The sequence below is a fragment of the Saccharopolyspora mangrovi genome (genome assembly GCF_035320975.1).
GTDB lineage: Bacteria > Actinomycetota > Actinomycetes > Mycobacteriales > Pseudonocardiaceae > Saccharopolyspora > Saccharopolyspora mangrovi.
On sequence record NZ_JAWLNX010000005.1, the window covers coordinates 284,335 to 335,288 of the forward strand.

The following is a 50,954-nucleotide window of genomic DNA, read 5'->3' on the forward strand; positions in this document are numbered from 1 at the left end:
CACCCAGCCCCCCGCCCCTGGCGTGGGGGCCCCCGGGGGGGCCGCGGCCCCCGGGGGGCCCGCCCCCGCAACGGCGTTCAACTCCGCAGGAGCGAGACGAGCTCGCCGAAAGTCCGCTCGACGGCCCCTTCTTCGCTGGTCAGAACGGTGATCGCGGGCCTGTGCCGGATGATCTCGGTGAGCTGGTCGTAGGCCCCGGCCAGGAAGTCCTCCCCGCCTTCCCGCCGCACGATCTCCTTGACCTGCGCGTGCCAGACCGGGTCACCGTCACCGCCTCGCCGGGCGAAGCGCTCCACCGACCTCTGCCGGGTGTCGAGCAGCATGACCTCGACGAACTCGGCCCCGTTCTCCTGCGCCACGGCCTCGAACCGCTCGATCTCCGCCGACCGGGCCAGGTATTGCGGCAGGACCACGTCCCGGCCACCGCGCAGGTGCTCGGCGGCCATCCCCAGCGCCAGCGGCCGCACGATCTCCCCGACCTCGGCGAACCGCTCCCGCCACCCGCCGATCAACCCGCGCAGCAGGTCGATGTCCAAGTTCAGCACGCCCACGTGCTCATCCACGTACCGCCGGGCCAACGTCGACTTCCCGATCCCAGGAGGCCCGTTCACATGCACCAACCGCACCACGAACACCACCGTACGAGCCCACCGAACACTGACCGAACACCGCCGCGGGTGTGTCCCGAGAAGTCCTCCACCCCGGTCGTGGGGGAGAGAACTGCGGTATTCGGCAGTGCGAATACCGCAGTTCTCGCCCCTGGGGGTGGTTCGGCTCTAGAAGCCGGTGACGTCGAGGAGGGGTTCCTGGGTTCCGTCGGGGTCTTGGGACGGCCAGGTCCAGTCGGTCGTGCCGGCGCTCCGCAGGGCGTTCTTGACCTGCTCCGGAGTGGCCGCTGGGTTGGTCGCCTTGTGGAGGGCGGCCGCGCCCGCCACGTGCGGGGTGGCCATCGAGGTGCCGGAGATCGTGTTGTAGCTGCCGTTGGGCCAGGTGGAGTTGATGCAGACGCCGGGTGCGATCAGGTCGACGTCGGTGCCGAAGTTGGAGAAGTCGGCGAAGGTGTCGTCCTCGTCGTCCCGGCAGGTCGCCGGAGCACCGCCGCCCGGCTGCCCGTTGAAGTCGGCCAGCGCGCTGACCGTGATGACCTCGTCGTAGGCCGCCGGGGTGCTGTCCTTGGCGTCGGCGGCGTCGTTGCCCGCGGCGACCGCGAAGGTCACCCCCGCCGACACCGCGCGGCAGATGGCCTCGTGCTCGGAATCGCCGCTCCTGCGACCGCACTGGCCGTCGTCGGTCCCGGCACCGCCGAGGCTCATGTTGGCCACGTCGATCTGCCCGGAGTTGGCCGCGACGTAGTCGATGCCGCAGACGACGTCGGCCGTGGTGCCGACGCCGGCGTCGTTGAGGACCTTGACCGGCCAGATCCGCGCGCCCGGGGCGACGCCGACGACGCCGGCACCGTTGTCGAGCGCACCGACCGTGCCGGCGACGTGGGTGCCGTGACCGTGCCCGTCCTCCGGCGGGAGGACCGGCAGCGTGCAGTTCTTGCCGCCCACCACGTTGAGGTCGGGGTGGTCGCTGTCGACGCCGGTGTCGATGACCGCGACGTCGACGTCGGTGCGCTGGTCGGTGCCGTCGATCCCGGCGGTCGGGCTCGCGTCGGCGTTGGCGCGGTCGACGCCGGTGGGCAGCGACTGCGCTGTGCTGCGCACCTGGCGGACCGGCTCCACGCGGACCACGTCGGGATCCGCCGCGATCCGGTCGCGGGCCTGCTCGCTCATCCGGCCCGAGTAGCCCTTCAGCGCCGACTGGTAGAGGTGCCCGACTCGGGCGCCGTTGTCCTGGGAGTGCTTGTCCGCCTTGAACTTCGCGTCGGTGCTGTCCTTGAGCACCACGATGTAGTCGCCCTCGGGGGCGGGCGCGGCGTGCGCGGTCAGCCCCGTCGCGCCCGCTAACGCGCAGGCCAGCAGGATCGCCGTGGTTCGTCTTGCCATCGAAACCCCTCCGTTGATCCGACTTCTCGCCGACCACGACGGCATGCGGCATCAACCCACGACTACAGACCATCCGGTCGGTACGAGCATGGCGAGGACTGTGGCACGCGAACCGGACGATGTCCAGAACTTGATCATCCAAAACCCTTGGCGGACCATTACTTCGACACTCGACCGTCCGCTTTTTAACATCCAGCAGTATCTTTGGCTCGATCCATCGGACGATCCCCGTCCGGACCGGTCTCGAAACCCGCCACGACCTGCGGAGTCATCACCCGCAAGAACGGCGGGACGGTGGCCAGGACGGCCACGGCGAAGACGACGAGAGCGGCTCGGTCAGCACCGGCGCGATGACCATCGCGAAGGTGCCGATGAGGTTCGCGGTCGTGCCATGAGCGGCATCAGCGCGAGCCACGCGCCCCAGCAGGAGCACAGCACGGTCAGCACCAGCGCCATCAAGCGCAGCAGGCGATGCCGCCACAGGTAGTGCAGCCCTACACCGTGCTAGCGCTCACGCACGCCGTCGGCCAGGTTGGTGATCGCGGTGAACACCACCAGCACGACGGTGTTGCGCCCGCTCCGATCACCGTCGGCAACCCGCTCCCCCATCACGCCCCCTCGCAGTAACCGTCATGACAGTTTAGGTGGTTATCATCTCCCGGCGCGCAGCATCGAGCGATCCGGCAAACGGGCCGATTACCGGAGCGCTCGGGGGAGATCGGCTGGCCCGGGTGGCGGGCGGAGGTGCGGCTTGACCGGGCTCGCCGGGGGCTTCTGCGGCGGGGTTCGGGGTGGCAGCGTGGCCCGTGGATCCTCGACGAAGGGTGGGGTTGTGCGTTCTTCGGGTTATGCGGAGGCCGCTGCGGGCGGCATCTGGGACTCCGGGGCCGAGCGGGTCGGCTACATCCCGTCGGTGACCGTCGCCCCGGTCGTCTCGGCGCTGGTGAGCAGCGACGGTGGCGCGGACGGTGTTTCGCCGCGCGTCACACCGCTTTCCCGGGAGGAGGAGGCGATCGGCGTCATCGGTGCGCTGCCGCTGGCCGGGCGGTTCGGGGCGGTCGTCATGCAGGACAACGGTTTCGGCAACGCGCTGACCGCGCTGACCACCTTCTCGATCTCCTACCACCTGCCGCTGCTGATCTTCGCCAACACGCGCGGCGGGCTCGGCGAGTACAACTCCATGATCCACTCGATCAGCCAGCACGCCCCCGCCCTGCTGCGCACCGTCGGCCTCCCGGTGTTCGAGCTCGACCGCCGCTCGTCCCCGCAGGACTGGCGGGACGCCACCACCGAAGCCGGGGTGCACGCGCGGATGACCTACCGGCCCGTCGTCGTCCTCGCCTCGTTCTGGAACACCGACGGGAAGGTCGCCTGATGCGCCGCCTCGAAGCCCTGCACCAGCTCGTCGACCTCACCGAGAACCGTCCCGTCGTGGTGACCTGCGCGGCGACCAGCCGCGAGCTCGCCTCGATCGCCGACCGCGACAACCACCTGTACCTGCTGGACTCGATGGGCCTGGCCGGGTCGGTGACCACCGGGCTGGCGATGGCCGTCGAGGACTCCCCGATCGAGAAGGTCATCGGCGTCGAAGGCGATGGATCGCTGCTGATGAACCCCAACGTCCTGCCCACCGGCGGGTACACGAGCCCGCGCGCGCTGATGCTGGTGCTGCTGGACAACCGCGTCTACGGCTCCACCGCCGGGCTGCCCACCTACGCCGACCGCATCGACCTCGGCGCCATCACCGAGGCCGCCGGCTGGACCGTCTGCCGCGCCGACGACCCCGAGACCCTGCGCGAGGAGTTCACCCGGCTCGTGCGCACCCCAGGGCCGACGTTGTTGCACGTCCGCATCGAGCCGGGCAACGCACCCAACACCCCCAAACTCCTGGCAGATCCCGTCACCCTCACCAACCGCTTCCAAACCTGGCTCGCCCCCAAGCTCCTCCCCTGACCACCCCAGGGCGAGAACTGCGGTGTTCGCCCCTGGGGCGCGTGCCGTTGTCGGGGTGGTCAGGGACCAGGTCACCACGACGCGGCGCGGTCCCGCGGCGTCGGCGAGGCGACCGGCGACATCGGTGTTCCCTCGTCAGTCGACCGGTGGGGTGCCGTGGGTGTGGAAGGACTCGATGGTCTTCAGGCCCCAGGCCTGGCCCTTCTTGCGCTCCTGCTCGGTCCAGGTGATCAGCGGCCAGTCCGGGGCGAGCACCAGGCGGGTCAGCGGGTTGCACAGCTCGATGCGGTTGCCGCTGGGCTCGTAGACGTAGAGGAAGAACGTCTGCTGGATGGCGTGCTTGTGCGGTCCGGTCTCGATGAAAACACCGGTGTCGATGGCGAGGTCGGCGGCGCGCAAGACGTCCTCGCGGGTGTCGGTGGCGAACGCCAGGTGGTGCAGCCGACCGCTGGAGCCGGTCCAGTCCTCGGTGTGGACGAGGTCGTAGGACTTCTGCGTGAAGGTCTGCCACCGGCCGGCGATCCGGCCGCTGTCCAGCCGGATCTGCTCGGTGGGCCGGGCTCCGAGCACGTCGATGAGGAAACCGCTGGACTCCTCGACGTCGGCGGCCAGGTAGTTGATGTGGTCGAGCCTGCGGACGCCGACGCCGTGCCCGGGTTTGGCCTGCGGCTGGTTCTTCAACGCCGGAGCGAGCTCGGAAGGCGCTTCGTACCAGGACGTTTCGTGGTAGAGCGCGATCTCGTGGCCGTCGGGATCGGTGGTGACCCACAGCGGTCCGATGCCGGGCTCGTCGCGGACCCACTCGCCGCTCGCCCCGGTCGCCTCCACCGCGGCCTTGCGGCGTTCGAGGGCTTCGGCGGAGGCGCAGCGCAGGGCGGTGCGGCCGATGCCGGCCCGGTCGTGGCCGGTGACGACGAGGCTGTGGTGCTCGTAGTCGTCCCAGGTCCGCAGGTAGGTGTTCGCGCCGTCGCGCTCGACGACGGTCAGGCCGAGGAAGTCGGTGAAGAACGCGACGGTGTCCTGCGGGCACGGCGTGAACAGCTGCGCGTGCCCGAGGTGGGCGATGTCGCCGAGCGGCGGGCGCGTGGGCTGGTCGGCGACCATGCGCCTGAGGCTGCTCAGGTTCTCGGGAAGCGTCATGGCGAACTCCTCAGACGGTTTCGGCGGTCTGCGCCTGCAACCGGAGCTTGCGGGTGGCCGGGCCGAACAGCGCCAGCGCCAGCGCGCCCACGATCCAGGTGCCCGCGATGAAGTAGAAGACGGTCATGTAGCCGTAGCCGCTGTAGAGCCCGGCGATGATCAGCGGGCCGACGGCGTTGGACAGCCGCCCCACGCCGTAGGAGATCGAGGTGCCCAGCGAGCGGCCGTTGGTGTCGTAGAGCTCGGGCGAGTAGGCGTAGGCCAGTGCCGTGTAACCGCGCTCGAACAGGTTGACCAGGAAACCGAAGACCACCACCAGGACCGGGACGAACGTCAACCCGTACAGCAGGCCGGAACCGGCGATGACCAGGCCGAACACGACCAGGCACCACTTGCGCTCGAACCGGTCGGTGACCTGCGCGGCCAGGAACGAGCCCAGCGGTGCGCCGACGGTGGTCAGGGCGACGAAGAAGATGGAGTCCTCGACGCTGACGCCCTCGGCGGCCAGCAGGGTGGGAGCCCAGGAGGAGAACCCGAAGAAGCCGATGGTCTGTGTGATCCACAGCACCGACAGCAGGATCGTCGGGAACAGGAACCGCTTGTCCTTGAGCAGACCCAGACCGGGCTTGGCCGCCGGTTCGGCCTGGACCGGTTGCTCGGCGGCCGGGAGCTCTCCGTGCTCGGCGGCGGCCTCGGCCTCCAGACCTCGCAGGACGGCTTCGGCTTCGTCGTGGCGACCGCGGGATTCCAGCCACTGCGGGGATTCGACGAGCCCGCGCAGGAACACCAGGAAAAGCGCGCCGAGCGCACCCCACAGGTAGACCAGGCGCCAGGTCTGCTCGCCGAGCGGCACCACGAGCGAGGCGATGAGGTTGGTCGCGGGCGTGCCGCAGATGCCGATCATGATGACGTAGGCCTGGAACTTGCCGCGCTTGGCCCGCGGGAAGAGCTCGTTGAGGTAGACCACCGCGACCACGGTCATCGCCGACAGACCAGCGCTGGTCAGCACGCGGAACACGCCCATCGACAGCATGTCCCACGCGAACACGGTGGCCAGCGACCACACCGAGAACCACACCGTGGTCAGCGTCAGGGTCCGCTTCCGGCCGAGCCGGTCGGCCAGTCCGCCCGCCACGACCGAGCCGATGAACATGCCCACGAACGACAGCGAGGTCACGTAGGCGATGTGGCTGACGTCCGACCCCCACTGCACGCGCACCTTGGGCGCGGTGATCGCGAAGGTGTTGATGTCGGCGAACTCGAAGAAGTAGGCGAACGCCAGCGCGGCGATCGTGGTCTTGTGGAACTTCGAGATCGGCAACCGGTCGAGCCGGTTCGCCGAGTTGGTGACGGAGTGCGGCACTGCGATCTCCTAGAGGTGGGCGCCATTGCCCTGAACGCTTTTATTGGCTGATTTGCTTGGCGGTGCGGGTAGCGGAACCTGACACGCCTTCTGGACTCCGTGCGCCACGACTTATGCATGCCGCTTACCCCAGGGGTGGACATCGGCGTCGCGGCGTACTCCCCAGAAGACGTGTCAGAACCCGCGGCGGTGCCAGCTGCGGGGGTGGTCTGCACTGCTCGCAGCTACGCCGCTTGCACTCAGACCCGAAAATGCCTCCACAGTCACTCTTCTGGCCAGTACAGGCGCATCGGGTTGTCCACGAGCAGGGCGTGCTGGTGTTCGGCGGTGACGGCGATGTGCTGGACGTGGTCGAGCAGCAGGCCGTCGTCGGGCATGTGGTCGGTGAGGTTGGGGTGCGGCCAGTCGGTTCCCCACAGGACTCGGTCGGGGAAGGTCTCGACGACCTCGCGGGCGAAGGGCACGACGTCGGTGTAGGCGTGCTGCTCGCCGTCCAGGGCGCGCGGCCCGGTCTTGGTCAGGCGCTCGGGGCAGGAGACCTTGACCCACGCGCCGCTGCGGGCGGCGAAGTCGAGGAATCCGGCGAACTCAGGCCCGTCCGGGTCCTTGGTGACGTCGGGTCGTCCCATGTGGTCGATCACCAGCGGGACCGGCAGCGACAGGAAGAAGTCCGCCAGTTCGGGCAGGTCCGGGGCTTCGAAGTACAGGACCACGTGCCAGCCCAGCGGGGCGATCTTGACGGCGATGGCCTCCAGCGCCTCGGTCGGCGCGGCGTCGACGAGCCGCTTGACGAAGTTGAACCGCACGCCCCGGACACCGGCTTCGTGCAGGCGTTCCAGCTCCTCCCGCGTCACACCGGCGTCCACCGTGGCCACTCCGCGAGCCCGCCCGCCCGAAGCGCGCAGGGCGTCGACCAGGGCGCTGTTGTCGCTGCCGTGGCAGGTGGCCTGCACGATGACGTTGCGGGATAGCCCCAGGTGTTCGCGCAGCGCGAACAGCTGGTCCTTGCCCGCGTCCACCGGCGTGTACTTGCGCTCCGGGGCGAACGGGAACTGCGCGGCAGGGCCGAAGACGTGGCAGTGCGCGTCCACGGCGCCGTCGGGCGCGGTGAAGGTCGGCTCGCTCGGATCGGGGTGCCACGGCAGCCAGCCGGGCGTGACCTCAGTCGACATAGGTCAGTCCCCGGTCGGCGAGCTCGGGGCGCATCCCGTAGAGGTCCAGGCCGAGCACGCCCTGCTGGAACTGCTCGCGCTTGCCCGCCTCGTTGGCCTCCCGCGCGGCCGCCGCGGCGGCGACCTCGGCGGCCTTCGCGGCCGGGACCACCACCACGCCGTCGGAGTCGGCGACGATGACGTCACCCGGGTTGACCTGCGCGTTGGCCACCACGACCGGCACGTTGACCGAGCCGAGGGTGGCCTTGACGGTGCCCTTGGCGTTGATCGCGCGGGAGAACACCGGGAAGTCCATGTCCCGCAGGTCGTCCACGTCGCGGCAGCCGCCGTCGATGATCAGCCCCCGGGCTCCCCGGGCGCGCAGCGAGGTCGCGAGCAGTTCGCCGAAGAACCCGTCCTCGCACTCGGTGGTGCAGCCGGCCACCACCACGTCGCCCTCCTGCACCTGTTCGGCGGCCACGTGCAGCATCCAGTTGTCACCCGGCTGCAGCAGGGCGGTCACGGCCGTGCCGCAGAGCTTCGCGCCCTGGTAGACCGGCCGGATGTAGGGGCGCATCAGTCCGACCCGCCCCAGGGCCTCGTGCACGGTGGCCACGCCGAACCGCGACAGGGCTTCGACGGCCTCGCGATCGGCGCGCTCGACGGTGCGGTGGACGACTCCGAGTTCTTGCACGGTGCGGACTCCTTCGTGGTGGCGGGTTCAGCGGCCCTGGGCGGACAGGCGGGCGTCCAGGCGCGGGTAGGCGCGGCGGGCGTTGCCCTCTTCGATCGCGGCGAGGTCCTCGGCGGACAGCCCAGCCTTCTCGACGTAGCGGCGGGTGTCGTCGAAGTGATGGCCGGTGCGCGGGTCGACGCCGCGGACGGCGCCGATCATCTCGGAGGCGAACAGCACCGACGAGTGCGGGATGACGTCCAGCAGCAGGTCGATGCCGGGCTGGTGGTAGACGCAGGTGTCGAAGAAGACGTTGCCCAGCAGCGCTTCTTCGGGTTCGGGCTTGCCCAGCGCCTGCGCGAGACCGCGAAAACGCCCCCAGTGGTACGGAACCGCGCCGCCACCGTGCGGGATCACCAGCCGCAGCCCGGGGAATTCGGTGAACAGCTCGCCCTGCAGCAGCTGCATGAACGCGGTGGTGTCGGCGTTGAGGTAGTGCGCGCCGGTGGTGTGGAAGGCCGGGTTGCAGCTGGTCGAGACGTGCACCATCGCGGGCAGGTCCAGCTCGACCAGCTTCTCCCACACCGGGTACCAGTGCCGGTCGGTCAGCGGCGGCGAGCTCCAGTGGCCGCCGGAGGGGTCGGGGTTGATGTTGACCGCGACCGCGCCCAGCTCCGCGACCCGCTCCAGCTCGGGGATCACGGTGGCCGGGTCGACGCCGGGCGACTGCGGGAGCATCGCGCCGAAGGCGAAGCGCCTCGGGTAGAGCTCGGCGACCCGGTGGCACAGGTCGTTGCAGATCCGCGCCCACGTCGAGGAGGTCTCGAAGTCGCCGATGTGGTGCGCCATGAACGACGCGCGCGGCGAGAACACGGTGACGTCGATGCCGCGCTCGTCCATCTGCTTGAGCTGCTGGGTCTCCAGCGACTCGCGGATCTCGTCGTCGCTGATGACCGGTCCCGCCGGGTCGGGACGCTGCGCCGGGTCGGTGAGCCCGGCGACCTGGGCGTCGCGCCAGCTGCCGAGCGGGGCGGGGGCGGTGGTGTAGTGGCCGTGGACGTCGATGATCACGCGGAGCGCTCCTTCTCGAACTTCGACGACGGGACGAGCACGTCGCCGGACATCAGCAGCCGCGCGGTGCGCAGCAGGGCCGAGCGCACGACCTTCTGCGGGTCGGCGGGGTCGAGGCCGAGGGTCACGCTGAACTCGCCGGAGGGGTGTTCCACGGACACCGTCGGTTCGGTGCCGGTGATCCCCTCGGCGACGCGGGCGGCGACGCTGCCCTCCAGCACGCAGGCGGTGGCTGCGGTGACGGCGGCGAGCACCCCGATGGACTGGTGCGCGACGTGCGGGATCAGGCTGCGGGTGGACACGCTGCCGTCGTGCGCGGGCGGGGCGACCAGCGTCATCTTCGGGTAGTTCTTGCCGGTGACGTCGCCGAGGCCCATCGCGTGGCCGCAGACCAGCCGCAGCGCCTCGACCTCGGCCTTGAGCCGCTCGTCGGCGTCGATCTCGGCGGGCGTCTCGTAGCCGGTGGCGCCGAACCGGGCGCCTTCGACGACGACCAGCGGCTGGCCGTTGTCGATCAGCGTCACCTCGACCTGCCCGACCCCGGGGACCTCGACGGTGTCGCGCACGTTGCCGGTGGGCAGCAGCGAGCCCGCCACCGAGCCCGCGGTGTCGAGGAACCCGATCTCGATCGGCGCGGAACCTCCCGGAACGCCGTCGATATGAGCCTGACCTGCGTATTCGACGTGCCGCTGCCCATCGGTCCCGCGCGGGGTTTGCACGGTGATCTCGGCGATCATGCCGGTGTTGCGGGTGAGCACGCGGGCGGTGGTGCGGTCGCCGGCGGGCTCGATCATGCCGGTCTCGACGGCGAACGGCAGCACCGCGGCGAGCATGTTGCCGCAGTTGGCGGTGACGTCGACGGAACTGCCGGCGGGCTGGACCTGCCCGAACGTCCACTCGATGTCCACATCGGACCGCGCGGAGGGGGCGACGACACCGACCTTGCTGGTCAGCGGGTGGGCTCCGCCGATGCCGTCGATCTGGCGCTCGTCGGGCGAACCGAGGGCGGCCAGCAGCACGGCGTCGCGGGCCGCGACGTCCTCGGGCAGCGCGCGCTCGTCGAAGAACGGTCCGCGCGAGGTGCCACCCCTCATGAGCAGGCACGGGATCGCGGTCTGCGAACCGCGGCGGTGCGCGGCGTCGACGGGCATGGGCTGTCCTCCATCAGGTGACCGTTCAGCTCGCTAGCGAACCTAAACGATGGACAGGATTGTTCACAATCCTTTCGACAAAATTCATCGCGGATATTGCGCACCACTTCTGAGCAGCCGCGACGCACCGCCCCGGGCCGGGCGGCTACGGTTCGAGGGATGCGTGCGCAGGAGAAGCGAGCCGGCGAGGCGGTCACCGACCACCTCGCCGGCCTCGACCGCGCCCCCGACGCGCAATCGTTGGCGCAGGTCATCGGTACCGCACTCGGGGCGACCGGCTGCGCGTTCACCATCGTCGGCGAGCGCTACCAGTGGGGCCACGGCGCCGAGAAGTGGCTCATCCAGCCCGTCGAGCACGACGGCGAGGAGCAAGCGCTGCTCGCCGTCGCCCCGGAGTCGGCCGGACCCGTGGACACCCTGGCGGCCGTGCTCGGCCCACCGCTGGCGGCGATGCGGCTGGCCGCCGAGACCGACCGGCTGCGTCGCGACGGCGACGCCGCGGCCCGCGAACTCGTCGACGACCGGTGGCGCACCACCGTCGAGATGGAGCAGGAACGGCGCGGCCTGGAACGCGACCTGCACGACGGCGCGCAGCACCACCTGGTCGCGCTGAAGATGGCGATGGCGCTGGTCGAGCACACCGGAGCGACCCCGGAACGGCTCGCCTCCCTGGAGTCCAAACTGGACGCCGCGGAGAAGGCGTTGACCGACACCGCCGCCGGGATCCTGCCGATCCCGCTGTCCACCGACGGTCTCGCCGGCGCGCTGGCCGCTGAACTCGCCGCGCACTCCGACGTCACCCTGGACACCGCGGGATTTCACCGCCGCTACCCGCCGCTGGTGGAGTCCACCGTGTACTTCGCGTGCCTGGAAGCGGTGAACAACGCCCACAAGCACGCTCCCGGCGCGTCCACCTCGGTCGTCGTCCGCGACACCGCGTCCGGCCTGGAGTTCGTCGTCTCCGACGACGGCCCCGGATTCGACCTCACCGCCCGCAATTCCGGCCTGCCGAACCTCTCCGCCCGAATGGCCACGGTCGGCGGAACCATCGACGTGCGCTCAGCGCCGGGTCGAGGAACCACCATCACGGGTTTCGTCCCGCGCTGAGACCCCTTGAGGTGAGCGGAACCTGCGGCTTCAGGAGCTGAGCAGCCCTTCGGCCGTGCGCACCAGCACGTCGCAGACCGAGGCGTCCCGGCCGCCGGTGATCGGGCGGACCGCGTGCGCGCGCCACCGGTTCGCGGCCCGCTGCGCGGCGACGCGCACCTGCTCGTCGTTGGCCTCCGGCTCCAGACCGAGGCGCGAGCGCGGATCCGCGCCTTCCGCACCGAGCAGCCGGGCGGCCTCCTCGGCGACCCCGCGCAGCAGGCGCGTCTCACCGCCCAGCAGTTCGTCGAGCAGGTCGAGTTCGGTGATCTCGTGGGACTCCGCGGCGATCCGGTCCACCGACCAGCGCAGCGGGTGGTCAGCGGGCAGCCCGGGCAGCAACGCGCGCGCGGAGACGATCGCCCGCCGCGCCGCGATCACCGGCGCCCAGGTGATCAGCCGACGGGCCGTCTGGTCCACCGACGCCACCTCGGAGAGCTCGACGCGCTGCGGCGCCCGGCGCAGCGCCGCCCGGAATTCCGAGGTGGGCGGCACCCGGCACAGCACCGCGTCGACCGAACCGCGCGGGCCGTCGTCGGCCAGCAACTCCGCCGCCAGCTGCTGGTCTGCCGGGCCCTCGGCGAACACGACCGTCACCCCGAGCAGCGACGCGCTGTCCACCTCGGCGGAGTCCGGGCCGTCGGCGTCGGCGACCACCGCCAGGCGCGGCGGCTGCACCAGTCGCGCGGCGATGGCGTCCCACCGGGCGCGGGCCGGGCCCGCTCCGGCGGCCTCCTGGCCCTGCCGCACCAGGTCGGTGACCCGCTGGAACAGCGCGCTGCCCTCGCCCTGCGAGGTCGTCGCGCTGGTCGTGCGGTCGGCCAGCCGCACCGACACCGCCGCCGCGCCGCCGCTCACGGCGCACTCCATCGCACCGCCCAGCACCGCGATCCGCTCGGCGTCCTGGTGCAGCGCGGCGCGCAGGTCGCCCGCCGACAGGTCCCCGACCGAGGTCCGCAGCCGCGCGCGGAGCTCCTCGTCGCGCCCGAACTCCACCTCCACGGCGGGATCGTCGCGGTTGATGCCCTCCCCCGCCAGCAGGTTCAGCACCGCCGCGACCGCGTGGTAGAAGCCGGACTCGATCTGCCAGCCGACGCGCCTGCCCAGATCACCGGAGAAGCGCACCGGGTGCGGCAGGGTCGCCGCCAACTCCTCCAGCGCCGCCCGAGGCCCCTTGTCCGGCAGCATCGCCGGGTACACGCCGCGCACGACGGTCCGGAAGGTGTCGAGCATGTCGTCCACGGCGGAGCCCAGCTCGGCGATCCTGGCCGTCTCACCGCCTTCGGCGAGCTGCTCGCCGAAACCGCGCAACCTGCGGCGCAATTCGTCGAGATCGCGCAGCGTCGAGGTGGTGATCGCGCGGACGAGCCGACGTCGCTCCAGGTCGCGCACGTGCGCGAGCCGCTCCCGAGCGGCGGTCACCTCGGAGCGCAACGAGCGGCAGCGCTCCTCGGCCCGCTCCCGGTCCGCGCGCATCCGGTCCACATCGGCCGTGACGGCCAGCCACCCCGCGGTGTCCCGCAGCGCCTTGAGCTCCTTCTCGCCCCAGCGCTTCGCGCCCGAGAACAGCAGGACCCCGCCACCGCGCACCGGTTCCCGGAACGAATCGCCTCCACAGTGGACGGAATCTGCGGAGGAGGCGACGACGTCGAGCTGCTCCGGCCGATCGGTGGCAGGAACGCAGTAGGCCGCCTGCCCACCCACGGCGTCGGCCAACTGGTCCACCAGCGCGGCCACCACCCGGTCGGGCGGCGCGGAGGCCACGAGTTCGTGCGGACGCCGGTTCTTTCGCATGCGGCCTAGCTCTCGATGCGGCTTGATCTCAAGTAGGCGAGCACCGCCAGCACCCGGCGGTGGTGCATCGCCTGGTCCCGCGGGAGGCCGAGCTTGGTGAAGATCGAGGCGGTGTGCTTCTCCACCACCTTCGGGGAGACGTAGAGCTCCTTGGCGATGGCGTTGTTGGCGTGCCCCTCGGCCATCAGCCGCAGCACGTCCAGCTCCCGCTCGGTCAGCGTCGAGATGGGGCTGTCGGCCCGCTTGGACGGGGCTTCGACCAGGCGCTTCGCCAGCGTCGGCTCGATCACGATCTCACCGGCGGAGATCCGGTCCAGCGTGTCGGCGAGCACCTGCACGCCCGCGACGCGCTCCTTGAGCCGGTAGCCGATGCGCTCGGCGCCGATCTCCAGCACGCGCATCAGGTAGTGCGTCTCGGCGTAGTGCGACAGCAGCAGCAGCCCGATCTCGGGGTGCCGCGCGCGGATCTTCTCCGCGGTGGTCAGACCGCCGTCGGGTTCCGGTGGCATCCGGATGTCCAGGACCGCCACGTCCACCTGCTCGGTGGCCACCACCCCCAGCAGCGAGTCGCCGTCGCCGACGCAGCCCACGACCTCGTGACCGGCGGCCTGCAGCAGCAGGACCAGCCCTTCCCGGAACAGCGCGCCGTCCTCGGCGATGGCTACCCGCACAGCAGCACCGCCCGCAGGTTCCGCCGCACCGACGAACCCGGTCGTCGCTCCGTAATGCGCACGCGCACGACCCTCCTGCCTCGCACTCGCACCCGCACGGACGTACCGGGCTCCAGCGTACGCAGGTGGTCGGCGACCAGGAGACCGGTCCGCACTCTCGCCTGCGGCCCCAGCTCGTGCTCCGGCAGATCCAGCCCCAGCAGCAGGTCGTAGCGCTCGGCGACGGACACGCAGGTCGGTTCCAAGCCCTCGGCGAGCACCGGCGGGTGGATCATCCCGCCCAGCTGGCGCAGGTTCTCGATGAGCACGCACACGGACTCGCGCAGCACCTCCACCCGGGAGGCCAGCCGCAGATCCCCCACCACGGCCGAGAACAGGTCCAGCTCGACCGCCAGTGCCGACAGGCCCTCCGCGGGACCGTCGTTGAGCGCGCGTTCGAGTTCGTACCGGTACTCCGCTGCACCGCGGCCGGGCACGCGCAGCCAGCCGGGCAGCCACCTGCCGCCCCGCACGTCGTACCTGCCCACACTCCGGACCATCATCCCAGCTTCGCCCGCGCGGCCTCCCGGCAAAAGGGTGCCAGCCCGTTGCGGAGGTAGGGCTATCCCCCCTCTTCCGCGACTCGCATAGGGTTGACGGAACTGGAGTTGTGGTTATCTTTTGCTGACGCGAAGGGAGCACACAAGGTGCGATACGGCGTTGGCATCGACCTCGGGACTTCGTTCACCTCGGCTGCGGTCAGCAGCCCGGGCGGTACCCGCATGGTGTCGTTGTCACCCGAGGTGGTCATCCCCTCGGTAGCGCACCCGGCTCCGGACGGTGCGCTGCTGACCGGGAAGTCCGCTCTGGACTCGGTGTCCGATCCTTCCCAGGTGGCGCGGAATTTCAAGCGCAGGCTCGGCGATCCCACCCCGCTCGTGCTCGGCGGTTCAGCCTACTCGCCGGCCGCGCTGATGGCCGCGCAGCTGCGCGACGTCCTCGACGTGGTCACCGAGGAGATGGGCGCCCCGCCGGATTCCGTGGCGCTGACCTACCCGGCGATCTGGGGCCCCTACCGGCAGGAGCACTTCACCGAGGTTCCCCGGCTGGCCGGCGTGGAGGACTTCAGGCTCATCACCGAGCCGGAAGCCGCCGCGACGCACTACTCCACCGAGCGCAGGCTCGAGGACGGCGAGGTCGTGGCCGTCTACGACCTCGGCGGCGGCACCTTCGACACCACGATCCTGCGGATGCGCGCCGGGCGCATGGAGATCCTGGGCACGCCGGAAGGCATCGAGCACCTCGGCGGCATCGACTTCGACGAGGCGCTGCTGGCCCACATCGACCAGCGGCTCGACGGCGCGATCAGCCGGCTGGACCCGACCGATCCGAGCGCGGCGTCGGCGCTCGGCACGATCCAGGCGATGTGCGTGCGCGCCAAGGAGGAGCTGTCCACCGAGCCGGACGTGAACCTGACGATCCCGCTGCCGTCGGGACCGCGCGGCGTGACCGTCACGCGGCTGGAGTTCAACGAGATGATCCGGCCGTCGGTCCAGCTGACCACCGAGGCGCTGCACCGCACCACCACCTCGGCCGGGCTGCGCGCCGAAGACCTCTCGGCGGTGCTGCTGGCGGGCGGCTCGTCGCGGGTCCCGCTGGTGGCGCAGATGCTCTCGCAGGAGTTCAACAAGCCGGTCCGGCTCACCCTGCACCCGAAGTACACGGTCGCGCTGGGCGCCGCGCGCACCGCGACGCAACCTCGCCCGTCCCCCGCTCCCGAGTCCACTTCGGACACCGATGCCGCGCAGCCCGTCGCGGAAGAACCCGCCAGCGGCAGGAAGAGCTGGCTGATCCCCGTCATCGCAGCCGCTGCGGCCCTGGCGATCGGCGTGGGCCTGACGGTCTTCGCCACCACCGGCGGCGAAGACGACCCGGTCCAGGGCGCGGTCGCCCAGAAGCCCGCCCCGCCGGAAGGACCGCTGCGGGTCTACGAGGGCAAGACGCTCGAACCGTTCGCCGGATACCTCGGATCGGACATGAACTGGGGCGGTTCCTACATCGACGAGGAGGGCACCGAGCAGGGCACGATCATCAAGGCGGCCGCGGACCCGGCCAACGCGGGCATGCGGGTGTCCTGGCTGGAGGACAAACCGGCCCAGATGTACCTGCAGACCAACAGCCCTCGCGGCCCGATGGACCTCACCGCCTACTCCGAGAACGGCGGTGCGCTGATCTTCGACGCGATCGTGCACTCGCCACCGGCCGGCCAGACCACGAAGATCGGCATGCACTGCGAATTCCCGTGCCGCTCCGACGTTCCCGCCAGCCACCTGTTCGCCGGCATGCCGCTGGAGCAGCGCACCACCGTGAAGATCCCGCTGTCCTGCTTCGTCGGCGGCGGGCTCGACCCGAGGCGGGTCAACACACCGTTCCTGGTGTGGTCCCAGCGCAAGATGGACATCACCTTCGCCAACGTCCGCGTCGAAGCCCAAGTCCCAGACGCAACCCCCTGCAACGCGCTGAGCTGACCGCTGCTTCAGGTGCGGGACTCAGCTCACGCCGCTTCGAGCACCGGGCGGAAGCGGTCTCGCAGGGAGCGGATCGCGTGGTGCAGGCGGCTTTTCACGGTTCCGATCGGGACGCCGAGGGCGGTGGCCGCCGACGCCGTGGTCCGGTCGGTGACGTAGACCTCGACGATGGCGCTGCGGTGCGCGGGCGAGAGGTGGTCGAGGAGCTCGTCGACGACCATCCGGCTCTCCACCTCGTCGCTGGGCGCGGACTGCACGGCCTTGTTGGCCAGCTCCGCGCTCTCGAAGGCGACCTCGGTGGGCCGGGACTTGCGGCTGCGGTGCTGGTCGACGGCCACGTTGTGGGCGACGCGCAGCAGCCAGCCGCGCACCGAACCGTTGCCGTTGGTGAGCCGGTCGGCGTGCCGCCAGGCGCGCAGCCAGGTCTCCTGCACGATGTCCTCGGCGAGGTAGCGGTCACCGGTGAGCCGGGTGGCGTAGGACAGCAGCGCCGCGCCGTGCTCGCGAATGACACCGTCCATGTCGGTAGCTGCGGGCCGAATGGTGCTCTTGGTGTCCATTTCGCCATTCCTCTCTCGACGGATGATCCGGGAAGCCCTGCCCGGCCGTGATCTGAGAGGAATGGTTTCGCGTTTCACCGCAGGAGTCGTCGGGTCTGTCCCTCCGTTCCCCGGTGCTGTCCCGCACTTTCCGGGGAGGCTGGCCCGCGCACCGGGGTAGGGCTATCCCCCACTCGTCCGGTAGAGGGACGACAGCTCGCGCGCGGTGTCGGTGACCGCCGCCGCCAGCTCGTCGATCCTGCCGTCGCCGAAGCGCACGGTGGGTCCTTGGACGACCACGGCCGCGATGACGTGCCCGGTCTGGTCGTGCACCGGGGCCGCCACGGCCCGCACGCCGACGAGCCGCTCCTCGTCGTTCAACGCGTAACCCCGCTCGCGGATACGCGCGAGTTCCTCGGCGAGCTCGGCGTGGGTGGTGATCGTGCTCGGGGTGTGGCGCTGGAACGGTTCAGGCATCGTCGCCGGCTCGGTGCCGTGCGCCAGCAGCGCCTTGCCCATCGCGCACACGTGGATCGGGTTGCGGGCGCCCGGTTCCTGGTCGTAGCGCAGCGGGTGCGGTGAGGGGATCTGCACCAGCACCGCCACCTCGTCGCCCACCCGCGTGCCGAGGCTGACGGCTTCCCCGGTGCGGTCGCGCAACGCGGTGAGCACCGGGTGCATGACGGTCGTGCCCATCCGCTCCAGCGCCAGCCTGCCCAGGATCGCGGTGGTCGGGCCCAGGAAGTAGCGGTCGGTCGCCGGGTCCTGGGCGAGCGCGTCCGCCGCGTGCAGGGCCCGCATGATGCGGTGCGCGGTGCTGACGGTGAGCCCGAGCTGGGTGGCGACCGCGGTGGGCGTCAGCTGCTCGGCCTTCTCGAAGCAGCGCAGGACGGCCATCGCCCGCTCGACCGACTGGGTGCCCGAACGCTGCTGCGCGGTCACCTCTGACATTCGCCGGAGCTGTCCGCGCCCGGGTCGACCTCGGCCCACAGGCTCGGCAGGTTGACCACGATGCCCTCCTGGGTGCTGCGGGCGATCACCACCACCGCTTCCTCCTCGGCCGAGGGGTTCTCCTCGCGGTGCGGGACGTAGGGCGGCACGAAGATGTAGTCGCCGGGTTCGGTCTCGATGCGGACCTCCTCGTCTCCTTCGGCGAAGACGAACACCGGGTGCCCGGAGACCACGTAGATCGCGGTTTCGGCCTCGCCGTGGTGATGGTCGCCGGAGTTGGTGGCCGGGCCGACGTGGGTGCGTCCCATCCACAGCTTCTCCGAGCCGACCGTCTTGCCGGAGATCGCCTCGAACCGGCGCATCCCGGAGGTCTGGTTGGTGTCGGAGGTGAGGCCACCACCGCGGACGTGCTCGAGCTTCTGGTGCCAGTCCGCCGTGCCGCCGGGGCGGTTCTCGTTGCCTGACAAGGACTTCTCCTCGCTGTTCCTACATCGTGGTCGGCCTTGATGACCACCGTGCCACGTTCATACCGTGTGGGACGTTCATATTGCAATGTGGGACGGCAGATCGGAGATGCCAGATGGCCGTCGAATTCGTGGGGATGATCCGCACCGCCGACTCCTCGGAGATCCGCCCGCCGAGCGGTCCGGCCGTCGACCGCGACTACCTGCGCCGCTTCGCCCAGGCCCACGAGGAAGCCGGCTTCGACCGGGTGCTGATCGGCTACCACTCGTGGGACGCCGACGGTTTTGCCGTGGCGAGCTACGCGGCCGCCCACACCGGGCGGCTGGGCTTCCTGCTCGCGCACCGGCCGGGTTTCGTCGCGCCGACGCTGGCCGCCCGCAAGCTCGCGACGGTGGACCAGCTGATCGGCGGACGCCTCGCCGTGCACGTGATCAGCGGTGCCAGCGACACCGAGCAGCGGCGCGACGGGGACTACTCGGACAAGGCCGCCCGCTACCGCCGCACCGACGAGTACCTGGACGTCGTGCGCCGGGTGTGGGAGTCGGAGGAGCCGATCGACCACGAGGGCGAGTTCTACCGGTTCGCCGGCGCCCGTTCGGAGGTCAAACCGGTCAACGGAAGCCTGCCGATCTACTTCGGCGGGTCCTCGGCGGACGCCTACCGCGTCGGCGGCAAGCACGCGGACACCTTCGCCCTGTGGGGTGAGCCGCTGGCCGAGACCGCCGAGCAGATCGCGGCGATCCGCAAGTCCGCCGCCGAGCACGGCCGCAACCCCGACGAACTGGGCATTTCGGTGTCCTTCCGGCCGATCATCGGCCGCACCGACGCCGAGGCGTGGGAACGCGCCCGCGGCGTGTTGAACACGATCAGCTCGCGCACCTCCGGTTCCCCGGGAGCGATGCTGGCGTTCCCGTCCGCCGAGCGCGGTGTCGGTTCCCAGCGGCTGCTCGACGCCGCCGACAAGGGCGAGCGCCACGACCGAGCGCTGTGGACGGCACCGGCGAAGGCCACCGGCGCGGCGGGCAATTCCACCGCCCTGGTCGGCAGCCCGGAGACCGTGGCCCAGGCGCTGCTGGACTACGTCGACATCGGCGTGACCACGCTGCTGATCCGCGGTTACGAGCCTCTGGAGGACGTCGAGGACTGGGGGCGCCACCTGCTCCCGCTGGTCCGCCAAGAGCTCGCCAACCGCAGCTGACCTGGGAGGAACACGGTGTTCGCTCTGCCGCCGGTGCGCCGGCTCATCGCTGTTGCCGCAGCCCTGCTCGTCGCGGTCGGCACGTTGACCGCCTGCGGCTCGTCCGAGGCCGAGGTCGTGCTGCGCGTCGGCGACCAGACCGGGGAAACCGAATCCCGCCTGCGCGCGGCCGGACTCCTGAACGACCTGCCCTACGAGATCGAGTGGGCGCGGTTCCCCGCGGCCGCCAACCTGCACGAGGCGCTGCGCGCCGACGCGGTCGACATCGGCTCGGCCGCGGATTCCCCCACGGTCGCCGCGATCGCCGGCGGTTCGCAGATCAAGGCGGTCGCCGCCTGGAACAACGGCGGCAAGGGCACCTACGTCCTGGTGCCGGAGGACAGCCCGATCCGCACCCTCGCCGACCTCAAGGGCAAGCGCATCTCCCCGAGCACGCGCGGCAGCGTCGCCCACTACCTGGTGCTCGGCGCCCTCCAGCAGGCCGGGCTCAGCGAATCCGACGCGACGCTGAACTTCCTGTCGCCCACGGACGCCAGTTCGGCGTTCTCCACCGGCAGCATCGACGCCTGGGCGACCTGGGGTGTGTACGCGGCCCGAACCCGAGGCGAGCTGGGAGCCCGAGTGCTCACCGACGGAGCGGGCATCAACAGCGGCCTCAGCGTCCTGAGCGCCACGGACAAGTCGCTGACGGATCCCGCCAAGCGCGAGGCCATCGCGGACTTCGCCGACCGGGTCGACCGGAGCTACACCTGGGCCCAGCTGAACCCGGCGGCCTTCGACGAGTGGTACGCCGAATTCGCCCGCCAACCCCTCGACATCGCCGCCCAGATCCGCCCGGAGCAAACCGCCTACCGCCGGATCCCCCTCGACGACGCCTTCGCCGCCCAACTCCAGAACACCTTCAACACCTGGACCCGAGCAGGAGTCCTCCAGGGTCACGAGAACCTCCACGACCACGTCGATCCCACCGTGGGGGCGCCTCGATGAACGCTTCGCGCCCGCGTTCCGGAGATCGGTGACCGTGTCGGTCAGTGGACGCGTTCGCCCCGGAAGTAGGTCTGCTCGACGGTGGTGTTGTGGATCTGGGTCGCGGGGACTTCGAAGATGTTGCGGTCCAGGACCAGGAAGTCGGCCGACAGCCCCGGCCGCAGCGCTCCGGTGAGGTCGTCGATGCCCAGGGCCTTGGCCGAGGCGGAGGTGAACGCGGCGACCGCTCGTTCCCGGCTGATCGCCTGATCGGGGTTGATCCGCCGCGGGTCGTCCTGCTCCTCCGGGGCGGAGCGGGTCACCATCGTTTCGATGCCCAGCCACGGGTTGAGCTCCGGCAGGCCGACCGGCCAGTCGGAGCCGCCCGCGATCAGCGCGCCGGTGGCCAGCAGGTCCTTGAACGGCCAGATCCGCTCCATCGTCTCGACCGGCACGTGGCGGGCGATGCCGTCGACCAGCGGGCTGGGGTGCCACATGAACGGGCAGGCGTCGGCGTGCACGTTCAGCTCGGCGAAGCGCGGGATGTCCTCCGGGGCGATGAACGACGGGTGGGCGATCTGGACGATCGGCTGCGACCCCGGATCGCGCCGGACGATCTCGGCGGCGTCGAGGGCCAGGCGCACCGATGCGTCACCGGTGGCGTGGATCTTGGCGCCCAGACCGAGTTCGGCGCAGCGCCGCAGCCCGGTGACCAGCTCGTCGAGCGTCCAGTACGGCGTGCCGCGATGTTCGGGGTCGTCGTGCTCCCCGCAGCAGCGGTAGGGGGTGAGCAGGGCGGTGGTGCGCGTGGTGGGCACGCCGTCGAGCACGAACTTCACGAAGTCCGGCCGGATCTGCTCGCTCCGGTAGGCCGGGGCTCGCGCGAACAGCTCCTCGCCCACGGCGCCCGCCTCGATGAAGGCGGTGGCGGGCAGCGAAGCGACGATCCAGGCGGTGAGGTCACCCGCCCGCTCGATGTCCCGCAGCGCCGCCAGCTGGTGGGCCATCGTCGCGGCGTCCTGGAAGGAGGTGCAACCGAGCTGCCGCATCCGCTGGAACGCCGCCCGCAGCGCGGTGACCAGCCGGCCGTGCGGGTCGCGCTGGGCTTCCTTGGCGGCGTCTTCCGCTTCCATGCCGGTCAGTTCCCACAGCCCTCCGGTGAGCCGGCCCTCGGCGTCGCGCGCGTAGGTCCCGCCGGGCGGGTCCGGGGTGTCGTGGTCGACACCCATCGCCGCCAGCGCAGCGGAGTTCACCTGCCGGTTGTGCATCGTGTCGTCGCGCAGGAGCAGCGGATGGCCCAGCGAGGCTTCGTCGAGGCGCCGCAGCATCTCCGGCGAGTTCAGCGCGGCGTAGGTGCCGCTGCCGAGGATCCCGCCGATGATCCACTCCCCCGGTTCGAGCCGGCCCGCCCAGTCGCGGACCTTGACCAGCACCTCGTCGGGGGTGTCGGTGGGTAGCAGCGGCAACTCCAACGCCAGCTGCGTGCCCCCGATCCCGAGGTGGACGTGCCCGTCGATGAGACCGGGCATGGCCAGCCGCCCGGCGAGGTCGAGGCGCCGCGTCCCGGGCCCGCACCAGGATTCGACCTCCCGCGCGGCACCGACCGCGACGATCGTCCCGTCCCGCACCGCGAAGCCCTCCGCCCACGCACCGACGTCGGCGGTGTGGACGGGGCCTCCCGTGACCACCAGATCTGCGATGTCCTCGGCCATGCAACGCCTCCCGGGTAACCCCGGCCGACGCTAAGCGGACCGGGCCGAATCCCCGAAGCATCGAGCGACGCCGGCACCGAACGTCAAATGTCATGCAGCCAAGGACAACTCGGCCACCGCTCCGAGGTCAGAAGATCGACCAGCCGGTCAGGGTGGTGAAGTGGTCGAGAGCGGCGACCCCGGCCACCGAGTTGCCTCGCGCGTCCAGGCCCGGGCTCCAGACCGCGACCGCGCAGCGGCCCGGCACGATCGCGAGGATGCCGCCGCCGACGCCGCTCTTGCCGGGAATGCCGACGCGGTAGGCGAAATCACCTGCGGCGTCGTAGGTCCCGCAGGTGAGCATGATGGCGTTGATGCGCTTGGTCTGCCTGGGGGTGAGCAGCTCGGAACCGTCCCGGCGAACGCCGTGCGCGGCGAGGAACCGCCCCGCCAGGGCCAGGTCCTCGCAGCTGAGCTCGATCGAGCACTGCCGGACGTACTGGTCGAGCACGGTCGCCACCGGGTTGCGCACGTTGCCGTAGGCGGCCATGAAGTGCGTCAGGGCCAGGTTGCGGTCGGCGTTCGCGGCCTCGGAGGCGGCCACCTCCTCGTCGATCCGCAGGTCCGGGTTGCCGCTCTCGGCGCGCAGGAACGCCAGCAACTCGCCCGAGGCGTCGCCGACCTGCGAGATCAGCTCGTCGGTGACGGTCAGCGCGCCCGCGTTGATGAACGGGTTCCGCGGGATCCCGCGTTCGTGCTCCAGCTGGATCAGGGAGTTGAAGGCGTTGCCCGAGGGCTCCCGGCCGACCCGGGTCCACAGCGCCTCGTCGCTGCCCGCCAGCACCAGTGCCAGCGTGAAGACCTTCGAGATGCTCTGCCCCGAGAACGGCACCTGCCAGTCCCCGGCACCGCGCACCTGCCCCTCGAGGTCGGCAACGGCGATCCCGAAGCGGGACGGGTCGACCCGGGCCAGCGCCGGTATGTAGTCCGCCACCGCCCCGGACCCGCGCAGCGGCGCGACCTCGTCGACGACCCGCCCGAGTACCTGGTTCCACTCCACGACGGATCATCATGACAACCCGGCCCACCCCGGCCGGAGGGAGGTCTCCGAGGACGTGGTCGTTCGAACGGCGCCCGTGCGCTCCGGGCGTTGCTGATCGCGCCGTCCGGCGCGGTGTGACAACCGACCGACCCGGGAGTTCATCTCGGAACTCCCTGCGTTCGGGTAGGCCAGGACGGGCGTCCCGGCCTACCCGGTGCTCAGGCGTCGCTGCTCGTGGCGAGCGCGGGTTCGCGTGTCGCGCTCCCGGTCGCCGGGGTGCCCGTGGTGGAGGTGCGGAACCGCCGCAGCCGGAGGCTGTTGGCGACCACGAACGCGCTGGAGAACCCCATCGCCGCACCGGCGATCATCGGGTTGAGCAGACCGAACGCGGCCAGCGGCAGAGCGGCGACGTTGTAGGCGAACGCCCAGAACAGGTTGCCCTTGATCGTGGCCAGCGTGCGCCGGGAGAGCCGGATGGCGTCCACCGCCGCTCGCAGGTCGCCGCGCACGAGCGTGAGGTCGGAGGCTTCGATGGCGACATCGGTGCCGGTGCCCATCGACAACCCGAGATCGGCTCGAGCCAGGGCTGCGGCATCGTTGATGCCGTCGCCGACCATCGCCACCACTCGCCCGTCCCGTTGCAGGCGCGTGATGACCTCGACCTTGTCCTGCGGCAGGACTTCGGCGATGACCTCGTCGATGCCGACCTCGCCGGCCACGGTGCGGGCGACCGTCCCGTTGTCGCCGGTGAGCAGCACCGGCCTCAACCCGAGCTCTCGCAGTTGCGAAATCGCCTCCGCCGAACCGTTCTTGACGGTGTCAGCGATCTCGAGCACGGCACGGGCGGCACCGTCCCAGGACACCGCGACCGCCGTCCGCCCCGCCCGCTCCGCGGATTCCTGCGCGGTGACGAGCTCATCGGGCAGCGGCTGGCTCCACTGCTCCAGCAGCGCGGGCCGTCCGACCAGGACCGCGCGCCCGTCGACCACGGCCTGCACGCCCAAGCCCTCGGTGTTGCTGAACTCCTCCACCGCGGGCAGCTCCCCCACGCGTTCGCGAGCGCCGCGCGCGATCGCCTGCGCTATGGGGTGCTCGGAGGCGTGTTCGGCCGCACCTGCCCAGCGCAGCACCTCGTCCTCGTCGGCGCCGTCAGCGAGGTGGACGCCGACCAGCGACATCTGCCCGGTGGTGACGGTGCCGGTCTTGTCCAGCACGACGGTGTCGATGCGCCGGGTGGACTCCAGCACCTCCGGCCCCTTGATCAGGATCCCCAGCTGCGCTCCGCGCCCGGTTCCGACCAGCAACGCCGTGGGCGTGGCCAGTCCGAGCGCGCAGGGGCAGGCGATGATCAGCACCGCGACCGCCGCGGTGAAGGCCGCCGTGGCCCCGCCACCGGCGCCGATCCAGAACCCGAGCGTGGCGATCGCCAGAGCGATCACGATCGGCACGAACACCGCCGAGATCCGGTCGGCGAGTCGCTGCACCTCGGCCTTGCCGTTCTGCGCGTCCTCCACCAGCTCCGCCATCTGCGCCAGCTGCGTGTCGGCGCCGATGCGCACCGCGCGCACGACCAGGCGGCCTCCCGCGTTCACGGTCGCGCCGGTCACCGCGTCTCCCGCGGTGACCTCCACCGGCACCGACTCGCCGGTGAGCATGCTGGCATCGACCGCCGAGCTGCCTTCCTCGACGACCCCGTCGGTGGCGATCTTCTCGCCGGGACGCACGACGAAGTGATCGCCGACCGCCAGCTGGTCGATCGGGATGCGCTGCTCACGTCCGTCGCGGAGCACGGCGACGTCCTTCGCGCCGAGCTCCAGCAGCGCGCGCAGCGCCGCCCCGGCGCGACGTTTGGACCGCGCTTCGAAGAACCGCCCGGCCAGGATGAAGGTCGTCACGCCCGCGGCGACTTCGAGGTAGATGTTGCCGTCCCCGGCCACCCGCTGGACGGTCAGCTCGAAGGGGTGCGTCATGCCCGGTGTTCCGGCGGTGCCGAACAGCAGCGCGTACAGCGACCACAGGAACGCCGCCAGGGTCCCCATCGAGATCAGCGTGTCCATCGTGGCCGCTCCGTGCCGCAGGTTCGCCCACGCGGCGCGGTGGAACGGCCACGCTCCCCACACGACGACCGGGGCGGCCAGCACGAGCGAGATCCACTGCCAGTAGGTGAACTGCCACGCCGGCACCATCGCCAGCACGATCACCGGAGCGGACAACGCCGCCGACACGACCAGCCGGTCGCGCAGGGGCCGGACCGGGTCCTCCGGTTCCGGCTCCTGCTCGTCGCTCGATTCGCGGGCCGGCAGGACCGCCGTGTAGCCGGCGGCCTCGACCTGCTCCACGAGCTGCTGCGGGTCCAGGCCGGGTGGCAGGGACACCTTCGCCTTCTCGGTGGCGTAGTTGACCGTGGCGGTGACACCTTCGAGCTTGCCGAGGCGCTTCTCGACCCGGGCGGCGCACGAAGCGCAGGTCATGCCGCCGATCGCGAGTTCGATCTCCCGGCCCGCCAGGCTCGGGGAATCACTGACCTTCTCCATCGAGGTTCTCCTGTTCACCCGTGGCTTCCGTGGCCGTCACCGGACGGCGGCTGCGACTGGCGGATGTCCGCGGGTCCCGCGTCGACCGCGAACTCCGCCGTGCGGACTCGGCCCTGGTGCTGGAAATCGAGGAAGAGCCGGTAGGTACCCGCCGAGGGGATCTCGGCCCGGAACGTGATCTCCGGTCCCGCTGGAGTGCGGCCGTCGCCCGGGGCTCCCTCGGGATGCACGTGGAGGTAGGCGAGGTCGCCCGTGCGCAGCGCGACCAGGTGCCCGTAGGCGGCCATGTAGGGCTGCAGGTCCGTGACGGGTCGGCCGTCCTTGCTCACCGACAGCGTCAGCGGAGACGACTGCCCGACCGAGAACTGCCCGTCCAACTCGACCTGGTAGCCGTCGACCTCCGCGATGCGGGACGGCACAGGCGCGACCGGCTCGAAGACCCCCGGGGCGGAGACGTCCAGCCCCAGCGTCTGGTCCGCACCGCCGGTCGGGACGAAATCGGCCAAGACCCGATAGGTACCCCCGAGGGGTAGCCGCATCGGCACGGTCCAGGTGCCGTCCGGCCCCATCTCCGGGTGGAGGTGCTGGTAGCCGGCCGTGTCACGGCGGACGACGATCAGGTGCATCCGCTTGTCGTGCTCGCCGTCGAAGCGCGTCACCGGGGTCCCGTCGGGGCCGATGATGCGGAAGGAGAAGTTCTCGGTGCTGCCCGGCGTGATCGTCGTCGTGGTGGACGTGAGGGTGTAACCGTCCCTGGTCGACGCGAGTCCCGCGGGAAGGTGGTCCTGCGCGGCCGGCGCGACGGTGCCGCTGTGGCTGTCCCGCCCGCCGGAGTGCCCGCCCTGCGCCGCGACGCCGGTGAAGGGACCGACAGCGGTTCCGGCCACCCACGCCCCGCCGAAGGCGAGCGCGAGCACCGCTCCGTAGGCGGAGAGCTTCGCTGCTGCGTTCATCTTCCAACCCCTTGCGAGTCCGGGCCCGTCAGCGGGCCGAGACCTCAACATACCCCTAGGGGGTAGGGGTGTCAAAGTCGAGCTCCGCGGCCGAGGCCGCGGAGCTGCCTGGGACGCGCGTGGTGGGACCTGGCGTTGGTCCCACCACGGAGCCCCCATCCCGGTCGCTCGGTCAGCCGATGCGCTCGGCCCCGTAACCGGCCTCAGCGATGGCCGCGATGACGTCATCCGCGCTGGACCGGGCGAGGTCCAGCTCCACGACACTGCGGCCCGCCTTCATCGAGGTCCGGGTGCCGTGCACGCCGGGCAGGTCTTCGAGGACGTCGTCGATGAGCAGGCTGCAACTGCCGCAGTGCATGCCGGTGACGCGGAAGGTGACAGTGGTGGTCGACATGAGGTTCTCCCCGTTCGGTCAGGCGGCCGTGATCGTGCCGGTGTACATGCCCATGCCGCAGGAGTAGGCCAACGGCCCCGGCGGGAGCACCCCGAGCTCGATGGCGCGTTGCCCGCGGACCGGCAGGATCACGTCAGCACCGCGGTCCGGAACGATGAACGAGCGCACGCAGCCCTGGGCGTTGTCCGACTGGATGACCAGCGTGGTCGGCACACCTGCGCGGACCTGGACGTTGGCCGGGCTGTAGGCACCGGTGGTCGCGGTGATCACCACGGTCTGGTGGCCGTTCTGGACGGTCACGGTGCCCGCGGGTGGCGGCTCCTCAGCGGTGGCGGCCTGGGTGACGCGGCTGGCCGCCAGCGGGGATCCGGCGAGTTCGAGCCCGCCGTTGACGGTGTGGAGACCGGTGATGACGACGACGATGCCGGTGAGCGCGGCGAGCCGGCCGCGCCAGGCGGTCGCGGCCCTGCGGGCGGCGTAGCCGAGCACGGCGAACAGCGGACTGGTGCCGATCACGAACACCGCCATGATCGCCGCGCCGGACAGCGGCGAAGCGGAGGCCAGGGCCAGCGCTTCGACCGAGAGCGTCACACCGCACGGGATGAGCACGCTGACCACACCGAGCAGCGTCGGCGCCAGCGCCGACTGCGAGCGCGAGCGGTCGCGAACGATCCGCATCCAGGACAGCGGTGGTTCGACGACGATGTTGCGGAAACCGGGCACGCCGAGCTGAGCGAGGCCGAACGCGATGATCACCGCGCCGGCGAGCAGCTGGACCCAGGTGCGCAGTCCGACCGACAGCTGCACCGCGCTGCCCAGCGCGCCCAGCAGCGCACCGAGGACCGCGTGCGAGAAGAGCTTCCCGACCAGAAAACCACCGACCGGTGCCAGATCGTCGACAAGGCGGCCGAAGGCACCTCGGGGCGCGCCGCGGAGGGCGGATTCCGGGTCGGTGATGCGTCGCTGACGGGAGATCATTCCGGCCAGCAGGCCGCCTTGCACGGCCGCACAAGAAACCCCACCGGCCAACAGTCCGGTGAGCAGAACAGCGATCAGATCCACGAAGAGGACTCCTACGAACGAAGTGAAGCGGAAGAAAGCCGCGCCGCAGGCGCGTTCGGTCACCGCACGACCACGAATCATGCGGTGCCGTGGACGGACTTCTCCTACGTTCGCAGGATGCAGAGCTCGATCAGGCTGGGCCGCAACGGCGTCCGCGGGCGAGCACGAGGACCGCACCGCATCCGGATGCGCGTGCCGAGCGGGATCAGCGAGCGGCGCAGCAGCACCAGCGTGCCGAGCAGGGTGACCAATAGCGCCATGCAGGTCATCAGCATGGAGTGGTCTGCGGCCCCGTCGTCGGTCGCTGCGTCTGCCGCAGCGCCGGGCATGAAGGCGCCCGGATCGCGATGGCCCGACCCATCGGGATGCACCACACCGACCATCGCGTTCAGGGCGTCACCGCTAAAGGCCAGGTGCACCGTGGGCGTCATGCCGTCCGCGCACTGCGGGGCGTGCATGAGGGCGAATCCCGCCACCACCGTGAGCACGGCGATGAACCGCACGAGGGGGCCTCGCGCGGTACGCAGCCAACGATTCGACTCCGCCATCAGCCCCCAAGCTACCGGGGATGCCGCGTCGGCATGCCGGACCCCCACCAGGTTCAGGCCCGATCCCGGCGAGCCACGGAGGTCAACCCATTTCCCGCCTCGTTCAAGCATCTGCTTGCGCACGCACCGTTGAGACGTGAGTGGGTCTCATGCCCGCGGAGTCCGACCCAGCAAGCCGGGTTCGACACCGTGAAGCAGCTGCTGCCCCCAGGCCGACGCCCCTCCTCCACGGTCCGGCTGCGCCGAACTCGAGCTCGCGATGTGCCGATTCCCCAGCGAGGACATCAACTTTCGGGTCCGTCGTGTGAGAGACCGCATACCGGTTCGCAGCCCCTCGACAGCATCTCTAGTGTGGTGCCCGTGAAGAAGGTCGGCGCGCAGCAACGCGGAACGAGGAAGTGGCTCGCACTTCCTCTGCTGGTGCTGGGCTTCCTCCTCGTCCCGCTCGTGCTGCTGCCTGCGCACGCGCTCCCCGGGCACGCGGCGATGATGTCGATGTCGCATTCGGCGAGCGGGCACCACGGCGGTGCGGGCGGACATGCGCACGACCACGACACCCACCTCCCGGCGCTCTCCGATTCCGCCGTCACCAGCCACGACGGTGGCGGCGGGGACCACGGGGCGCCGTACTGCGACGCCGGTCCGGACTACAGCGCGGCAGCTCCCACTCGCTCGCTGAACACGCCACCGGCACTGGGACTCCTCCTCCTCGCGCTGGCGTTCGCCGCAGCCGCGGTCGCAGCGCTGCTCGCCGAGCCCGCGTGGGCTCCGCGGCTCCGGCACTGGTTCTCCCGACCACCGTGGAGACCATCCGGAACTTCGTTCCTCCACTTCGCGTGCGTCGCACGAACCTGATTCCTGAATCGGACTCCCGTCGGGCCACATCGCAGGTGAACTCCTCCTGAACGCGCGTTGTCGCGTTCGTCCTCGCCTGAGCGCAGTGCGCTCTCGGACGGGATTCCCCTTCGCGCGGCGGTGACGCATCCGCGTCGTCGCGCGCATCGGTTCACGCTTTCCGCTTCTTCTCATCGCGGTGGCGCCCCGACGTGCGCCCCGAAGACTTGGAGGTTCGCAGTGATCCACGATTCGGTGATCGGTTGTGTCGGATCGACCCCGATGGTGCGGCTCAACCGGTGTTTCCCCGAACCCGACGTGGAAGTCCTCGCCAAGCTGGAGATGCTCAACCCGGGCGGCAGCATGAAGGACCGCCCCGCGCGGTTCATCATCGAACAAGGCCTGGCCGACGGGACGTTGCGTCCCGGCATGCGCCTGGTGGAGAGCACCTCCGGCAACCTCGGCATCGCCCTGGCCATGACCGCCGACTTGCACGGGTTGTCGTTCACCGCCGTCGTCGACCCCAAGACCTCGCCGACGAACCTGCGCCTGCTGGAGCTCTTCGGCGCCGACGTGGAGATGGTGACCGACCGGGACGCGGCGGGCGGCTACCTGCACACCCGCGTGCAACGCGCCCGCGAGCTGGTGGACTCGCTCCCGAACGCGACTCAGATCAACCAGTACGCCAACGAGCTGAACTGGCGCGCCTACCACGAGACCGCAGGCGAGGAGATCCTCAACGCCGTTGACGGCCCGCTCGACTACCTGGTGGCCGCCGTGTCCACGACCGGTTCCATCCAGGGCATCGCCCGCCGCCTGCGCGAGGACCACCCGAACCTCAAGGTCGTCGCCGTCGACGCCGTCGGGTCGGTCATCTTCGGCTCGCCCGCCGGACCTCGGCAGATCCCCGGGTTCGGGGCCAGCCGCGTCCCGGAGATCTACGACCCGGCCGAGATCGACGACGTCCTGCACGTCGCCGACGCCGAGTCGGCCGCCGGGTGCCGACGGCTGCTGGCCACCGAGAAGGTCTTCGCCGGTGGGTCCTCAGGCGCTGTGATCGCCGGGGTCGAGCACCTCATCTCCAGGCTGGAGGGCCCGGCCCGGATCGTGACGGTGCTGCCCGACCGCGGGGAGCGCTACCTCGACCTGGTCTACGACGACGAATGGGTCGCCAACTTGCCCGACCCGTGGCAGCAGCCCGAAGCGGCGGTGAAGCCGTGACCCGCGCGCTGCGAACCCGGCCCTCGGGCTCGTCACCACCGCAGACGGTCGCCACCAGCGCACATGGGCGCAACATGGGGCTGCTGTGGGTCGGGCAGTTCGTCAACACCGCCGGGCTGATGATGCTGGTGCCGATCATGCCGTTCTACCTGAGGCAGATCGGCACCAGCGGCCTCGCCGAGACCCAGACCTGGGCCGGGGTGGCCATCGCCGCCCCGGCCCTGGCCCTCACCGTCGCCACCCCGCTGTGGGGACGGCTCGGTGATCGCATCGGCCGCAAGTGGATGGTGGTGCGGGCACTGCTGGGCCTGGCGGTCGCCATGATCGTCATGGCCACCGCGAGCAGCCCGCTGGTGCTGATGGCCGGGCGCTTGCTGCAGGGCACGCTCGGCGGAGTCGTCGAAGCCGCCGCCGCCTTCGCCGGTTCCACCGGCTCGGACGAGAAGCGCGGCTCCGCGCTGGGCAAGTCCTTCAGCGCCACCGCAGCAGGAGCGCTCGCGGGCCCGATCGCCGGTGGCCTGCTCGTGGGATCCGGTGGTCTCCCCCAGCTCATGCTGGGCATCGCCGGCAGTGCCGTCGCGCTCGCGGTGGCGTGCGCGTGGGGCCTGCGAGAACCCGGCCGCACCCGTGCCGCGGACGAGCGCAGCACCGAGGCCAGGCCGGGCGAGCGGGAGCGGCCCTCGGTCCTGCGGGTACCGGGTGCGGTGGCGCTCGCGCTGGCCGCGATCGCCGCCTACTTCGGCGTCTACGGCCTGATCCCGGTCTACGCCGAACACGTCGAGAGCACCGCGGCCGACCGCGCCGGCGCCAGCCTGTGGGTCGGCGTGCTGCACTCGGTGATGTGGGGCGCCACCCTGCTCGGCTCGTTCTGGTGGGGCAAGCACAACGACCTCACCGGACGACCGCTGCGCACCTTCGCCCTCGCGGCCGCCGGGTGCGCGGCCTCCATCGCGATCATGTCCCTGCCGCTGGACCCCTACGCGATGATCCCGTTCCGCCTGCTCCAGGGCTTCTGCTTCGCCGCCCTCGCCCAATCGGCGTTCTTGCACTTCAGCAAGCACGCCCCCGGTGAGCACAAGAGCACGTTCGTGAGCACCGCGAACAGCTACCTGCTCATCGGCCAGTCCGCCGGCCCGCTGCTGGCAGGCCCGCTGGTCGCGATGCTCTCGACGCCCAGCGCGGTGCTCGTCATGGCCGGCGCCTGCTCGCTCGGCTGCCTGCTGGCCATCAAGCCCTGCCTGGACGAGAAGCGCTCCCGAATCGATCCCGGTGAACTCACCGACAACACCGACCTCGCCGGGATCGACGCGACCCGCCCGATCCCCCTCACGTCGCAACGCGCCGGGGTGGCTGCGGTTCCGTTCCGCGGCTGGCTCATCGACCCGCGCCACCTCGGTTCGCTCGCCACCCGGTACGCGACACCGTGGAACGGCGAGGAGACGTCGAGCACCCCGGTGGCCTGGCAGCGCCGCGGCGTGATCGTCCAGGACCGGCAGCCCGCCTTCTACGCCTACGAGCAGACCGGACCGCACGGCACCCTCAGCGGAGTGCTCGCCGCGGTGCACCTGGACAGCGCGCTGCGAACGCACGAGGAGGTCGTCCCCGAGCGCGCCACCCAGCTCGCCAGGTTCATGGATCACGGCCGGATGAACCTCGACCCCGCGTTGCTCGGAGTTTCCGGCGACGGCCACATCACCCGGCAGCTCGCGAGAACCACGCGCCAGCAACCGATCACGGAAGTCCGGGCCCAAGACGGACAGACCCACCGGCTCTGGCGCATCACCGACCGCTCGGCGCGCGACGAGATCACCGCTGACCTGGGCACGCGCGCGGCCTTCATCGCCGACGGCCACCACCGCTGCGCCGCCGCCCGCCAGCACCGCCGCGCGGCCCGCGCCGAGGGCCGGGGACCGGGCCCGTGGGACCACTTCCCCGCCCTGCTGGTCGACATCTCCGCAACACCGCTGCGGCTGGGGCCCGTACACCGGATCCTGCCGCAGCTCGACCCGCACCACGCGCTCCGGACCGTTTCGGCCCGCTTCCGCGTGCACCCGCTGCACGGACCGCTGAGGCACTGGCTCGCCGCGTTGAAGCACCACGCCGACCGCGAACCGGCCTTCCTGCTGGCCACTCCGCGCGGCGGGTTCCTGCTCACCGACCCGCACCCCGACTTCCTCAGCGCCGCGCTCGCCGACACGCCGCCACCGCTGCGCTCCACGCACGTCGCCGTGCTGGACGCCGCGCTGGTCCACCACCTCTGGCACGCCCGACACGTCGAGTGCGAACCCAACGCAGCCACGGCGATTCACGTGGCCCGACGCACCGGAGGAGTAGCCGTCCTCACCAACCCACCGAGCCAGCACGACCTCAGAACAGCCGCCAGCTCAGGAATCCGACTACCGCCCAGATCAACCTCGTTCGGCCCCAAACCACACCCGGGCCTGGTGTTCCGAACCCTCGACGAGCACGAAGGACGTGCTTGACGGCGCGCCGGACCCGAGGAGCCCGGCGCGCCGCTCCCGAGCGCGCGGTGGCGAGCAGATCAGCCCCCGGGCTTGGGCAGCCGCGAGATCAGCCGATTCCCCGCACCGCTGACCGCACGAGCGAAAGCGCCGTGCTCGCGGACTCGTCGTTCTGAGACCTGGCCTGCTCGACGCGGACGTGCCATCCACCTCGGAGAGCGCTGCGAAATGCCGAACAGAGATGGACCAAACACCCGGTGCGGCGAGATCGACCGCTCGAATTGCCCCCGAGACGATTCGAGCCCCAACCGATGTTTTCCATCGATTGGGGCTCTCACCTGAGAACTGCATTGGTGCGCGATACTGGGATTGAACCAGTGACCTCTACCGTGTCAAGGTAGCGCTCTCCCACTGAGCTAATCGCGCGAGGCGGAGGCGGGAATCGAACCCGCGTACAGGGCTTTGCAGGCCCTTGCCTAAGCCACTCGGCCACTCCGCCGGACTCCGCATCCACACCAAAGCCGGCTGGAACGCCAGAGAACCAGAGCGGATGACGGGACTCGAACCCGCGACCCTCACCTTGGCAAGGTGATGCGCTACCAGCTGCGCTACATCCGCCTGCTGCGACCTCTTGGCCCGGTGTCCCCGGGCCCGTCCGCCGCGTTGCACAGTGAACTCTAGACCACGCCCAAGATCGGGATCAAAGGGGGGTCCCCACTCCCCTGGTCGCGACCGGGCAGAGCGGTTCAGGCCTGTTCAGCCCATGTCGAAGGGCAGCAGGCGGGTGAGCGCGTCGTCGACGTCGACCCACAGGTTCTCGTTGCCCGGGACCACCACGTCGTAGGTGCGGTCCAGGAAGTCCGCGAGCTCCTGCGCCGAGGCCTCGAACACGGCGTGACCGGACGGCGAGCTCAGCTCGATGGCCACGACCTCCGGGTCGTCGACCGCCGGGCGGATCGTCACGTCGCCCTCACCGGCGTGCGCGATCAGGCCGTCGGCCAGCAAGTCGCGGGCGAAGACCCATTCGACCCATCCGGCGCGGCCGGTGCGGAACGCGGCCACCACCGCGTAGGGGTCCTGGGTGTCGTAGCGCAGTTCGACCTGGACGGGCACCGCGGGCGCTTGCGGCGCCAGCAGATCGAACACGGCCGTAGAACGGAGTGTCACGTGATCATTACGCATGGTCCTCCCCTTCCTGCTCCCTCCCGGTCCGTTTATCGACCGAGCAACACAGTTGTGACGCCTCATCGGGCAGATTTACTCGCGACTCCCGCATAGATCACCCGGTCGGGCCATGCCCGAATTCGCTGGGCGACCAAGCGAGTGCACTCCGTGAGCGAATACTCCGGGGGTCGGGGTGGCCGCCGGTCCGGCCGATCCTGATCCGATCGGTCGGGCCCGTCGTCCACGCCGGAGACTCGATCCCGTCGCGAACTCTCCCGATCAGAGCGGCCGGCCCAAGGGACCCGCCTCGCCCAGTGACCAACCGCAGTTACTTTCCGTAACTAGGTCGACTGTGTCCGAGCCCGGTCTGCAGATCGGTCGCTCACGCCTGGTGAATCCTGCCTCCGCGTACCGGCTGACCACCGGGTTCACGCTTCGTCGGGTTCGCCTGACGTGACTCAAGAATAAGGGACTAAAGCCCTTCGCATTTTCCCGAGAAGGCCTCATATGAGACGTCCACCACGAGATGTCACCGTTTCGGGCTAATGGTCTCCACCGCGGCGGTTACAGCGCACGCACGGCACCGAACGGGCGGTCGAGAGGCGGCTCACAGTGTGACCAGGATCGAAGGCGCGCCGCAGAGTCGAAAGTCCCGGCTCCGGGCGAACCGGACAATGATCCCAGTCACAATTCAGTCACACCGCCACGCGGCGAGCACCCGTCTGTCCGCTTGACAGCAAACCCCTGTTTACCGGGCGAGGGCACGATGGTCTGCCACCAACACACCGGCGCATGTGACCCACTGCACCACCGGGCTCCGAACGCGACCGTATCCTGAGCGTGACGACCCGACGAACGGCCCCGAGGTGGACAGCCCTGAACGAACAAGCCGAGCCGGAAGCCCGACACGCCGGTGCGGAACCGGGCGACCACGAGCACCCCAAGCACCCGCGCCTGCACGCGCTGCGCGAGCGCCTGCACGGCTACCGCGAGCACGTCCGCCGACGCCCCGGCCTGAACATCACCTACCGGGTCGTGCTCGGCGTGTTCGGCACCGCGGTGCTCGTCGCCGGGCTCCTGATGATCCCCTACCCGGGCCCCGGGTGGCTGGTGGTCTTCGCCGGCCTCGGCATCCTCGCCACCGAGTTCCACTGGGCGCACCGGGTCAACATGTTCGCCAAGCGCCACTACCAGCGGTGGGTCCGCTGGCTGGGCCGCCAGCACCTGGCCACCAAGCTCACGATCATGGCCGTCACCGGCCTGGTCGTCGTGGTGACCCTGTGGCTGCTGGGCATGTTCGGCACGATCGGCGGCTGGCTCGGCCTGCGCTGGACGTGGTTGGCCTCCCCCCTGTTCGGCCCCTAGAAACGATCGTGTATTGTTCTTCTCGTCGCCGGGAACGGCGGCAACAACAGAACAAGGGCGATTAGCTCAGGGGGAGAGCGCTTCGTTCACACCGAAGAGGTCACTGGTTCGATCCCAGTATCGCCCACAGAACAAAGACCCTGGTCAGAACTCCAATCGGAGAAATGACCAGGGTCTTTTTCATTTTTCCCACCAAGCCGAGCGGGAGCAAAAAGGGAGCATTTTCGATCAGCCGCTCAGCATCTTCACCGATTGCATCCGCGACTCGCCCTGGCCCGCGCTGCTACTCCCTGAACATGCGCCCACCGCCCGGGGAGCGCTTCAGCGAGCTGTGCCTCTGACACCCGCACCCCACTCGACTCACCGCACGCCGAGGTCCGCACCTTGAACCTCGGCGTGCCCCTCCGTCGGGCGATGCGCGACGGATGCCCGCCAGCGGCGCCGGCCGTGAGACAGCGAGGCGTCGGCATCGTGACCGTCCTCACAGCGCGGTGAAGCAGGGGGCAGGGCAGATCGCTCATCGATAGGTTGCCGGGCAGATCGTGTACGCGCACAAGGGAGTTCTGCTGAGTGGCTTGGCACGGGTGGTGGGGCGTCGACCTCGGCAGCTTGGTGATGCCGGCGGTGGTCGTGGTCGCGTTCGCGGTGACGTTGTGGTCGCACCGCACGCGTGCCCGGAAGATGGCGCAAAAGTGGGGAATTCCCGACCCCACCAGCGACCAAGTCGACGAGGTGCTCCACTACCGGCGTTCGCGGTTGGCCTGCTACCCGCTGTTGTACGTGATGTTCGGGATCTGCTCCGGACTGCTCGGGCATCCAGCGCACAACCAGAACCACGCCGCTGACAGCGGCGGTTATCCGGGCTCTCCGCTGTTGCTGATGTTCTTGTGCGGGGCGGTCCTCGCGGAGCTGCGCGGCCTCCACAGGGGTCGACAGCGACCAGTGCGACCGAATCGGCTTCGCCTGGTCGACGTCATCTCACGCTGGGGTGCGGGCGTTTACGCCACGCTCATTCTGATGACGTTCGTGCTCGGGCTGATCGACCTGCAGGCACAGCCGCACATCACGCCCAGCGTGCTCCGCCTAGCCCACTCATACGGAAACAACGGTCAACTCGGGGTTCCGATCACCGTTCCATTCGTGGGCACCGCGGTAATCCTGCTGCTGGTCGCATTCGTCCTCTGGTCAGCGCAGTCCCGCTCGTTCAGTCCGGACAGCGAGATCGATCGCGGACTTCGGATCCGCAGCGCGCGCGTGGCGCTGGGACTCGGGATCGCGTTGCAACTATCACTGCTACCGCTTTCGTGGTGGCGGATGGAATTCGTGGCTAGCTACGGCACAGGGGCCGACCTCGTTCCCACCGGCCCCGAATCCTTCGGGCTCGACCCCGCCGCAGTGTCCGTCCGCGACTGGGCGCAGAAGACCGCCGACCTCGTCGAACCCTGGACATTTCTGAGCGTCATCGTCGCCGTCTTCACCTGGATCTACGTAGCGAACCCCGACAGCCGAGGTTTCCGGACGCTCCGGCTGACGAAGGCGTGACCGCGCTCCAGCTCCATCCGATCCTGCTGGCGATGTCGAGGACGCGCTCAACGCGGGGAGATCAGCATGTCTGCGGCTCGCCCGTGATGCACATCAGGTGGCGGACGGATGTCGCACATCGCCTGTCGACGAATTCATCGATGGGAATCCTTCATCTTCGCGCCATCTGAGAATTGTTCTCGCTACGGTGGAGCGCGCAAGTGCGTGCACGCCCGACCAGGAGGAGTTCCGCGTGGAGCACACCGTGGTGATGACCGGCGCCAGTCGCGGTCTCGGCCTCGTGGCCGCGGAGCGGGTCCTGCGCGAGTCGCCGGAGACCCATCTCGTGGTCATCGCCCGCGACTCGGCACCTGTGCCGCGCGGCACCTCCCACGTCGTGGCCGATCTGGACTCGCTGGAGAGCGCGCGCTCGGCGGCCGCCGAGCTGCGCGGGCGGCTGGGCAGCGAGTGGCCACCGCTGCGCTGCTTCGCGGGCAACGCGGGAATCCAGCACACCGACGACCTCACCGCCGGGCCGGAGGGGTTTCGAGTCGACGTTCATGGTGAACGTGCTGGCCAACCACGTGTTCGTCCGCGCGCTCGAAGACCGCTTCACCCACGGCGGTCGGGTCGTGCTCACCGCCAGCGACGTGCACTTCGGCGACCTCCGGCACAACCTGGGCATGGTCCCCGCTCCAGCTTGGAAGCACCCCGACGTCCTGGCTCGGCCTCGCGCCTTCTCCAGGCCCGAGACCACGAGGGCCGGGCGCACGGCCTACGCCACGAGCAAGCTGGCCGTCATCCACCTGATCCACGAGTACGTGCGCCGTCTCCCGGCAGACGTCGACGCCGTCGCCTTCAACTCCGCGTTCGTCCCCGGCACCGGCCTCGCCCGCAACGCGGACGCCCTCTCCCGCTTCGCGATGCGCCACGTCCTGCCCTTGCTCGCCCGAACCCCGCTCGCCACGAGCCCCGACGACGCGGGCACCTTCCTCGCCGATGTCATCCTGGGCAACACCCGAGCCCCGACCGGCTCCTACATCGACCGCGACCGAGCGACCCGCTCCTCCCCCGAGTCCTACGACCCCACCCGCGAACGTGAGCTCTGGGACGCGCTGGAACGGCTCACGAGCGATCCCGCGTGATCAGCTCGTCGGCGCCTTCAGAACTGCTGACCGAGATCGCCTCGAGGGTTACGTGATGAACGCACCGATCGCGAGCATTCCCGACGAGTTCCGGACCGATGCGCAGACCTTGTGGGACTTCCACGACCTGCACCACGAGCTCCGCCGGTGCGATGTCGGTGTGGGGCTCGGAAGTCACGACCTCGGTGTGGCGGACCACGTCGTCGAGCTGTTCGAGCACGGCTGGTTCCCCCGGCTGGTGTTCACCGGGGCCAACGCGCCGACCACGGTCGAACGGTTCCCACGAGGTGAGGCCGTCCACTACCGGGAGCGCGCCCTCGAACTGGGAGTTCCGGACGAGGCGGTCCTGGTGGAGCCCCGGGCGACCAACACCGCCGAGAACATCCGGTTCACCCGAGACCTGCTGTCAGCGCGGGGGATCGAGGTCGATTCGCTGCTGCTGGTGTCCCGCCCGTACCAGCAACGGCGGGCCTGGGCGACGGCCAGGAAGATCTGGCCGGAGATCGACGTGGTGTGCAGCTCGCAGCGGACGCCGCTCGAGGACTACGTGCGCTCCATCGGCGATGCCGACCGCGTGATCAACATGCTCGTCGGCGACACCCAGCGCATCACGGTCTACGCCGAGCGGGGATTCGCCGTCCCGCAGGACGTCCCGGCCCTGGTGGAGTCCGCTTACAGCCGCCTGGTCGAAGCCGGTTACACGGCACGACTCGTCCGCGACTGCGGGAGCTAGCGCGTGGTGGCCGATGCCTTCACCGAGCGCAGGATCAGCTGGACCGCGCCGACGTGGCCGCGCGATGCGAGCAGAGCCGTGCGGTAGGCACGACCGGTCACACCGTGGAAGTCCGCGTACGAGCGCGCGACGAGCAGCGTCGAGCCGTCCCGATCCGGTGGGGTGGTCAGTTCGAAGCGGAGCAGGTAGGTCGCGAACCGGTGCCGCCCGGACAGGTCCAGACGATGGTGCGGCACTTCGGCTGTCACGGCGAAGCCGTTCGGCGGGTTCGCGCCGAGGACCAGCGCGAGTGGCCGACCCCGGCGGAGGATCGTGTTCGCGCGGCCCAGCAGGGCCTGCCAGACCAGGTCCCGGGACGCGGGGATGAGGATCTGGTGATCGTCGATGTGGGCGGGCTCCGGTGTCATGCGTTCAGCGTGGCGCGAAGGACTCCTCAGCGTCGCCGGGTCGCTGCACCTTCTTCGTCACCATGACCCGCCTGCGCGTTGCTCGGGAACCCCGCGGTTTTGTCGTGCTGAGGGTGGGAAGGGCTAGAAGTCCTGGTCCGATTCGTCCACGGCGTGGTGGAGACGGCGCAGGTGCACGTGCCGGATCATGCGAATGGTGGGGCGGATCGCCAGTTCGATGCTGCCCAGCAGGAACATCCAGGTTCCCAGGTTGAACATCGCGGGGTGGAAGAACATGATGCTTCCCGCGATGAACCAGGTCGCGACGAGGATGTCGTTGACGATGCTGGCCGTTTCGTAGCGGTGGCGAAGCAGGAGTTCTCCGTGGCCGATGTGCCACCTGCTGGGCGTGGAGGTGGTGGGGTCTCTCATGGGGTCCAGTGTTGAGGGGGCGTACGGCTCTGGCGAGGGCCCATTGGCCCGGGCGAAGGAGATTGGTCCCGGGTATTCCTCGCGACGCCAGCAATCGGCTGAGCGGACCACCACTGTCCGCGATCCATTCTGCTTGACGGCCGGCACCGGCGGAGGTCGTCGAACGATGACCGACGTGGGTCTCGAAATCTGTCAGACCATTCCCGTCGATTCTTTCGACAGGGAATCCGCTCGTGCTCCTTGGTGAGGATCCATCTCACCGCGGTGTGGTCGGACGTTCCGATTCCGGGAGGTCGTCGACCGATGTGGCGAGCAGGCAGAATTCGTTGCCCTCCGGGTCTGCGAGGACCGTCCAGGTGTCGTCCGGTGATTGGCCGACGTCCACGCGGCGGGCGCCGAGGGTTTCCAGGCGCTGGAGCTCTTCCGCGGTGGAGCGGTCCCCGGCTCTGAGGTCGATGTGCAGGCGGTTCTTGACGCTCTTCGATTCGGGCACCTGGTAGACGTCGATGCGCGGCCAGGTGCCGTCGGCAGGTCCGATGGCGATGCCGTCGTCGTCCCGTTCGACGACGCTCCACCCCAGCACCTCGCACCAGAAAGCGGCCACCTTCTCGGTGTCGTGGGCATCGATGACGACCACGGCCAGTCGACTGGACATGCGCCGAGTATGACCAGCGACCCCCTCGACCGCACCCGAATTCCGCCCGGCACCCGGCGTCCGCGTGCCAGACTCGCGGTGTGAGCCCACGACGAGCTGTTCGGGCGGTTCAGGTCGGCACTGCCCGGGAGGAACGGGTTTCGGCCATCGGACCAGAACTGCCGTTCGTGGCGGCGCTTTCGCTGATCGCCACCGGGTCGGAGGAGGTAGGCGTGGACGGGATCGTGATCCGGGCTGCCGGCGCTGAAGACGCGGCGTTCCTGGAGGACATGCTGGTGGAGGCGGCGAACACGCCCAGCCACCTCGGGCGCAGCCGTGCCGAGGCGCTCGCCGACCCGGACGTCTGGCACTACGTCGAGGGATGGCCGCGCGCCACCGATCTCGGCGTCGTGGCGGAGCGTTCGGGCCGCCCCATCGGTGCTGCGTGGCTGCGGTACTTCGACGAGACCGCACCCGCCTACGGTTTCGTCCGCCCCGACGTCCCCGAGCTGGCGATCGGCGTCGACGCCGGTAGCCGTGGCGGTGGAGTCGGCCGGGCGCTGCTGCGGGCGCTGTTCGACGCGGCGCGACGGCGGGGCATCGCCCAGATCAGCCTCAGCGTCGAACGCGCGAACCCGGCCGCTCGGCTCTACGCCGCCGAGGGCTTCGCGGTCGTGGACCGCCGGGAGCGCGCGGACACGATGCTCCGCTCGCTCTGATCCTCGAATTTCGCCTGGCAGCGGGCAGTTCTGGGCCGAACTGGTCCGGCCCAGAACTGAGGCGTGTGCCAGCGGGTCAGCGGGCGTACTGGTCCGTGGCTTCGATGAGCGCTCGGAGGATTCCCGGTTCGTCGTAGGCGTGGCCTGCGTCGGGGATGATCCGCAGGTCGGCCTGCGGCCAGGCTTCGGCGAGGTCGAAGGCCGTGAACGGCGGGGTGATGACGTCGTAGCGCCCCTGGACGATGGTGCCCGGGATGCCGTGCAGCCGGTGGGCGTTGGCGATCAGCTGGCCCTCGGCGAGCCAGGCGCCGTGCACGAAGTAGTGGGTCTCGATGCGGGCGAAGGCGGCTGCGAACGCGGGGTCGCCGAACTCCGCGACCAGCTCCGGGCGCGGCAGCAGGCCGATCAGGCTCGCCTCCCAGCGGCTCCACGCGATCGCGGCCCGTTCGCGGACCTCCTCGTCGGGGTCGTGCAGCATCCGGTGGTAGGCGCGGAGGACGTCGTCGCGCTCGGCTTCCGGGACCACCTCGACGAGTTCGGCCCAGCGGTCCGGGAAGAGGTTGGCCGCGCCGCCCGCGTAGATCCAGTCCAGCTCGCGCTCGCGGACGGTGAACACACCGCGCAGCACCAGCTCGGTCACGCGCTCCGGGTGCGTCTGCGCGTAGGCGAGCGCGAGCGTGCTTCCCCAGGAACCGCCCAGGACCAGCCAGGATTCGATGCCGAGGTGCTCGCGGATGCGCTCCATGTCGGCGACCAGGTGCCAGGTCGTGTTGGTGCTGAGGTCGGCGCCGAGCTCACCCGCGTCAGGGGTGCTGCGGCCGCATCCGCGCTGGTCGAACAGCACGATGCGGTAGACGTCGGGGTCGAAGAGGCCGCGGTGCGCGGGCGAGCAGCCGCCGCCGGGCCCGCCGTGCAGGAACACCGCGGGCTTTCCGTCCGGGTTGCCGCTCTCCTCCCAGAACACGAGGTTGCCGGCGCCGACGTCGAGGTGCCCGGAAGCGTGGGGTTCCCGCTGCGGGTGAAGATCGCGCATGCCCGTCATGGTGCCGCAGCGTTCGCGGGCGCGGGAGGGAATTGCGCGGCAACGGGGCGGTTTCTCACCGGAACTGACCGGACACCACGGTCATGATCACGGGGTGATCTTGATTTCAGGCCGTCCGCTACAGGCGCCGGACGCCCTCCAGGACCGCCTCCAGGAGCTGGCGGTTGGGGCGCTGGGCCTTCCGCGAGGCCTTGTCGGTGACGAGGTCGCCGCGGTCGATCAGGTCCGACACCAGGACCTTGGCCACCACGATGGGCGTGTCCAGGTGCGCGGCGACCTCGGCGATGGACATCGGGCGCACGCACAGGCGCAGGATCTCCTCGTGCTCGACGGAGATCCCGCTGCGATCAGCACCGCTCCACGACGTCAGCAGCTGGGTGGCGACGTCGAGTTCCGGTCGTGCCGGGCGGGTGCGACCGTGCACCATCGCATACGGTCGCACCAGCGGCCCGGACTCCTCGTCCAGCCAGAGCTGGCCGTCTTCAGACATGGTGGCGCCTTCAGTCGTGGCGCAGCTGCGCCACGGCATCCACCCTCGGGGCCGAGCTGAGGTACTCGCCGACCCGGATCACCAGCAGGTTCATCTCGTAGGCGATCATGCCCACGTCGGCGTTCTCGTCACCGAGCAGCGCCATGCACGCCCCGGCGCCGGCCGCGGTGACGAACAGGAACGCGGTGTCGAGCTCCACGACGGTCTGCCGCACACCGCCGCCGCCGAAGTGCTTGCCGGTCTGCTTCGCGAGGCTCTGGAAGGCCGACGCCATCGCGGCCAGGTGGTCGGCATCGTTCGGGGTCAGGCCCGCGGACCTGGCCAGCAGCAGCCCGTCACCGGAGAGCACCACGCCGTCGCGGGCACCCACGACCCGGTTGACCAGGTCGTCCAACAACCAGTTCAGGTCGTCGTCGGAACCGATCTGTTCGCTCATCGCTGCGCTGCTCCTCGAATCGTCGGGTCAAGCTCGGTCGCGGCCGCCGGCCCGGCGCGCATCCAGGGTTCCGCGTTGGAACGCCGACATGGTGCCACGAGTCCGCTCGGGCTGGAGAGCCGCAGTGTCCTCCGCGACTCCACCGTCGGGATCGTCGCGCAACTGCGGTGCCAGGTTCTGCTGGCGGTCGCGGCGCGGCAGCTGGGGCCGCTCCTCGTCGGGATCGTCCGACGGGAAGCGCGGTTCGGCCTCGGCCACGGGCTCCTCGATCGCGCTCACCGGGGCGGTCCGGGCCTCGCGGACCACGGCCTGCTCGGTGGCGCGCTCGCGGGCCTTCTCGGCCAGCTGCGACATGCTCTGCTTGTCCCCCTGCGCCGCCTCTTCGGCGACGATGTGCGGTGGCAGCAGCACGAACGCCACCGTGCCCTGCTGCTCGGCCTCGCGGAGGTCGACCTCGATGCCCCGGCGGGCCGCCAGGCGGGCCACCACGAACAGCCCCAGCCGGGAGTCACCGCGACGCGTGATGTCCTCGAACCGCGGCGTGGTGGCCATCAGCACGTTGGCCTCGTCGCGGTCGGCGGCGCGCATGCCCAGGCCCTCGTCCTCGATCTGGATCAGCACGCCGCGCGGGGTGTCGCTGCTGTGCACCTGGACCTGCGAGCGGGGCGGCGAGTACGAGGTGGCGTTGTCCATCAGCTCGGCCAGCAGGTGGATCACGTCGCCCACCGCCGCGCCGACCAGCGAGATCTCCGGGGCGGGGTGCACCCGGATCCGGTAGTAGTGCTCGGTTTCGGCGACCGCGGAGCGGATCACGTCGACCAGGCGCACCGGCTTGCGCCACTGCCTGCCCGGCTTCTCCCCGGCCAGGATGATCAGGTTCTCGGCGTTGCGGCGGGACCGGGTCGCGAGGTGGTCGAGCTGGAACAGGCCCTCCAGGCGTTCCGGGTGCTCCTCGCTGCGCTCCATCTTGTCCAGGGTCTTGAGCTGGCGGTGCACCAGGCCCTGGTTGCGGTGCGCGATGCCGAGGAAGACCTTGTTGGCGCCTTCCTTGGCCTGGTTCTCCTTCACCGCGGCGACGACGGCGGTGTGGTGGGCGGTGTTGAACGCGTCGGCGACCTGGCCGATCTCGTCGGTGCCGTAGTCCAGCGGCGTCAGCTCGGCCTCGATGTCGAGGTCTTCGCCGTGTTCCAGCCGTTCCATGACGTTGGGCAGCCGCTCGGTGGCCAGCAACAGGGTGTCGTCGCGCAGCCGCTCCAGTCGGCTGACGAGAACCCGGTTGACCAGCACGCGCGCGTTGCGGGCGGCCAGCAGGATGCCCAGCAGCATGGCGGCCAGCGCGACCAGGCTGCCGACGATCAGGCCGATGAGGTGGCCGCTGGCGTTGCTGACCGCCATCAGCGCACCGGAGCGGACCTGCTCGACGGCCAGGGTCGACAGGTCGCCGGAGACCTGGGCCGTGGTCTGCCGCCAGCTCGTCGCGTCGACCGCGAAGCGGCCGGGGCGCTGCGGCGGGTGCTCGACGAGCTGGTTCTCCAGCTCGGTGACCCGCGCCCAGCCGGGACTGGCCCGCAGCCGCTCGGCGAGGTCGGCCGCGCGCGGCTCGGCGGCGGGGACCTCGGCGGCGAAGGTGTTGCGGTAGGAGCCGATGAGCTGGGCGAATTCGAGGTGTTCGGCGGTGCTGAACTCCCCTGCGGCCAGTGCCGCGGTGCCGATCGAGGAGGCCCGCGACATCTGGTCGGCCGCGCGGAACAGCTCGGTGCCCACGTGCCCGGCGTGGCCGCTCTCGGTGTCGGCGACGGCGTCGGTGTAGGCCTCGAAGACGTCGAGGCCCGAGTCGAGGACCTCGTTGTAGTAGTTCAGCGCCTCGACGCGGCTCGCCTGGCCGGTTTCGGCGCGCTGGCGCTGCCGGGGCAGCTGGGTGAGCAGGCCGTCGAAGGACCGGATCTTGCCGGCGATCTCCGGGGAGGCGGATTCTCCCGCGACGCGCAGGGTGCGGCGCATCTCGGCGACGGTGCGGTCGGTCTCGGGCCGGTGCGCGGTCAGCGCCGCCGGGTCGGCGCCGCGAACGCTGAGCCGGTCCACGGCGAGCCGGCGTTCCTCCTGCAGCGCCGCGAAGGCGTCGGCGGTGGGGATCGCGGCGTCGCGGACGTCGGCGGCGACCATCCGGGAGTCGTAGGCCTGGTAGATCGGTACCGCCGAGAACGCCAGCCAGATGCCCAGGAGAATGATGCTCGGTGCCAGCCCGACGCGCGTCAGGCGGGCCCGGATCGTCTTGTGCTCACTACCCGAACTGCTCCGCGTCACAGCGCCTCGTAACCGTCGAACCGGTCGCGACTTCCGCGCGTGCGCCGGTATCGCGACTCAACTCAGCAGGACTCCGCGACCGGGATGCGGCGCGGAATGTCGGCATCAGCTTGAGGCAGGCGAGCCTGGAACTCATCACTGCTCGTGATCAAGCCGATACCACTGTCAGCAACGAACTTCGTTCGCCCGACAGGATGAAAGCACCCTAGCACAGGGTGATCTTGGAACAGATGAACGTTTTCCAACGCGCAATCCGCGGAGAACGGTCACCCCGGGAACATTCGGACATTTCAGATCCGGATTCGCGGGTTCTGGAAACGACGCATCCGGACGCGCAGGATGGCTCGCATGACCAACGACGTGACGATCATCGGCGGCGGGATCATCGGCCTCGCCACGGCTCACGCGCTCAGCGAGCAGCGACCCGATCGCCGGATCACGGTGCTGGACAAGGAGCGCCACTGGGGTGCGCACCAGACCGGGCACAACTCGGGCGTCATCCACAGTGGACTGTACTACCCGCCGGGCAGCGCCAAGGCCCGGTTCGCGCGGGCCGGCGGCGAAGCCATGTACCGCTTCTGCACCGATCACGGAATCCCGGTGCGGCGCACCGGGAAAGTGGTGGTCGCCACCTCGAACGATCAGCTGCCCCGCCTCGCCGAGCTGCACCGCCGCGGCACCGCCAACGGCGTGCAGGTCAGCGAACTGGACCTGATCGGCCTGCGCGAACGCGAGCCCAACGTGCGCGGAGTGCGGGCGCTGCTGGTGCCGGACGCGGGCATCACCGACTTCGCGGCCGTCAGCGAGAAGCTGGCGGAACTGCTCGCCGAGCGCGGCGTCGAGCTGCGGCCCGCGACCGAGCTGGTCGGAGTCCGCCGCGACGGCTCGGAGCTGGTGCTGATCACCGACCGCGGCGAGATCCGCAGCCGGCAGGCGGTCAACTGCGCCGGTCTGCACAGCGACGCCGTCGCCGAACTCGCGGGCACCACCCCGCCGGCGCGGATCCTGCCCTTCCGGGGCGAGTACTACGAGTCGACGTCCTTCGCGCGCGACCTGGTCAACGCGCTGGTCTACCCGGTTCCGGATCCCGCGTTCCCGTTCCTGGGCGTGCACCTGACCCGCATGGTCGACGGCAGCCTGCACGTGGGCCCCAACGCCGTCCCGGCGCTGTCCCGCGAGGGCTACCGGTGGGGCGCGATCTCACCGGCGCACCTGCGACGCCTGGTCACCGACCCGGGGCTGCGGGTGCTGGCGAAGAAGTACTGGCGCACCGGGGCGGCCGAGATCGCCCGCTCCGCCCTCAAACCGCTGTTCCTGCAGGCCGCCCGCACGCTGCTGCCCGATCTGCGCGGCCACGACCTGCTGCGCTCGGAGGCCGGCGTGCGCGCCCAGGCGGTCACCCCGGACGGCACCCTCGTCGACGACTTCCTGGTCGTCGAGGACCAGCACTGGGTGCACGTCCTCAACGCGCCCTCCCCCGCCGCCACGGCATCGCTGCTGATCGGCAAGGACATCGCCACCCGCCTCGACTCCCGGTGAAGCCGCGGGTCACTCGCTGGTCTGGGTGAGGTGCTCGAGGTACTCCTGGAGCGTCTTGCCGAGGAGGTAGGTGTCGGCCGGGGCGACGACGGTGAAGGTGTCGTCGGGCGATTCCGGGATGACCGCGGAGCGGCCCGTCGGCGAGTGGCGGACCTCGATCTCGTGCCGCCAGCGCTGGAACTCGCCGGACTCGGCGCGGTAGGCGACCGCCAGGCGGGCTTCGGTGTCGTCGTCGCGGGCCAGCAGGTCGGCCACCGCGCGGGCGTCGTCGGTGGGGACCTGGCGCTGCTTGAGCTCGTAGGCGAGCCAGTCGGCGGCCTGGTCCCGATCGGCGGATTCGGCCCGCGCCTCGGCGAGTTCGCGGGTCGGGACGGTGACTTCGCAGCCCTCGGCGGGTTCGAGCTTGGGCAGGCAGGCGACGAGCGCGGGCCACGGCGCGTCCGGGCGCACCACGTCGGTGCCGACCTCCTCGCCGCGCACCCGGACCCGGACTCCGCCCCCGTCGCCGACGGCGACCACCGCGCGCAGCTCGGGCTCGCCCGGCGCGCGCACCTCGGCCAGGCCGAAGACCGAAGCGCGGGAGAGGGTTCTCGCCACGTCCCGGCCGTGCTCGGGCACCTCGCCGGGTTCCGGTGCGACGCCCAGGAATTCGGCGACCTCGGGCACCGCACCGTCCAGCAGCGCGCCGAATTCGCGCAGTCCGAACTGCACCGCTTCAGTCCTCCTGCGGCTGGGCGACGCGGCGGACGATGCCGGCCAGCGCGCTGCTGACGATGGACACGATCAGCGCGCCCCAGAAGGCCGCCCAGAATCCGTCGACGTGGAACGGCAGGTCGAGCTCACCGGCCAGGTAGCTGGTCAGCCAGAACAGCAGCCCGTTGACGACCAGCCCGAACAGCCCGAGCGTGAGCACGTAGAGCAGGCAGCCGAGGGTCTTGGCGATCGGCTTGAGCACCAGGTTCACCAGGCCGAAGAGCACCGAGACCGCCAGCAGCGTCAGCACCTTCGAGGTGGTGTCCTGGCCGGAGAGCTCGATGCCCGGCAGCGCGGTGGTGATCCACACCGCAGCCATCGTGATCAAGATGTGCAACAGCAGTGCCACAGCGCCTCCCTAGTCGATCTACGGGAAACGCTACCGCCGAACGCGCGCGGAGGTCAGTCGAACAGCGATCCCACGAGGTCGAGGGCGTCGGCGCGGGTGCGGGTGCGGGCCTCCAGGAACCGGTAGACCAGGCCCTGCCGCAGTCCCCACGGGCAGATCTCCAGCTCCGGCAGCTCCAGCGACTCCATGATCACCTCGGCCACGACCGCCCCGGCCAGGATGCGCCTGCCCCGGCTCCGGGAGACCCCGGGCAGCGTCGCGCGCTGCTCGTGGTCGAGCTCGGCCAGCCGGGGGATCCACTCCGACAGCCGCTCCAGCCGCAACCGGTGCGGTCGGCGCACGACCGCGTCCGGCGAGCTCTCGGTGAGCACCGCCAGCTGCCGCAGCACCTTCGACAGCGCCAACGGATGTCCGGCCTCCACGCGCCGCAGCGCGGGCGGGACGGACTCGCGCAACTCGCGGCGCAGCTCGGCCAGCTGCCGGGGCGACGGCGGGTCGTCCGGCAGGAACTGCCTGGTCAACCGGGCCGCGCCGTAGGGCAGCGAGACGACCCGGCGCGGGTCGGTGCCGGTTCCGGTGGCGACGTCGACGGTGCCGCCGCCGATGTCGACGGTGGTCATCGACCGCCCGCTGCGGCCGTGCCAGCGGCGGGCCGCGTGGTGGGCGACGGCGGCCTCGTCGCGCGGGGTGAGCACGCCGATGCGCACCCCGGCGGCCTCGCCGAGGCGCTTGCGCAGCCGCGCGCCGTTGCTCGCGTCGCGCACCGCGGAGGTCCCGTAGGCGATCAGCGCTTCGGTCGGCTTGTCGGCGGCGGCGCGCACGCAGTGCCGCACCGCCCGCTCGGCGTCGGCGATCCCCTCCTCGGTCACCCGGCCGTCGGGCGAGGTGTGCTCGGCGAGGTGGGTGCGGGACTTGACGCTCCAGGTGGCGCGCGGCATCCGTGGGCTGGAGAGGTCGACGATGTCCAGGCGGGCCGCTGCGGAGCCGATGTCGAGCATGGCGAGTCTCATGACGGGGTCACAGCCTCTGTGGACGACATGGGCAACAGCATGGGCACGGCGGACATTGTGCGACGCCGTCGCCCGACGTCGTTGCGAGGTGCATCACACGGGCGAGCGGGGCGGGTGGGCTCCCCACCGGGACGTACTCGGCGGTAACGTCGCCGGGAGACCTCGGCGGTGTCGCCGCGACCCGCCGCCGCCGGACCCCGGAAGGATCGGCCGATGCGCATCGGGATGCCGCTGAACTACAGCGGAGGCTTCAAGGAAACCGTCGACGACCTGGCCACCTACGAGAAGGCCGGGCTGGACATCGTCTACGTCCCGGAGGCCTACTCCTTCGACGCGGTCAGCCAGATGGGCTTCATCGCCGCGAAGACCGAACGGCTGGAGATCGCCTCCGGCATCCTGCAGATCTACACCCGCACGCCCACGCTGACCGCGATGACCGCCGCCGGGATGGACTTCGTCTCCGACGGCCGGTTCACCCTCGGCATCGGCGCCTCGGGACCGCAGGTCATCGAGGGCTTCCACGGCGTGCCGTACCACGCGCCGCTGGGCCGGACGCGGGAGATCGTCGACATCTGCCGCCAGGTGTGGCGCCGCGAGAAGGTCGAGCACAGCGGCAAGCACTACAACATCCCGCTGCCCGCCGAGCAGGGCACGGGCCTGGGCAAGCCGCTGAAGCTGATCAACCACCCGGTGCGCGAGCGGATCCCGATCCTGATCGCCGCGATCGGCCCGAAGAACGTCGAGATGGTCGCCGAGATCGCCGAGGGCTGGGAGCCGATCTTCTTCCTGCCGGAGCGCGCCGGTGACGTCTGGGACGAGCCGCTGGCCGCGGGCAAGGCCAAGCGCGACTCCTCGCTGCCACCGCTGGACGTGGTCGCGCAGGCGCCGCTGGCCATCGGCGAGGGACTGGAGGACCTGGTGGACTTCGTGCGCCCGATGGTCGCCCTCTACGTCGGCGGCATGGGCGCCAAGGGCAAGAACTTCTACAACAACCTCGCCCGCCGCTACGGCTACGAGGCCGAGGCGGAGGAGATCCAGAACCTCTACCTCGACGGCAAGAAGGACGAGGCCGCGGCAGCCGTGCCGCGCGACCTGCTGGAGAAGATCTCCCTCATCGGCACCGAGTCCCACGTCAAGGAACGACTGGCGGCGATGAAGGAAGCCGGCGTCACCACCCTCAACGTGACGCCCTTCGCCCAGGACGCCGCGGGCCGCGCCAAGCTCATCGAGCAGGTCAAAACCCTCGCCCAGGACGTCTGATCCCACCTCTCCCCTGAGACGACAAGACTCGACCCGGGGCGCCGGTCACGGCCACCTCGGGTCGAGCCATCGGATTTCCATTGAGGTGATCTCAGTGGATTCGGTTGTGTTCGTGGTGGGTGAGAACGAGTGTGGCTTGGACGATGTCGCCGGTTTTGCGGGGGCTGGCGGTGATGTGTTGGAGCGTTCGCCAGCGGCCAG

The 50,954-nt window shown here is 70.5% G+C and carries 48 protein-coding genes and 4 tRNA genes; 17 read left to right on the forward strand and 35 right to left on the reverse strand.

What is annotated here, in order from left to right; translation table 11 throughout:
* Positions 1–77: 77 nt before the first annotated feature.
* Both R4I43_RS09975 and R4I43_RS09980 read right to left on the reverse strand, forming a co-directional pair.
* Positions 78–638, reverse strand: a complete 561-nt coding sequence (locus R4I43_RS09975; RefSeq protein WP_324265283.1) for an AAA family ATPase — start codon at positions 636–638, stop codon at positions 78–80.
* Positions 639–776: 138 nt separating this feature from the next.
* Positions 777–1,991, reverse strand: coding sequence for a S8 family peptidase (locus R4I43_RS09980; RefSeq protein ID WP_324265284.1), 1,215 nt, complete (start codon positions 1,989–1,991; stop codon positions 777–779).
* A gap of 832 nt (positions 1,992–2,823) precedes the next feature.
* Between R4I43_RS09980 and R4I43_RS09985 the strand changes: the two genes are divergently transcribed.
* Positions 2,824–3,366: a thiamine pyrophosphate-binding protein gene (locus R4I43_RS09985; RefSeq protein ID WP_324265285.1), complete on the forward strand. Its 543-nt coding sequence runs from the start codon at positions 2,824–2,826 to the stop codon at positions 3,364–3,366.
* Complete coding sequence (locus tag R4I43_RS09990; RefSeq protein ID WP_324265286.1) at positions 3,366–3,944, forward strand: thiamine pyrophosphate-dependent enzyme; 579 nt, start codon at positions 3,366–3,368, stop codon at positions 3,942–3,944. The genes R4I43_RS09985 and R4I43_RS09990 overlap by 1 nt, the downstream gene beginning before the upstream one ends.
* 135 nt (positions 3,945–4,079) lie before the next feature.
* Here the strand turns inward: R4I43_RS09990 and R4I43_RS09995 are convergent, their stop codons facing one another.
* The 6 genes from R4I43_RS09995 to R4I43_RS10020 all read right to left on the reverse strand — a co-directional run bounded on the left by R4I43_RS09995 (position 4,080) and on the right by R4I43_RS10020 (position 10,493).
* Complete coding sequence (locus R4I43_RS09995; protein WP_324265287.1) at positions 4,080–5,084, reverse strand: VOC family protein; 1,005 nt, start codon at positions 5,082–5,084, stop codon at positions 4,080–4,082.
* A gap of 10 nt (positions 5,085–5,094) precedes the next feature.
* Positions 5,095–6,447 (reverse strand): MFS transporter, encoded by a 1,353-nt coding sequence (locus tag R4I43_RS10000; protein ID WP_324265288.1) that lies wholly within the window; start codon positions 6,445–6,447, stop codon positions 5,095–5,097.
* A 263-nt stretch (positions 6,448–6,710) separates the two neighbouring features.
* Positions 6,711–7,619, reverse strand: a complete 909-nt coding sequence (locus R4I43_RS10005; protein ID WP_324265289.1) for an amidohydrolase family protein — start codon at positions 7,617–7,619, stop codon at positions 6,711–6,713.
* A complete protein-coding gene (gene ligK / locus R4I43_RS10010) occupies positions 7,609–8,292 on the reverse strand; it encodes a 4-carboxy-4-hydroxy-2-oxoadipate aldolase/oxaloacetate decarboxylase (RefSeq protein ID WP_324265290.1) in 684 nt (227 codons plus the stop codon). Before ligK ends, R4I43_RS10005 begins: the two co-directional genes overlap by 11 nt.
* A 27-nt stretch (positions 8,293–8,319) precedes the next feature.
* Positions 8,320–9,342: an amidohydrolase family protein gene (locus R4I43_RS10015; protein WP_324265291.1), complete on the reverse strand. Its 1,023-nt coding sequence runs from the start codon at positions 9,340–9,342 to the stop codon at positions 8,320–8,322.
* On the reverse strand, positions 9,339–10,493 hold the full coding sequence (locus R4I43_RS10020) for a 4-oxalomesaconate tautomerase (protein WP_324265292.1): 1,155 nt from the start codon (positions 10,491–10,493) through the stop codon (positions 9,339–9,341). Before R4I43_RS10020 ends, R4I43_RS10015 begins: the two co-directional genes overlap by 4 nt.
* A gap of 159 nt (positions 10,494–10,652) precedes the next feature.
* Here R4I43_RS10020 and R4I43_RS10025 point away from each other — a divergent pair, with 159 nt between their 5' ends.
* Entirely contained in the window at positions 10,653–11,600 is a 948-nt protein-coding gene (locus tag R4I43_RS10025; protein WP_324265293.1) for a sensor histidine kinase, read from the forward strand.
* Between the two features lie 30 nt (positions 11,601–11,630).
* On the opposite strand, the gene R4I43_RS10030 is transcribed toward R4I43_RS10025, so the two are convergent.
* From R4I43_RS10030 to R4I43_RS10040, 3 genes are read right to left on the reverse strand one after another with little or no spacing between them, the layout of a single operon-like run.
* On the reverse strand, positions 11,631–13,433 hold the full coding sequence (locus tag R4I43_RS10030; protein ID WP_324265294.1) for a hypothetical protein: 1,803 nt from the start codon (positions 13,431–13,433) through the stop codon (positions 11,631–11,633).
* A 5-nt stretch (positions 13,434–13,438) separates the two neighbouring features.
* Positions 13,439–14,104, reverse strand: coding sequence for a response regulator transcription factor (locus tag R4I43_RS10035; RefSeq protein ID WP_324265295.1), 666 nt, complete (start codon positions 14,102–14,104; stop codon positions 13,439–13,441).
* Entirely contained in the window at positions 14,095–14,643 is a 549-nt protein-coding gene (locus tag R4I43_RS10040; protein ID WP_324265296.1) for a hypothetical protein, read from the reverse strand. The genes R4I43_RS10035 and R4I43_RS10040 overlap by 10 nt, the downstream gene beginning before the upstream one ends.
* Positions 14,644–14,790: 147 nt before the next feature.
* Here R4I43_RS10040 and R4I43_RS10045 point away from each other — a divergent pair, with 147 nt between their 5' ends.
* Entirely contained in the window at positions 14,791–16,611 is a 1,821-nt protein-coding gene (locus tag R4I43_RS10045) for an Hsp70 family protein (RefSeq protein ID WP_324265297.1), read from the forward strand.
* 26 nt (positions 16,612–16,637) lie between these two features.
* On the opposite strand, the gene R4I43_RS10050 is transcribed toward R4I43_RS10045, so the two are convergent.
* From R4I43_RS10050 to R4I43_RS10060, 3 genes are all read right to left on the reverse strand, one after another.
* Complete coding sequence (locus R4I43_RS10050; RefSeq protein ID WP_324265298.1) at positions 16,638–17,171, reverse strand: sigma-70 family RNA polymerase sigma factor; 534 nt, start codon at positions 17,169–17,171, stop codon at positions 16,638–16,640.
* Positions 17,172–17,333: 162 nt separating this feature from the next.
* Complete coding sequence (locus R4I43_RS10055; protein WP_324265299.1) at positions 17,334–18,101, reverse strand: IclR family transcriptional regulator; 768 nt, start codon at positions 18,099–18,101, stop codon at positions 17,334–17,336.
* Positions 18,089–18,568 (reverse strand): cupin domain-containing protein, encoded by a 480-nt coding sequence (locus R4I43_RS10060; protein ID WP_324265300.1) that lies wholly within the window; start codon positions 18,566–18,568, stop codon positions 18,089–18,091. Before R4I43_RS10060 ends, R4I43_RS10055 begins: the two co-directional genes overlap by 13 nt.
* Positions 18,569–18,681: 113 nt before the next feature.
* Between R4I43_RS10060 and R4I43_RS10065 the strand changes: the two genes are divergently transcribed.
* Both R4I43_RS10065 and R4I43_RS10070 read left to right on the forward strand, forming a co-directional pair.
* Positions 18,682–19,764 carry an LLM class flavin-dependent oxidoreductase gene (locus R4I43_RS10065; RefSeq protein WP_324265301.1) on the forward strand — a complete coding sequence of 361 codons (1,083 nt, stop codon included), beginning with the start codon at positions 18,682–18,684 and terminating at the stop codon, positions 19,762–19,764.
* Between the two features lie 15 nt (positions 19,765–19,779).
* A complete protein-coding gene (locus tag R4I43_RS10070; RefSeq protein ID WP_324265302.1) occupies positions 19,780–20,751 on the forward strand; it encodes an ABC transporter substrate-binding protein in 972 nt (323 codons plus the stop codon).
* Positions 20,752–20,792: 41 nt separating this feature from the next.
* On the opposite strand, the gene R4I43_RS10075 is transcribed toward R4I43_RS10070, so the two are convergent.
* The 7 genes from R4I43_RS10075 to R4I43_RS10105 all read right to left on the reverse strand — a co-directional run bounded on the left by R4I43_RS10075 (position 20,793) and on the right by R4I43_RS10105 (position 29,077).
* Complete coding sequence (locus R4I43_RS10075; RefSeq protein ID WP_324265303.1) at positions 20,793–22,442, reverse strand: amidohydrolase; 1,650 nt, start codon at positions 22,440–22,442, stop codon at positions 20,793–20,795.
* Between the two features lie 127 nt (positions 22,443–22,569).
* Positions 22,570–23,481, reverse strand: a complete 912-nt coding sequence (locus tag R4I43_RS10080; RefSeq protein ID WP_324265304.1) for a glutaminase — start codon at positions 23,479–23,481, stop codon at positions 22,570–22,572.
* Between the two features lie 200 nt (positions 23,482–23,681).
* Positions 23,682–25,997 (reverse strand): heavy metal translocating P-type ATPase, encoded by a 2,316-nt coding sequence (locus tag R4I43_RS10085; RefSeq protein WP_324265305.1) that lies wholly within the window; start codon positions 25,995–25,997, stop codon positions 23,682–23,684.
* 14 nt (positions 25,998–26,011) lie between these two features.
* Positions 26,012–26,950, reverse strand: a complete 939-nt coding sequence (locus tag R4I43_RS10090) for a hypothetical protein (protein WP_324265306.1) — start codon at positions 26,948–26,950, stop codon at positions 26,012–26,014.
* A 172-nt stretch (positions 26,951–27,122) separates the two neighbouring features.
* Positions 27,123–27,344, reverse strand: coding sequence for a heavy-metal-associated domain-containing protein (locus tag R4I43_RS10095; RefSeq protein ID WP_324265307.1), 222 nt, complete (start codon positions 27,342–27,344; stop codon positions 27,123–27,125).
* Positions 27,345–27,362: 18 nt separating this feature from the next.
* Positions 27,363–28,406, reverse strand: a complete 1,044-nt coding sequence (locus R4I43_RS10100; RefSeq protein WP_324265308.1) for a sulfite exporter TauE/SafE family protein — start codon at positions 28,404–28,406, stop codon at positions 27,363–27,365.
* Positions 28,407–28,510: 104 nt separating this feature from the next.
* Positions 28,511–29,077, reverse strand: coding sequence for a hypothetical protein (locus tag R4I43_RS10105; RefSeq protein ID WP_324265309.1), 567 nt, complete (start codon positions 29,075–29,077; stop codon positions 28,511–28,513).
* Between the two features lie 237 nt (positions 29,078–29,314).
* Between R4I43_RS10105 and R4I43_RS10110 the strand changes: the two genes are divergently transcribed.
* From R4I43_RS10110 to R4I43_RS10120, 3 genes are all read left to right on the forward strand, one after another.
* Positions 29,315–29,809 carry a hypothetical protein gene (locus R4I43_RS10110; protein WP_324265310.1) on the forward strand — a complete coding sequence of 165 codons (495 nt, stop codon included), beginning with the start codon at positions 29,315–29,317 and terminating at the stop codon, positions 29,807–29,809.
* A 219-nt stretch (positions 29,810–30,028) separates the two neighbouring features.
* Positions 30,029–31,009 carry a 2,3-diaminopropionate biosynthesis protein SbnA gene (sbnA, locus tag R4I43_RS10115; protein ID WP_324265311.1) on the forward strand — a complete coding sequence of 327 codons (981 nt, stop codon included), beginning with the start codon at positions 30,029–30,031 and terminating at the stop codon, positions 31,007–31,009.
* Entirely contained in the window at positions 30,976–33,492 is a 2,517-nt protein-coding gene (locus R4I43_RS10120) for an MFS transporter (RefSeq protein WP_324265312.1), read from the forward strand. The genes sbnA and R4I43_RS10120 overlap by 34 nt, the downstream gene beginning before the upstream one ends.
* 330 nt (positions 33,493–33,822) lie before the next feature.
* Here R4I43_RS10120 and R4I43_RS10125 read toward each other — a convergent pair.
* From R4I43_RS10125 to R4I43_RS10140, 4 genes are all read right to left on the reverse strand, one after another.
* A tRNA-Val gene (locus tag R4I43_RS10125) sits at positions 33,823–33,897 on the reverse strand.
* Position 33,898: 1 nt separating this feature from the next.
* Positions 33,899–33,970: transfer RNA gene (locus R4I43_RS10130), tRNA-Cys, on the reverse strand.
* A 46-nt stretch (positions 33,971–34,016) separates the two neighbouring features.
* Positions 34,017–34,089: transfer RNA gene (locus R4I43_RS10135), tRNA-Gly, on the reverse strand.
* Between the two features lie 138 nt (positions 34,090–34,227).
* Positions 34,228–34,653, reverse strand: coding sequence for an SsgA family sporulation/cell division regulator (locus R4I43_RS10140; protein ID WP_093412952.1), 426 nt, complete (start codon positions 34,651–34,653; stop codon positions 34,228–34,230).
* An 822-nt stretch (positions 34,654–35,475) separates the two neighbouring features.
* Between R4I43_RS10140 and R4I43_RS10145 the strand changes: the two genes are divergently transcribed.
* From R4I43_RS10145 to R4I43_RS10165, 5 genes are all read left to right on the forward strand, one after another.
* Positions 35,476–36,000 (forward strand): TIGR02611 family protein, encoded by a 525-nt coding sequence (locus R4I43_RS10145; protein ID WP_324265313.1) that lies wholly within the window; start codon positions 35,476–35,478, stop codon positions 35,998–36,000.
* 55 nt (positions 36,001–36,055) lie between these two features.
* Positions 36,056–36,127, forward strand: a tRNA-Val gene (locus tag R4I43_RS10150).
* A gap of 488 nt (positions 36,128–36,615) precedes the next feature.
* Positions 36,616–37,542, forward strand: a complete 927-nt coding sequence (locus R4I43_RS10155) for a hypothetical protein (protein ID WP_324265339.1) — start codon at positions 36,616–36,618, stop codon at positions 37,540–37,542.
* Between the two features lie 539 nt (positions 37,543–38,081).
* On the forward strand, positions 38,082–38,666 hold the full coding sequence (locus R4I43_RS10160) for a Rossmann-fold NAD(P)-binding domain-containing protein (RefSeq protein WP_324265314.1): 585 nt from the start codon (positions 38,082–38,084) through the stop codon (positions 38,664–38,666).
* A 55-nt stretch (positions 38,667–38,721) separates the two neighbouring features.
* Positions 38,722–39,399, forward strand: a complete 678-nt coding sequence (locus R4I43_RS10165; RefSeq protein WP_324265315.1) for a YdcF family protein — start codon at positions 38,722–38,724, stop codon at positions 39,397–39,399.
* Here R4I43_RS10165 and R4I43_RS10170 read toward each other — a convergent pair.
* The 3 genes from R4I43_RS10170 to R4I43_RS10180 all read right to left on the reverse strand — a co-directional run bounded on the left by R4I43_RS10170 (position 39,396) and on the right by R4I43_RS10180 (position 40,872).
* Positions 39,396–39,806, reverse strand: coding sequence for an SRPBCC family protein (locus tag R4I43_RS10170; RefSeq protein WP_324265316.1), 411 nt, complete (start codon positions 39,804–39,806; stop codon positions 39,396–39,398). The genes R4I43_RS10165 and R4I43_RS10170 overlap by 4 nt on opposite strands.
* 123 nt (positions 39,807–39,929) lie before the next feature.
* Positions 39,930–40,217, reverse strand: a complete 288-nt coding sequence (locus R4I43_RS10175) for a YrhK family protein (RefSeq protein WP_324265317.1) — start codon at positions 40,215–40,217, stop codon at positions 39,930–39,932.
* A gap of 256 nt (positions 40,218–40,473) precedes the next feature.
* Positions 40,474–40,872, reverse strand: coding sequence for a VOC family protein (locus tag R4I43_RS10180; RefSeq protein WP_324265318.1), 399 nt, complete (start codon positions 40,870–40,872; stop codon positions 40,474–40,476).
* Positions 40,873–41,084: 212 nt separating this feature from the next.
* Between R4I43_RS10180 and R4I43_RS10185 the strand changes: the two genes are divergently transcribed.
* Positions 41,085–41,570, forward strand: a complete 486-nt coding sequence (locus R4I43_RS10185) for a GNAT family N-acetyltransferase (protein WP_324265319.1) — start codon at positions 41,085–41,087, stop codon at positions 41,568–41,570.
* A 76-nt stretch (positions 41,571–41,646) separates the two neighbouring features.
* Here R4I43_RS10185 and pip read toward each other — a convergent pair whose 3' ends face one another.
* The 4 genes from pip to R4I43_RS10205 form a co-directional block, all read right to left on the reverse strand.
* The gene (pip, locus tag R4I43_RS10190) at positions 41,647–42,603 is read right to left on the reverse strand and encodes a prolyl aminopeptidase (RefSeq protein WP_324265320.1); all 957 of its coding nucleotides are present in this window, start codon (positions 42,601–42,603) and stop codon (positions 41,647–41,649) included.
* 127 nt (positions 42,604–42,730) lie between these two features.
* Positions 42,731–43,102, reverse strand: a complete 372-nt coding sequence (locus R4I43_RS10195; protein WP_324265321.1) for a DUF742 domain-containing protein — start codon at positions 43,100–43,102, stop codon at positions 42,731–42,733.
* 10 nt (positions 43,103–43,112) lie between these two features.
* Positions 43,113–43,538, reverse strand: a complete 426-nt coding sequence (locus R4I43_RS10200) for a roadblock/LC7 domain-containing protein (RefSeq protein WP_324265322.1) — start codon at positions 43,536–43,538, stop codon at positions 43,113–43,115.
* Between the two features lie 27 nt (positions 43,539–43,565).
* Positions 43,566–45,842 carry a sensor histidine kinase gene (locus R4I43_RS10205; protein WP_324265323.1) on the reverse strand — a complete coding sequence of 759 codons (2,277 nt, stop codon included), beginning with the start codon at positions 45,840–45,842 and terminating at the stop codon, positions 43,566–43,568.
* A 348-nt stretch (positions 45,843–46,190) separates the two neighbouring features.
* Here R4I43_RS10205 and lhgO point away from each other — a divergent pair, with 348 nt between their 5' ends.
* A complete protein-coding gene (lhgO, locus tag R4I43_RS10210) occupies positions 46,191–47,381 on the forward strand; it encodes an L-2-hydroxyglutarate oxidase (protein WP_324265324.1) in 1,191 nt (396 codons plus the stop codon).
* Positions 47,382–47,390: 9 nt separating this feature from the next.
* Here lhgO and R4I43_RS10215 read toward each other — a convergent pair whose 3' ends face one another.
* From R4I43_RS10215 to R4I43_RS10225, 3 genes are read right to left on the reverse strand one after another with little or no spacing between them, the layout of a single operon-like run.
* Positions 47,391–48,092, reverse strand: coding sequence for an ESX secretion-associated protein EspG (locus R4I43_RS10215; protein WP_324265325.1), 702 nt, complete (start codon positions 48,090–48,092; stop codon positions 47,391–47,393).
* 4 nt (positions 48,093–48,096) lie between these two features.
* Positions 48,097–48,483, reverse strand: coding sequence for a phage holin family protein (locus R4I43_RS10220; RefSeq protein ID WP_324265326.1), 387 nt, complete (start codon positions 48,481–48,483; stop codon positions 48,097–48,099).
* A 53-nt stretch (positions 48,484–48,536) separates the two neighbouring features.
* A complete protein-coding gene (locus R4I43_RS10225; protein ID WP_324265327.1) occupies positions 48,537–49,493 on the reverse strand; it encodes a Ppx/GppA phosphatase family protein in 957 nt (318 codons plus the stop codon).
* Positions 49,494–49,706: 213 nt separating this feature from the next.
* Here R4I43_RS10225 and R4I43_RS10230 point away from each other — a divergent pair, with 213 nt between their 5' ends.
* The gene (locus R4I43_RS10230; protein WP_324265328.1) at positions 49,707–50,753 is read left to right on the forward strand and encodes an LLM class F420-dependent oxidoreductase; all 1,047 of its coding nucleotides are present in this window, start codon (positions 49,707–49,709) and stop codon (positions 50,751–50,753) included.
* Positions 50,754–50,954: the final 201 nt, after the last annotated feature.

What these genes read in the sequence shown, in the direction of transcription:
- R4I43_RS09980 (WP_324265284.1), bottom strand. Translation starts at nt 1,991, where the DNA reads ATGGCAAGACGAACCACGGCGATCCTGCTGGCCTGCGCGTTAGCGGGC.
- R4I43_RS09990 (WP_324265286.1), top strand. Translation starts at nt 3,366, where the DNA reads ATGCGCCGCCTCGAAGCCCTGCACCAGCTCGTCGACCTCACCGAGAAC.
- R4I43_RS09995 (WP_324265287.1), bottom strand. Translation starts at nt 5,084, where the DNA reads ATGACGCTTCCCGAGAACCTGAGCAGCCTCAGGCGCATGGTCGCCGAC.
- R4I43_RS10005 (WP_324265289.1), bottom strand. Translation starts at nt 7,619, where the DNA reads ATGTCGACTGAGGTCACGCCCGGCTGGCTGCCGTGGCACCCCGATCCG.
- R4I43_RS10020 (WP_324265292.1), bottom strand. Translation starts at nt 10,493, where the DNA reads ATGCCCGTCGACGCCGCGCACCGCCGCGGTTCGCAGACCGCGATCCCG.
- R4I43_RS10025 (WP_324265293.1), top strand. Translation starts at nt 10,653, where the DNA reads ATGCGTGCGCAGGAGAAGCGAGCCGGCGAGGCGGTCACCGACCACCTC.
- R4I43_RS10030 (WP_324265294.1), bottom strand. Translation starts at nt 13,433, where the DNA reads ATGCGAAAGAACCGGCGTCCGCACGAACTCGTGGCCTCCGCGCCGCCC.
- R4I43_RS10040 (WP_324265296.1), bottom strand. Translation starts at nt 14,643, where the DNA reads ATGGTCCGGAGTGTGGGCAGGTACGACGTGCGGGGCGGCAGGTGGCTG.
- R4I43_RS10050 (WP_324265298.1), bottom strand. Translation starts at nt 17,171, where the DNA reads ATGGACACCAAGAGCACCATTCGGCCCGCAGCTACCGACATGGACGGT.
- R4I43_RS10055 (WP_324265299.1), bottom strand. Translation starts at nt 18,101, where the DNA reads ATGTCAGAGGTGACCGCGCAGCAGCGTTCGGGCACCCAGTCGGTCGAG.
- R4I43_RS10065 (WP_324265301.1), top strand. Translation starts at nt 18,682, where the DNA reads ATGGCCGTCGAATTCGTGGGGATGATCCGCACCGCCGACTCCTCGGAG.
- R4I43_RS10075 (WP_324265303.1), bottom strand. Translation starts at nt 22,442, where the DNA reads ATGGCCGAGGACATCGCAGATCTGGTGGTCACGGGAGGCCCCGTCCAC.
- R4I43_RS10085 (WP_324265305.1), bottom strand. Translation starts at nt 25,997, where the DNA reads ATGGAGAAGGTCAGTGATTCCCCGAGCCTGGCGGGCCGGGAGATCGAA.
- R4I43_RS10090 (WP_324265306.1), bottom strand. Translation starts at nt 26,950, where the DNA reads ATGAACGCAGCAGCGAAGCTCTCCGCCTACGGAGCGGTGCTCGCGCTC.
- R4I43_RS10095 (WP_324265307.1), bottom strand. Translation starts at nt 27,344, where the DNA reads ATGTCGACCACCACTGTCACCTTCCGCGTCACCGGCATGCACTGCGGC.
- R4I43_RS10140 (WP_093412952.1), bottom strand. Translation starts at nt 34,653, where the DNA reads ATGCGTAATGATCACGTGACACTCCGTTCTACGGCCGTGTTCGATCTG.
- R4I43_RS10155 (WP_324265339.1), top strand. Translation starts at nt 36,616, where the DNA reads ATGCCGGCGGTGGTCGTGGTCGCGTTCGCGGTGACGTTGTGGTCGCAC.
- R4I43_RS10160 (WP_324265314.1), top strand. Translation starts at nt 38,082, where the DNA reads ATGGTGAACGTGCTGGCCAACCACGTGTTCGTCCGCGCGCTCGAAGAC.
- R4I43_RS10165 (WP_324265315.1), top strand. Translation starts at nt 38,722, where the DNA reads ATGAACGCACCGATCGCGAGCATTCCCGACGAGTTCCGGACCGATGCG.
- R4I43_RS10170 (WP_324265316.1), bottom strand. Translation starts at nt 39,806, where the DNA reads ATGACACCGGAGCCCGCCCACATCGACGATCACCAGATCCTCATCCCC.
- R4I43_RS10175 (WP_324265317.1), bottom strand. Translation starts at nt 40,217, where the DNA reads ATGAGAGACCCCACCACCTCCACGCCCAGCAGGTGGCACATCGGCCAC.
- R4I43_RS10180 (WP_324265318.1), bottom strand. Translation starts at nt 40,872, where the DNA reads ATGTCCAGTCGACTGGCCGTGGTCGTCATCGATGCCCACGACACCGAG.
- pip (WP_324265320.1), bottom strand. Translation starts at nt 42,603, where the DNA reads ATGCGCGATCTTCACCCGCAGCGGGAACCCCACGCTTCCGGGCACCTC.
- R4I43_RS10195 (WP_324265321.1), bottom strand. Translation starts at nt 43,102, where the DNA reads ATGTCTGAAGACGGCCAGCTCTGGCTGGACGAGGAGTCCGGGCCGCTG.
- R4I43_RS10200 (WP_324265322.1), bottom strand. Translation starts at nt 43,538, where the DNA reads ATGAGCGAACAGATCGGTTCCGACGACGACCTGAACTGGTTGTTGGAC.
- lhgO (WP_324265324.1), top strand. Translation starts at nt 46,191, where the DNA reads ATGACCAACGACGTGACGATCATCGGCGGCGGGATCATCGGCCTCGCC.
- R4I43_RS10225 (WP_324265327.1), bottom strand. Translation starts at nt 49,493, where the DNA reads ATGAGACTCGCCATGCTCGACATCGGCTCCGCAGCGGCCCGCCTGGAC.
- R4I43_RS10230 (WP_324265328.1), top strand. Translation starts at nt 49,707, where the DNA reads ATGCGCATCGGGATGCCGCTGAACTACAGCGGAGGCTTCAAGGAAACC.